Origin of the sequence: Mordavella massiliensis (assembly GCF_016902415.1) — a bacterium.
In the GTDB taxonomy this organism is placed as follows: Bacteria; Bacillota; Clostridia; order Lachnospirales; family Lachnospiraceae; genus Merdimonas; species Merdimonas faecigallinarum.
Genome location: NZ_JACJLV010000003.1, coordinates 1 through 55,883, shown reverse-complemented (window position 1 = coordinate 55,883; position 55,883 = coordinate 1). Strand labels below are relative to the sequence as shown.

The 55,883-nt window shown below is 49.5% G+C and carries 64 protein-coding genes, 1 tRNA gene and 2 pseudogenes (1 of these 67 running past the window's edge); 55 read left to right on the top strand and 12 right to left on the bottom strand.

All coding sequences use genetic code 11. The features are described from left to right. Both H6A13_RS01550 and H6A13_RS01545 read left to right on the top strand, forming a co-directional pair. Positions 1–224: the 3' end of an ECF transporter S component gene (locus H6A13_RS01550; RefSeq protein WP_204907858.1), read on the top strand. 385 nt of this gene lie to the left of the window's left edge; the window shows 224 of its 609 coding nt (coding positions 386–609); its start codon lies off the left edge, out of view; it ends in the stop codon at positions 222–224. A gap of 32 nt (positions 225–256) precedes the next feature. Further along, positions 257–841 carry an ECF transporter S component gene (locus H6A13_RS01545; RefSeq protein ID WP_204907857.1) on the top strand — a complete coding sequence of 195 codons (585 nt, stop codon included), beginning with the start codon at positions 257–259 and terminating at the stop codon, positions 839–841. Here the strand turns inward: H6A13_RS01545 and H6A13_RS01540 are convergent. Next, positions 762–1,763, bottom strand: coding sequence for a LysR family transcriptional regulator (locus H6A13_RS01540; protein WP_204907856.1), 1,002 nt, complete (start codon positions 1,761–1,763; stop codon positions 762–764). The two genes, H6A13_RS01545 and H6A13_RS01540, sit on opposite strands and share 80 nt — an antisense overlap. A gap of 115 nt (positions 1,764–1,878) precedes the next feature. On the opposite strand from H6A13_RS01540, the gene H6A13_RS01535 reads away from it, so the two are divergent. Continuing rightward, complete coding sequence (locus tag H6A13_RS01535) at positions 1,879–3,111, top strand: aminotransferase class I/II-fold pyridoxal phosphate-dependent enzyme (RefSeq protein ID WP_204907855.1); 1,233 nt, start codon at positions 1,879–1,881, stop codon at positions 3,109–3,111. 47 nt (positions 3,112–3,158) lie between these two features. Here H6A13_RS01535 and H6A13_RS01530 read toward each other — a convergent pair whose 3' ends face one another. From H6A13_RS01530 to H6A13_RS01515, 4 genes are all read right to left on the bottom strand, one after another. Continuing rightward, positions 3,159–5,171, bottom strand: coding sequence for a beta-galactosidase (locus H6A13_RS01530; RefSeq protein ID WP_204907854.1), 2,013 nt, complete (start codon positions 5,169–5,171; stop codon positions 3,159–3,161). Between the two features lie 115 nt (positions 5,172–5,286). Further along, positions 5,287–5,823 carry a rubrerythrin gene (rbr, locus tag H6A13_RS01525; RefSeq protein ID WP_204907853.1) on the bottom strand — a complete coding sequence of 179 codons (537 nt, stop codon included), beginning with the start codon at positions 5,821–5,823 and terminating at the stop codon, positions 5,287–5,289. Between the two features lie 236 nt (positions 5,824–6,059). Continuing rightward, positions 6,060–6,602, bottom strand: coding sequence for an NADH peroxidase (locus H6A13_RS01520; RefSeq protein WP_204907852.1), 543 nt, complete (start codon positions 6,600–6,602; stop codon positions 6,060–6,062). A gap of 92 nt (positions 6,603–6,694) precedes the next feature. Continuing rightward, positions 6,695–7,108, bottom strand: a complete 414-nt coding sequence (locus H6A13_RS01515) for a Fur family transcriptional regulator (RefSeq protein WP_204907850.1) — start codon at positions 7,106–7,108, stop codon at positions 6,695–6,697. A gap of 271 nt (positions 7,109–7,379) precedes the next feature. Here H6A13_RS01515 and H6A13_RS01510 point away from each other — a divergent pair, with 271 nt between their 5' ends. Further along, positions 7,380–8,261: a C40 family peptidase gene (locus H6A13_RS01510; RefSeq protein ID WP_204907848.1), complete on the top strand. Its 882-nt coding sequence runs from the start codon at positions 7,380–7,382 to the stop codon at positions 8,259–8,261. A gap of 400 nt (positions 8,262–8,661) precedes the next feature. Then, entirely contained in the window at positions 8,662–8,889 is a 228-nt protein-coding gene (locus H6A13_RS01505; protein WP_204907847.1) for a DUF1858 domain-containing protein, read from the top strand. Between the two features lie 113 nt (positions 8,890–9,002). Here H6A13_RS01505 and H6A13_RS01500 read toward each other — a convergent pair whose 3' ends face one another. Then, positions 9,003–9,743, bottom strand: a complete 741-nt coding sequence (locus tag H6A13_RS01500) for an adaptor protein MecA (protein WP_204907846.1) — start codon at positions 9,741–9,743, stop codon at positions 9,003–9,005. Positions 9,744–10,183: 440 nt separating this feature from the next. Between H6A13_RS01500 and H6A13_RS01495 the strand changes: the two genes are divergently transcribed. The 5 genes from H6A13_RS01495 to H6A13_RS01475 all read left to right on the top strand — a co-directional run bounded on the left by H6A13_RS01495 (position 10,184) and on the right by H6A13_RS01475 (position 14,967). Continuing rightward, a complete protein-coding gene (locus H6A13_RS01495; protein WP_204907845.1) occupies positions 10,184–10,399 on the top strand; it encodes a hypothetical protein in 216 nt (71 codons plus the stop codon). 112 nt (positions 10,400–10,511) lie between these two features. Continuing rightward, a complete protein-coding gene (locus H6A13_RS01490) occupies positions 10,512–12,497 on the top strand; it encodes a glycosyl hydrolase family 18 protein (RefSeq protein WP_204907844.1) in 1,986 nt (661 codons plus the stop codon). 240 nt (positions 12,498–12,737) lie between these two features. Then, the gene (locus H6A13_RS01485; RefSeq protein WP_204907910.1) at positions 12,738–13,313 is read left to right on the top strand and encodes an N-acetylmuramoyl-L-alanine amidase; all 576 of its coding nucleotides are present in this window, start codon (positions 12,738–12,740) and stop codon (positions 13,311–13,313) included. Between the two features lie 72 nt (positions 13,314–13,385). Continuing rightward, entirely contained in the window at positions 13,386–14,459 is a 1,074-nt protein-coding gene (locus tag H6A13_RS01480; protein WP_204907843.1) for an L-threonylcarbamoyladenylate synthase, read from the top strand. A 19-nt stretch (positions 14,460–14,478) separates the two neighbouring features. Next, positions 14,479–14,967, top strand: coding sequence for a deoxycytidylate deaminase (locus tag H6A13_RS01475; protein WP_204907842.1), 489 nt, complete (start codon positions 14,479–14,481; stop codon positions 14,965–14,967). On the opposite strand, the gene H6A13_RS01470 is transcribed toward H6A13_RS01475, so the two are convergent. Next, entirely contained in the window at positions 14,951–15,214 is a 264-nt protein-coding gene (locus tag H6A13_RS01470; RefSeq protein WP_204907841.1) for a YaaL family protein, read from the bottom strand. The genes H6A13_RS01475 and H6A13_RS01470 overlap by 17 nt on opposite strands. Positions 15,215–15,346: 132 nt before the next feature. Between H6A13_RS01470 and H6A13_RS01465 the strand changes: the two genes are divergently transcribed. The 12 genes from H6A13_RS01465 to H6A13_RS01410 all read left to right on the top strand — a co-directional run bounded on the left by H6A13_RS01465 (position 15,347) and on the right by H6A13_RS01410 (position 24,532). After that, positions 15,347–15,556 (top strand): pro-sigmaK processing inhibitor BofA family protein, encoded by a 210-nt coding sequence (locus H6A13_RS01465; RefSeq protein ID WP_204907840.1) that lies wholly within the window; start codon positions 15,347–15,349, stop codon positions 15,554–15,556. Positions 15,557–15,737: 181 nt separating this feature from the next. Further along, the gene (locus H6A13_RS01460; protein WP_204907839.1) at positions 15,738–16,652 is read left to right on the top strand and encodes a P-loop NTPase family protein; all 915 of its coding nucleotides are present in this window, start codon (positions 15,738–15,740) and stop codon (positions 16,650–16,652) included. Then, complete coding sequence (locus H6A13_RS01455; RefSeq protein WP_204907838.1) at positions 16,649–18,031, top strand: TadA family conjugal transfer-associated ATPase; 1,383 nt, start codon at positions 16,649–16,651, stop codon at positions 18,029–18,031. The genes H6A13_RS01460 and H6A13_RS01455 overlap by 4 nt, the downstream gene beginning before the upstream one ends. Beyond that, entirely contained in the window at positions 17,976–18,563 is a 588-nt protein-coding gene (locus H6A13_RS01450; RefSeq protein ID WP_204907837.1) for a type II secretion system F family protein, read from the top strand. Before H6A13_RS01455 ends, H6A13_RS01450 begins: the two co-directional genes overlap by 56 nt. Beyond that, on the top strand, positions 18,500–19,774 hold the full coding sequence (locus H6A13_RS01445; protein ID WP_243424695.1) for a type II secretion system F family protein: 1,275 nt from the start codon (positions 18,500–18,502) through the stop codon (positions 19,772–19,774). Before H6A13_RS01450 ends, H6A13_RS01445 begins: the two co-directional genes overlap by 64 nt. 17 nt (positions 19,775–19,791) lie before the next feature. Continuing rightward, positions 19,792–19,968, top strand: a complete 177-nt coding sequence (locus H6A13_RS01440) for a Flp1 family type IVb pilin (RefSeq protein WP_204907836.1) — start codon at positions 19,792–19,794, stop codon at positions 19,966–19,968. Positions 19,969–20,012: 44 nt separating this feature from the next. Then, positions 20,013–21,356, top strand: coding sequence for a DUF5702 domain-containing protein (locus H6A13_RS01435; protein ID WP_204907835.1), 1,344 nt, complete (start codon positions 20,013–20,015; stop codon positions 21,354–21,356). Between the two features lie 162 nt (positions 21,357–21,518). After that, positions 21,519–22,253: a pilus assembly protein gene (locus tag H6A13_RS01430; protein ID WP_207751819.1), complete on the top strand. Its 735-nt coding sequence runs from the start codon at positions 21,519–21,521 to the stop codon at positions 22,251–22,253. After that, positions 22,241–22,675 carry a prepilin peptidase gene (locus tag H6A13_RS01425; protein WP_204907834.1) on the top strand — a complete coding sequence of 145 codons (435 nt, stop codon included), beginning with the start codon at positions 22,241–22,243 and terminating at the stop codon, positions 22,673–22,675. The genes H6A13_RS01430 and H6A13_RS01425 overlap by 13 nt, the downstream gene beginning before the upstream one ends. Next, positions 22,672–23,067, top strand: a complete 396-nt coding sequence (locus H6A13_RS01420; protein ID WP_338042978.1) for a TadE family protein — start codon at positions 22,672–22,674, stop codon at positions 23,065–23,067. Before H6A13_RS01425 ends, H6A13_RS01420 begins: the two co-directional genes overlap by 4 nt. A 4-nt stretch (positions 23,068–23,071) precedes the next feature. Beyond that, positions 23,072–23,779, top strand: a complete 708-nt coding sequence (locus H6A13_RS01415) for a DUF6382 domain-containing protein (protein ID WP_204907833.1) — start codon at positions 23,072–23,074, stop codon at positions 23,777–23,779. Positions 23,780–23,917: 138 nt separating this feature from the next. Beyond that, positions 23,918–24,532 (top strand): rhomboid family intramembrane serine protease, encoded by a 615-nt coding sequence (locus H6A13_RS01410; RefSeq protein WP_204907832.1) that lies wholly within the window; start codon positions 23,918–23,920, stop codon positions 24,530–24,532. Here H6A13_RS01410 and H6A13_RS01405 read toward each other — a convergent pair. Next, entirely contained in the window at positions 24,470–25,228 is a 759-nt protein-coding gene (locus H6A13_RS01405; RefSeq protein ID WP_204907831.1) for a sensor histidine kinase, read from the bottom strand. The two genes, H6A13_RS01410 and H6A13_RS01405, sit on opposite strands and share 63 nt — an antisense overlap. A gap of 86 nt (positions 25,229–25,314) precedes the next feature. On the opposite strand from H6A13_RS01405, the gene H6A13_RS01400 reads away from it, so the two are divergent. Further along, entirely contained in the window at positions 25,315–25,719 is a 405-nt protein-coding gene (locus H6A13_RS01400) for an HIT family protein (RefSeq protein WP_204907830.1), read from the top strand. A gap of 27 nt (positions 25,720–25,746) precedes the next feature. After that, on the top strand, positions 25,747–26,307 hold the full coding sequence (locus H6A13_RS01395; RefSeq protein WP_204907829.1) for a sigma-70 family RNA polymerase sigma factor: 561 nt from the start codon (positions 25,747–25,749) through the stop codon (positions 26,305–26,307). 42 nt (positions 26,308–26,349) lie between these two features. On the opposite strand, the gene H6A13_RS01390 is transcribed toward H6A13_RS01395, so the two are convergent. Then, positions 26,350–27,417, bottom strand: coding sequence for an undecaprenyldiphospho-muramoylpentapeptide beta-N-acetylglucosaminyltransferase (locus H6A13_RS01390; protein ID WP_204907828.1), 1,068 nt, complete (start codon positions 27,415–27,417; stop codon positions 26,350–26,352). 126 nt (positions 27,418–27,543) lie between these two features. Here H6A13_RS01390 and H6A13_RS01385 point away from each other — a divergent pair, with 126 nt between their 5' ends. Both H6A13_RS01385 and H6A13_RS01380 read left to right on the top strand, forming a co-directional pair. After that, on the top strand, positions 27,544–28,434 hold the full coding sequence (locus H6A13_RS01385; protein WP_204907827.1) for a DUF4367 domain-containing protein: 891 nt from the start codon (positions 27,544–27,546) through the stop codon (positions 28,432–28,434). A 71-nt stretch (positions 28,435–28,505) separates the two neighbouring features. Then, positions 28,506–29,015: a DUF6147 family protein gene (locus H6A13_RS01380; protein ID WP_338042977.1), complete on the top strand. Its 510-nt coding sequence runs from the start codon at positions 28,506–28,508 to the stop codon at positions 29,013–29,015. Positions 29,016–29,397: 382 nt separating this feature from the next. On the opposite strand, the gene H6A13_RS01375 is transcribed toward H6A13_RS01380, so the two are convergent. Next, positions 29,398–29,643 (bottom strand): TIGR03905 family TSCPD domain-containing protein, encoded by a 246-nt coding sequence (locus H6A13_RS01375; protein WP_204907826.1) that lies wholly within the window; start codon positions 29,641–29,643, stop codon positions 29,398–29,400. Between the two features lie 170 nt (positions 29,644–29,813). On the opposite strand from H6A13_RS01375, the gene H6A13_RS01370 reads away from it, so the two are divergent. The 26 genes and pseudogenes from H6A13_RS01370 (at position 29,814) to H6A13_RS01255 (ending at position 50,193) form a co-directional block, all read left to right on the top strand. Next, positions 29,814–30,509, top strand: a complete 696-nt coding sequence (locus H6A13_RS01370) for a 5'-methylthioadenosine/adenosylhomocysteine nucleosidase (RefSeq protein WP_204907825.1) — start codon at positions 29,814–29,816, stop codon at positions 30,507–30,509. A gap of 132 nt (positions 30,510–30,641) precedes the next feature. Beyond that, entirely contained in the window at positions 30,642–31,460 is an 819-nt protein-coding gene (locus H6A13_RS01365; protein WP_204907824.1) for a hypothetical protein, read from the top strand. 150 nt (positions 31,461–31,610) lie between these two features. Next, a complete protein-coding gene (locus H6A13_RS01360; RefSeq protein WP_207751818.1) occupies positions 31,611–32,957 on the top strand; it encodes a glucose-6-phosphate isomerase in 1,347 nt (448 codons plus the stop codon). Then, positions 32,957–34,402, top strand: coding sequence for an aminotransferase class I/II-fold pyridoxal phosphate-dependent enzyme (locus tag H6A13_RS01355; RefSeq protein WP_204907823.1), 1,446 nt, complete (start codon positions 32,957–32,959; stop codon positions 34,400–34,402). The genes H6A13_RS01360 and H6A13_RS01355 overlap by 1 nt, the downstream gene beginning before the upstream one ends. After that, positions 34,395–34,982, top strand: a complete 588-nt coding sequence (locus H6A13_RS01350) for a nucleoside/nucleotide kinase family protein (RefSeq protein ID WP_204907822.1) — start codon at positions 34,395–34,397, stop codon at positions 34,980–34,982. The genes H6A13_RS01355 and H6A13_RS01350 overlap by 8 nt, the downstream gene beginning before the upstream one ends. After that, positions 34,969–35,958, top strand: coding sequence for a DNA polymerase III subunit delta' (holB, locus tag H6A13_RS01345; RefSeq protein WP_204907821.1), 990 nt, complete (start codon positions 34,969–34,971; stop codon positions 35,956–35,958). The genes H6A13_RS01350 and holB overlap by 14 nt, the downstream gene beginning before the upstream one ends. 4 nt (positions 35,959–35,962) lie before the next feature. Further along, positions 35,963–36,874 (top strand): PSP1 domain-containing protein, encoded by a 912-nt coding sequence (locus H6A13_RS01340; RefSeq protein WP_204907820.1) that lies wholly within the window; start codon positions 35,963–35,965, stop codon positions 36,872–36,874. Next, the gene (locus H6A13_RS01335) at positions 36,867–37,634 is read left to right on the top strand and encodes a tRNA1(Val) (adenine(37)-N6)-methyltransferase (protein WP_204907819.1); all 768 of its coding nucleotides are present in this window, start codon (positions 36,867–36,869) and stop codon (positions 37,632–37,634) included. Before H6A13_RS01340 ends, H6A13_RS01335 begins: the two co-directional genes overlap by 8 nt. A 48-nt stretch (positions 37,635–37,682) precedes the next feature. Then, entirely contained in the window at positions 37,683–38,522 is an 840-nt protein-coding gene (rsmI, locus tag H6A13_RS01330; protein ID WP_204907818.1) for a 16S rRNA (cytidine(1402)-2'-O)-methyltransferase, read from the top strand. 139 nt (positions 38,523–38,661) lie between these two features. Continuing rightward, the gene (locus H6A13_RS01325) at positions 38,662–39,774 is read left to right on the top strand and encodes an ABC transporter ATP-binding protein (RefSeq protein ID WP_204907817.1); all 1,113 of its coding nucleotides are present in this window, start codon (positions 38,662–38,664) and stop codon (positions 39,772–39,774) included. A gap of 161 nt (positions 39,775–39,935) precedes the next feature. Beyond that, on the top strand, positions 39,936–40,253 hold the full coding sequence (locus tag H6A13_RS13235) for a transposase (protein ID WP_243424694.1): 318 nt from the start codon (positions 39,936–39,938) through the stop codon (positions 40,251–40,253). Beyond that, positions 40,247–40,399, top strand: a complete 153-nt coding sequence (locus H6A13_RS13230; protein ID WP_243424693.1) for a hypothetical protein — start codon at positions 40,247–40,249, stop codon at positions 40,397–40,399. Before H6A13_RS13235 ends, H6A13_RS13230 begins: the two co-directional genes overlap by 7 nt. Further along, positions 40,390–40,845 carry a transposase gene (locus H6A13_RS13225; RefSeq protein ID WP_243424692.1) on the top strand — a complete coding sequence of 152 codons (456 nt, stop codon included), beginning with the start codon at positions 40,390–40,392 and terminating at the stop codon, positions 40,843–40,845. Before H6A13_RS13230 ends, H6A13_RS13225 begins: the two co-directional genes overlap by 10 nt. Before the next feature lie 101 nt (positions 40,846–40,946). Beyond that, positions 40,947–42,242: a hypothetical protein gene (locus H6A13_RS01315; RefSeq protein WP_204907816.1), complete on the top strand. Its 1,296-nt coding sequence runs from the start codon at positions 40,947–40,949 to the stop codon at positions 42,240–42,242. Positions 42,243–42,260: 18 nt separating this feature from the next. After that, a complete protein-coding gene (locus H6A13_RS01310; RefSeq protein WP_204907815.1) occupies positions 42,261–43,409 on the top strand; it encodes a DUF5104 domain-containing protein in 1,149 nt (382 codons plus the stop codon). Between the two features lie 33 nt (positions 43,410–43,442). Then, positions 43,443–43,874 (top strand): hypothetical protein, encoded by a 432-nt coding sequence (locus H6A13_RS01305; protein ID WP_204907814.1) that lies wholly within the window; start codon positions 43,443–43,445, stop codon positions 43,872–43,874. A gap of 244 nt (positions 43,875–44,118) precedes the next feature. Further along, a complete protein-coding gene (locus H6A13_RS01300) occupies positions 44,119–44,796 on the top strand; it encodes a DUF443 domain-containing protein (protein WP_204907813.1) in 678 nt (225 codons plus the stop codon). Positions 44,797–44,816: 20 nt separating this feature from the next. Then, positions 44,817–45,101, top strand: a complete 285-nt coding sequence (locus H6A13_RS01295; protein ID WP_204907812.1) for a hypothetical protein — start codon at positions 44,817–44,819, stop codon at positions 45,099–45,101. Next, positions 45,098–45,529: a hypothetical protein gene (locus H6A13_RS01290; RefSeq protein ID WP_204907811.1), complete on the top strand. Its 432-nt coding sequence runs from the start codon at positions 45,098–45,100 to the stop codon at positions 45,527–45,529. The genes H6A13_RS01295 and H6A13_RS01290 overlap by 4 nt, the downstream gene beginning before the upstream one ends. Next, complete coding sequence (locus H6A13_RS01285) at positions 45,526–45,708, top strand: hypothetical protein (RefSeq protein ID WP_204907810.1); 183 nt, start codon at positions 45,526–45,528, stop codon at positions 45,706–45,708. Before H6A13_RS01290 ends, H6A13_RS01285 begins: the two co-directional genes overlap by 4 nt. Beyond that, a complete protein-coding gene (locus tag H6A13_RS01280) occupies positions 45,692–45,856 on the top strand; it encodes a hypothetical protein (protein WP_204907809.1) in 165 nt (54 codons plus the stop codon). Before H6A13_RS01285 ends, H6A13_RS01280 begins: the two co-directional genes overlap by 17 nt. A 21-nt stretch (positions 45,857–45,877) precedes the next feature. Further along, positions 45,878–46,408 carry an ankyrin repeat domain-containing protein gene (locus H6A13_RS01275; RefSeq protein WP_204907808.1) on the top strand — a complete coding sequence of 177 codons (531 nt, stop codon included), beginning with the start codon at positions 45,878–45,880 and terminating at the stop codon, positions 46,406–46,408. Positions 46,409–46,792: 384 nt separating this feature from the next. Continuing rightward, positions 46,793–46,957, top strand: a pseudogene (locus tag H6A13_RS01270) (hydratase); the annotation flags it as partial. Positions 46,958–47,118: 161 nt separating this feature from the next. After that, positions 47,119–48,330 carry an ATP-binding protein gene (locus tag H6A13_RS01265; protein WP_338042981.1) on the top strand — a complete coding sequence of 404 codons (1,212 nt, stop codon included), beginning with the start codon at positions 47,119–47,121 and terminating at the stop codon, positions 48,328–48,330. A gap of 259 nt (positions 48,331–48,589) precedes the next feature. Next, positions 48,590–48,946: pseudogene (locus H6A13_RS13215) on the top strand (transposase); the annotation flags it as partial. 161 nt (positions 48,947–49,107) lie between these two features. Then, entirely contained in the window at positions 49,108–50,193 is a 1,086-nt protein-coding gene (locus tag H6A13_RS01255) for a helix-turn-helix domain-containing protein (RefSeq protein WP_204907806.1), read from the top strand. A gap of 144 nt (positions 50,194–50,337) precedes the next feature. On the opposite strand, the gene H6A13_RS01250 is transcribed toward H6A13_RS01255, so the two are convergent. Further along, the gene (locus H6A13_RS01250) at positions 50,338–51,576 is read right to left on the bottom strand and encodes an IS110 family RNA-guided transposase (RefSeq protein WP_204907805.1); all 1,239 of its coding nucleotides are present in this window, start codon (positions 51,574–51,576) and stop codon (positions 50,338–50,340) included. A 311-nt stretch (positions 51,577–51,887) separates the two neighbouring features. Here H6A13_RS01250 and H6A13_RS01245 point away from each other — a divergent pair, with 311 nt between their 5' ends. Then, positions 51,888–54,170, top strand: coding sequence for a hydratase (locus H6A13_RS01245; RefSeq protein ID WP_204907804.1), 2,283 nt, complete (start codon positions 51,888–51,890; stop codon positions 54,168–54,170). A gap of 88 nt (positions 54,171–54,258) precedes the next feature. Then, positions 54,259–54,331: transfer RNA gene (locus H6A13_RS01240), tRNA-Asn, on the top strand. Positions 54,332–54,380: 49 nt separating this feature from the next. Here H6A13_RS01240 and H6A13_RS01235 read toward each other — a convergent pair. Next, a complete protein-coding gene (locus H6A13_RS01235; protein WP_204907803.1) occupies positions 54,381–55,298 on the bottom strand; it encodes a glycoside hydrolase family 25 protein in 918 nt (305 codons plus the stop codon). Positions 55,299–55,486: 188 nt separating this feature from the next. On the opposite strand from H6A13_RS01235, the gene H6A13_RS01230 reads away from it, so the two are divergent. Next, entirely contained in the window at positions 55,487–55,726 is a 240-nt protein-coding gene (locus H6A13_RS01230) for an HPr family phosphocarrier protein (protein WP_204907802.1), read from the top strand. Positions 55,727–55,883: the final 157 nt, after the last annotated feature.

Sequence of the window (55,883 nt, the reverse complement as noted above, 5' to 3'; positions counted from 1 at the left end):
GTTTCAATGTGATCGCAGATCCCCTGGCAGGTTATTTTTATAAAATGTACATCCTGGGGCAGCCCCAGCAGATGGCGGAGGTTCTGGCAAAATGGAGTACTGCAGCTACGTTTGTCAATGCGGTGATCTCTACCGTGCTGGTAGGAGCCATGTACAACGCCCTGCGGCCGGTACTGCTCAGATCCGGACTGTTGCTAAAGCCGGAGCATAAGAAGATTGCATAGAAAGGACAGACAAAAGTCTGAAAAGAAGTCATATGAAACACAGGGACACTGTTACTGGAAAAGATGAAAATATGAAAAGAATGGTCATTACCGCTTTCTTTGCGGCCATTACATTTCTTGGGATACAGGCTTTCCGGATCCCGCTTCCGGCAGTGGTGGGAACGCCCTTTGTACACTTTGGCCACATTCTTGTGGTTCTGGGCGTGCTACTGCAGGGCGGGAAACGCGGTGCGGTGTCCGGTACGCTTGGACTGGTGATCTTTGATATCCTCAACGGATTTCTGCAGGATGTGCCCCAGGTATTTCTTGAGACCGTCATCAAATGCCTGCTCATCGGAGCCCTGTTCGCGGCCCTGAAAAAACGGGCAGAGGGAAACATGCGCAAGGAATACCGGGACGCCATGTTTTGTACGGTGGTATATGGATGTATGAATATCCTGATCGAATTTGTCATGGGGATTGTAAAAATGATGATCCTGGGCAGCGGCTTTGCGGCGGCAGCAGCGGGATCAGCGGCGTCCATTCCGGCCACGGTGATCAATGTTGTATTTCTTGTGATCGCAGTGGCGCTGTTGTATCGTCCGGTGGAGAAACTGTATCGCCGGATGTGTGCATAAGAGAGATAAATTCTTCCATTGCCCGGGTTTTGTATTTGTGCCTTTTATAATAGAAGAACACACGGCGCAAGGCCTGGTCGCCGGCCAGTTTATAGTACACCAGATTTTCAAAGGAAGGAAGGCGCCGCACCAGCATATCGCTGATAAAAGCAGCACCAAGCTGGGTGGAAGCAGCCATGTAAGCGGTGGCCTGCTGCTGAAGCTCCAGGATGATGTCCGGCGAAAAGCCGGCTTCATGGCAGAGTCGCTCTCCGCGGATCCGGGTGTCGTTGCCGGGCGTAAGCATAATAAATGGAAGAGAAGAAAAATACGCGAGAGGTACATCCGGGGTATCTGCATCCGAAGCCCCTTCGCCCCGGATGTCTTCAAAAGAGAGCTGGAACATTTCCAGCTCTTTATTTATGGGGAAATGTCTGGGGACTGCCAGCAGAATGTGCTCGGTACAGTAGGATTCTTTGCTGTAAAGAGTGCTGTCATAATGATAGTTGTCAATGACAAAATCCAGTCCTCCGCTGCTGAGCATCGCCTCCAGCTGGTCGGTGTTGCCCTCGACGATCTGGACGTCGATTTTGGGATAACGCTGTTTGAACCGGGAAATCAAAGGGGGCAGCACATAAGCGGCAAACAGGTTGCTTGCGCCGATGGACAGACGGCCGGTCTGCAGCGTATTCAGGTTGTTGATGGCATTTTCCACCCGCTGCTCAATTACACTGATCTCTTCGGCAGCACGGATATAGATCCGCCCCGCCTCAGTCAGCTGCAAAGGAGAGGTGCTGCGGTCAAAAAGCGGCACGCCGATCTGTTCCTCCACCTTCTTAATGCGGGCGCTCAGAGACGGCTGGCTGATATACAGATTCTGGGCAGCTTTCGAAAAACTGCGCTCCCGGTAAACTTCACAGACATATTTTTTCCAGGTAAACATAACTCCTCCATTATAGTCAAATAAATATAATATATATATGATTATTGGTATTTGAATATATTATACCCCGGGGGTATGATGAGTGTAAAGAAAAATCCAGGGAGGGAAATCAAAAATGGAAGCATTGAAAAGAGCGGCGCGGATGGAACATATTCACTCAGATATCCGGGGACCTTTGTATCTGAAAGCGCTGGAAATGCAGAAAAACGGGGAAAAAGTGCTGAAGCTGAACACCGGAAATCCGGCAGTATTCGGATTCGAACTTCCGGACAGCATCCGGAAAGCCATGGAAGAGAGCGCAGATAAAGGAATGGCCTACTGCGATTTCCGGGGAATGCCGGAGGCAAGAGAAGCCATTTGCGAATACGAGCGCGGAAAAGGCATCCGGGGAATTACCATGGACGATGTATTTGTAGGAAACGGAGTCAGTGAAGTGATCTCCTTTGCGCTGTTGCCGCTTCTGAATGACGCTGATGAAGTGCTGTTGCCAAGTCCCAGCTATTCCCTGTGGGGAAATACGGTGTATCTGGCAGGCGGGCGGCCGGTATTTTACACCTGCGACGAGCAGGCCGGCTGGTTTCCGGATCTTGCGGATATCCGCTCTAAGATCACGCCAAAGACAAAGGCCATTGTTGTGATCAATCCCAATAATCCAACCGGCGTACTGTATCCAAAAGAAATTTTGCAGGAAATCGTAAATGTGGCAAGAGAGCATGGCCTTATGATCTTCTCCGATGAAGTGTATGACCGGCTGATCCTGGATGGAAAACAACACGTATCCATCGCCTCCCTGGCAGACGACATACCGGTGGTAACCATGAGCGGCCTTTCCAAATCCCATTTCCTGTGCGGTTATCGCTGCGGCTGGATGGTGATCAGCGGGCCGGAAAAACTGACCGAAGAATACAGGCAGGGAATTATCCAGATGACATCCATGCGGCTTTGTGCAAATGCACTGGCACAGGCGGCTATCCCGGCCGCATTGAAAGACATGGAGACGCCCCGGTCCATGACAAGGCCGGGCGGACGCCTGTATGAGCAGAGAGAAGCAGTGGTAAAAGAACTCAAAAAAATTGACGGCATCTCCTTTGTAAAAAATGACAGCGCATTTTATATCTTTCCGAAACTGGACGTAAAGAAATTTGGCATTACAAATGATAAAGTATTCGCACGGGACCTGCTTTACAGTAAGAAGATCCTGCTGGTGCCGGGAAGCGGCTTCGACTGGAAAGATCCGGATCACTTCCGGATCGTCATGCTGCCGGAGGCAGAAGAACTGGCTGAGGCAGTCCGTAAAATTGGGGAATTTTTGGATGGTTATCAACAACATGTGGAAAAAATCGCGTAAAGTAGAAATGGGGACGGGGGATTTTTAATAATCCCCCGTCCCCATTTTTACATGTTGGCTTCTTCCAGGATCTTGAGATCCCAATCTGCAATATCTAGCGTATCGCCATTGTGGAAAACTTCTCCGGTAATTAAATCTTTTGCCTTTCTCCATATGCAGGGTACGTTTTGTGTTTCTTCGCTGTAATTCAGGATGTAATGCAGGGTTTTTCCGTCCCGGTTCTGTCCGCTACGGACGATAAGTGGCCACTGGTATTTTTCCGGAAGTCTTTGGATCCCTGCGTCGTCTGCCGCCTGGCTGAGAAGATTTTTTAAAATGTGCTTTTCGGTATAGCAGCCAATATAGTAGGCGGCTCCGCGGCCGTAAGTATTGCGGGTGATCCCGGCATAGCCGCCCCAGTATTTATGCTCATAATCTGCCAGGCTCTGCGCGCTCTCGGGCTTCAGAAGTTCTGCGAAATATTTTACTTTGGCGCCAAGAAGACGGGTCCGGCCGGGCTCGACGAACTGGTTATACGACATGCCAAAACATGGATGCAGACGGTGTGGCTGGGTGTCCGCGTAAACGGTGGAATATTCATTTGCCACAAAGGATTTGAAGGTGCTGACGAGAACGCCGCCGTCTGTTACGAAATTTTCCAGTTTCGTAAGGAGTTCTTCCGAAGCACAGTAAAGGGCCGGAGTTACGATCATATGATAGCGGTCCGGCTCCAGTCCGTTTACGTCAACCACGTCACATTCCAGGTTCATTTCATACAGGCTGTCGTACATCCAGCGCACAACGTCGTTGTAGCTTAAGTCCCGGTCAATGGGGAACCATTTAAATGCAGTCAGTGTCGCATTGTCGATGAGCAGGGCGATCTTGTTGTTTTTCCTAAGCCCGGTGAGCTGATGCCCGATTTTTCGCCACTCTTCCCCGATCCGGCAGGCCTCAAGATACGTCGGATTTTCTGCAAGATCGTGGCTTAAAAGTCCCTTCCAGTAGGTCTCGAAGCTGTTGTGGATGGAGTGCCAGTTCCAGTAGGAAATGCCGTCCGCGCCGCTGGCCAGATGGCTGTAAGCCTGCAGCCGCAGCTGCCCGGGATAAGGAGTCCACTGCTTAAAAGCCTGAGCCTGGCATTCCAGGATCAGATAGTTTTCCTGCTTCAGACTGCGGATAGAATCGCCGCCAAAGGCGATTTCCGCACCGGTCAGATCATCCTGGGACGGATGGTAAATGTCGGCTCCCAGCCTGGTCAGACATTTTGCCGCTTCATAATGGTTGATATCCGGCTGTACGCCGTAGGAATAACCATCCTGGGCGATATCCGCCCCGAATTTTCTCCATTCAAAGTCCAGATTGTGGGTGATAAACTGGTCTTCACGCATATATTCTCTGACAAGATCCGCCTGCCATGCCAGGTAATCCGAAGCGGTCTTCCGCTGGAATTTTTCAAACTCCCCGGCCAGTCCGCCATTAATACAACCGGAAATGTCCGGAAAATCTTCCCATCTGTGGATGGAATTGCTCCAGTAGGGCAGGCAGAAGGTCTGGTTTAGTTTTTCCGGAGTCTCAAATTTCTCCTTCAGATATTCCAGAAACTGACGCTGGATTTCATTTCCACGGTTGTCGTAATGCTTGGTCTCGTTATCAATCTGAAAACCGATCACATTCGGATGGCCTGCAGTGTGGCTGATCAGTTTTCGGATCACCCGTTCCGCATGGAAGCGAAACGTAGGATTCAGGAGATCAAAAATCTGGCGGTGGCCATATTTCTCCTGTCCATGCGCATTTGTCACCATAATGGAGGGATCTTTTTTCGCCAGCCATGAGGGAATCGCGTAAGTCGGCGTGCCAACGATCACATCTAACTCTGCGGCCTGCGCTTTTTCAAGAATCTGATCAATATAATGAAAGTCGAAGACCCCATCCAGAGGCTCAAGAGTACTCCATGTAGATTCTGCCACACGGATCGTATTGATCCCGGCCTTCTTCATCATGGCAAAATCCTGATCCATCCTCTCATAAGGCATATATTCCGGATAATACGCGACTCCGAACATCAGCATATTCTCATTCATGAACGTCATCTCCTTTCCAACCGATTGGGGACGGGGGATTTTCGGAAATCCCCCGTCCCCAATCGGTTGATGAAAAAACCTGTGGAGGGTTTTCCACAGGTTTTTCCACTTTATTCTAGTAGTTTTCCACTTTTCTTTCAAAATGTGCTCTCGGATGATCGCAAACCGGACATACTTCCGGAGCTTCATTTCCCATGTAAATGAAGCCGCAGTTGTTGCATTTCCATCCAAGGGGAGCGTCATCTTTGAAGGTTTTGCCGGCATTGAAGCTCTCCAGCAGTTTGCGGTAGCGTCTTTCGTGAGCGGCCTCTACCTGCGCTACACCTTCGAATTTTGCGGCCAGTGCATCAAAGCCTTCTTCTCTTGCTTCTTCTGCCATGCGTTTGTACATGTCTGTCCACTCGAAGTTCTCGCCTGCAGCGGCATCTTCCAGGTTTTCAGCTACACCGCCGATGCCATGGAACTCTTTAAACCACATTTTTGCATGTTCTTTTTCCTGGTTGGCAGTTTCTTCAAAAATGTTAGCCATCTGTACATATCCGGCTTTTTTTGCGGCAGAAGCATAGTAGGTATACTTGTTGCGCGCCTGAGATTCACCGGCGAAAGCTTCCATTAAGTTCTGCTCTGTTTTTGTTCCAGCGTATTTAGACATATCATTACCTCCATAAAGATTGATTTTATTCTTTTATATAGCGTGCGTCTCCGGCAGGCAGGCCTGTCGTGCCGACGAAGCTGGCCTGCCGTGCCGACGAAGCTGCCCTGCCAGCTCGAAAGCCATACGGCTTCCTCGCTGTCGGCTGTCGCCGAATACGAAGCTACATAGAATACGCCTCTTGCAAGCAAGCCTGCAGAGTCGTATCTATATCGCTTCGTGCATGGGCTTGTAGCTTAGCCAAAGTATCTCTTTAACAGACCCTCAAATGCTTTTCCGTGACGGGCCTCGTCTCTTGCCATCTCATGAACGGTGTCGTGGATCGCGTCAAGATTTGCAGCCTTTGCGCGTTTTGCAAGGTCAAATTTTCCAGCGGTTGCGCCGTTCTCAGCGTCTACACGCATCTCCAGGTTCTTCTTGGTGCTGTCGGTTACAACCTCGCCCAGAAGCTCTGCGAATTTCGCAGCGTGCTCAGCCTCTTCGTAAGCAGCTTTCTCCCAGTACAGGCCGATCTCCGGATATCCTTCTCTGTGAGCAACTCTTGCCATAGCCAGGTACATGCCGACCTCGGAGCACTCTCCTTCAAAGTTTGCTCTCAGGTCTGCAAGAATGTCTTCGCTTACGCCCTGAGCCACGCCTACAACGTGCTCTGCAGCCCACTCTCTTTCACCTGTCTGCTCTTTGAACTTCTCAGCCGGTGCATGACAGACCGGACATTCTGCCGGAGCAGCCTCTCCTTCATGAACATAACCACATACAGTACATACAAATTTCTTCATTTTTACCTCTCCTTTTTGTCTTGAATCTTTATTTTAATATTAGTAACAATTACTAATATTAAGTTACCACAATGAAATGCTTCTGTCAACCTCTATTTTAAACTTTTTTCTTCCGGATTACTACAGCAGTCTGCACATTTCCCATAAAATAATATATTGTGGGACTCGATCACGCCGTCAAACTTTTCTCCGGCGGTTTTGTCGATAAACTGATCAAAGGAATCATCCAGTTCCAGATCAAAAACATTGCCGCAGTCCCTGCAGATCACATGATAGTGGGAGTCTGTGCGCCCGTCAAAGCGGTCGCCGCCGTCCGGCGTGGGAATCTTGATGATCTCCCCGATATCTGCCAGCAGATTGAGGTTGCGGTAAACGGTGCCAAGGCTGATATTGGGAAATTCTTCCTTCACATGCATGTATACCATGTCGGCAGTGGGATGCGAATGGGTGGCGGACAGATACTGTAAAATGGACTCCCGCTGCCGGCTGTATTTTAATGATGCCATCCTTCGTCCTCCTTTCGATAACAATAATAATTACTATAATTAGTATAAAAAAAGAACCGAAATCTGTCAACAAATTTTTCTGAAATATAACAATTTGTAACATTTGTGAACGCAGAAATGTATTGATTTACGTAGCCTGACGCATAATATGACGAGAAAATGCCTGTAAAACGAGTTGACATATGGATGCGGGATGATATAATAAGAACGTAACATATGTAACAATTCTGTAACATTTACAAAAGATAAGAAAACATAAAGGAGGGAGTTTATGGGTTCTAATCTTAGGAAAGGGTTGTTCTTAGTTACGATCACAGGTGCAGTTGCTGCATTTCCTTATACGGTACAGGCCTCGGACGCGGCCGGCCAGGAACATGTTCTGCCGCAGGCGGGGATCGGGGAAGTATTAAGCGACTGTTATCTGTCAGATAAAGAGATTCAAGTAGAAGATTATCTTGTACCAGAAGAGAAGGGTGAGTATTTAGATATGGCTTTCGCGGATGTGCAGACATTTCTGTACATCCGGAGTGAGCCGACAACGGAAAGCGAGTGGCTGGGGAAATTGTACCCCGGCAATGCGGCCAGGATCCTGGGGCCGGTGGGCGAGTGGACAAAGATCCAGTCCGGCCAGGTGACAGGCTATGTGTATTCCGACTATATTATAATAGGAAAGAACGCAGAGGAAAAAGCCCGGGAGGTGGGCGAGGAGGCCTTCGTCTATGCGGAGTCCAAGGCAGAAGAGGAGGCGCGTCTTAAGAAAGAGGCGGAAGAAGCCGCGCAGAAAGCTGCGGAAGAGGCGGCTGCAAAAGCCGGCACAGGACAGGCTATCGTGGATTACGCCTGCCAGTTCATCGGCAATCCTTATGTCTGGGGCGGGACCAGCCTGACGGAAGGGGCCGACTGCTCCGGCTTTGTCCAGTCCGTCTTTGCCCACTTTGGCATCAGTCTTCCGAGAACCACCTGGGATATGGAAAATGTGGGCACGCCGGTCAGCTACGACCAGGCTGTGGCCGGCGACATCATTTTGTATGACGGCCACGTAGGCATTTATATGGGTAACGGCGAGATCGTCAACGCGATCAACAGCCGCAGAGGGATCGGAATCCTTCCGGCCACCTACACCAACATTCTGACTGTGCGCAGACTGATCTGAGAAAAAGAACAAAACATCTTTTTGTTAAATCCACGTGAAAAACAGAAAAAGAAATGAAATGTACAATATGTACAAATCTGTAAAAAATTGTAAAAAACTGGAAATGAGAGTTTTCCAAGTTATCCACATTAAAATGGCAAAAAAAGGTGGAAAAATCAATGATTTAAAAAAATTATCCACATTATCCACATTATTTGGGTGAAAAACGGGGGATTATTCAGGGTAAATAAAAGAACGGACGTTTTGTGAAGAAATAATAAAAATGCAGTTTTGTCGAAAAAAAACGAAATAATTATTGACATTTGAGAAATCAAATTAATGGTTTAATTTGAATAAAATGTTTACACAATGGACAAAACGGATTATAATAAAACCACTGAAATGAAAAGGAGGTGTCATGATGGCACAGGTAACAAAAGATATGACTTTTGGCGAACTGCTTGTAAAGTATTATGATAAATGCCCGCAGATCGTGGACGTCCTGATGGAAGCCGGCATGGGCTGCATCGGCTGCCCCCATTCCCAGATGGAGAGCATTGAGCAGGGCGCGATGGGACACGGCATTGATCCGGATCTCCTGATCGCAAAGCTGAATGCGACCCTGACCGCTCACGGCGTGGAAGCTTAAAGAGTATCAAAAATAAGCATGCAAAATCCCGGCAGGATCTTTTCGGATCGTCTGCCGGGATTTTTTGTCATGTAAGAGCGGCGCCTGCCATTTCAGACGGCAGGGCCTTAAGATCAGTTTGCCTGCAAAGAGGCTAGTGTCTGCACCGCATCCGCCGGGATGATGGTCTTGCAGTGCTCTTCCAGGAAAGCCAGCACAGCGCCGGAGGTTTTTTCCAGAGAGCCGTATTCAGACAGCATGTTGCAGATGCGGTTGAATTCCAGATCCGTGTGCCCGGACTGCGCCAGAGCCAGGATGTATACATTTTCCCCTTCATCCTTGTAAAGGGTGTTGGAACCGGAGTACATGGTACTCAATAGGCCGGCTGCTTTTTGTACGCCGTCCAGCGTAGAAAAGGAAAACAGCCGGAGGGCCGGTTTTCCGGGAGCCTTCTTTTCGTTGTCCGATGTTTTTTCCTTCTCCCTGGATGCCATTTTTTCCTTCACTTTGTCCAGCAGTTCCAGGAGAGAATCCGCTCCTTCCAGTTTGATGGGCTGATTCTTCTGGAAATCAGCGTCCCCGCCTGAGGCTGGGGCAAATTTGGAAAAGCGTGTGTCGAGTTCTTCAGGATCCTCGACTTTAGTAATAATCAGCACGATGGAATCAGAAGAAGCCGGGATGGCTTCGATCATCAGCGGGATATCGTCCGCCTCAAATCCGAATTCAAAGGCTGCCTGTTGCATCATATCGCGGAAAAGTGACTTTGCTTTTTCGGTTCCATAGGCCAGTTCGCTAAGCTGAAGCTGGCGTGCAGCAAGATCTGCGCGCGTGAGAGTACAGCGGATCTGATTGTCGCTAAGTTTCTCAATCTTCATATTCATCACTTCCTTCTAGTTTAGTATAGCACAGCAGATAAAAGATGTTAAATAAAATATATATAAAATCAAAAATGGTCTTGCGTTCCGGGAATGCATCCGATATAATTAACGATACTAGAAGATAGTTTTCCCTGATAGCTACGTTCTTAGAACAAAGGAGGGAGAATTTTACTTAAGTTTTTTTATTCATTTCTCAATGTAATTTCAAAAAACCTATCAGCAATCAATCAGAGTAACGCCAATTCAGGCAAATTTTCACACTTTATTTCAAAGAGAAAGGAATTATGCAAAAGGCTGTCTTCTTAGTATATTTTTAGCCGTGCATATAATACTATATGGAGGATTCTCGCAGAAATTCTGTATCACAAAAGCATCTGTCCGGGATCATTATATGCGTCAGACGGCCGTAGTTATCATTTTTTGCATGGATAAGAGACATGAGTACGGAAAAAGAAGAACTCCGGGACATGTTCCGGGAGTTGACGGAGTATGAGAAGCAGAAGGTAGACCTTGGGATCAACGGGGTCCCGGCCAGTCCGATGCAGATCGTACAGGCACATATAATGTGTGAGGACACAGGGTATATGCGCGATTATGTGTTAAATGAAGACGGCGATATCAAGGCGCTTTGGTTCAACCGTGTGGAACCGTAGTTTTCGGAACCTCAAACACCCTGCAGACCATAGGAATGGTCCAAAATTGTCGAAATAATTAATGACGTAGGACAAAGCTTTTGCTATAATAAGGTCGAGTAGGAGGTGCAGCATGGACGAGAAAGAAAAAAACAGCCGCACAGACAGGCCCCGCAAGAGAAGTTCTGCCGCTTCAGGCAAAGACGGCATAAGGCAGAGAAGCACCGCGGCAAGACGGACGCAGGCGGGCCGGGATCAGAAGAGCAAAAGGCCGCAAAAAAAGGGTACAAGACCAGTCAGGCCGGAGACCAGAGAGGCTGAATATAGAAGGACAGAAACCAGACGACCTGTGAGAAAGGCACAGTCTAAGCGCAGGAGGAAGCGGAACCTGGGCATCAAGATCGCGCTGCTGATTATTTTGTTGATTGCAGCAGTTATCGGTGCATTTTTGTGGAAACGCTACAGCCCTTCCAAGGAAACGTATGACAGGAATGCGTATTTTGGGATAGAACAGGAAGGACAGCTTGCGATCACCGTTGATGATCAGGTGGTGGAACCCCGCGGCATGATCACGGACGGCAAGGCATACATTCAGTATGAAACCGTCAGGGATTATATCAACAGCAGGTTTTACTGGGATCCGAACGAGAATACTCTGTTGTATACCCTTCCGACGGATATGGTATCCGTGGAGGTGGGAAGCAAGGACTACTCGGTGTCCAATGAACGGCAGAGCGAAGACTATGTCATTTTACGAACCGAAGGAAGCACTGCGTATATCGCGCTTGATTTTATCCAGCAGTATACCAACATTGAATATGAAGTGTATGATGATCCAAGCCGGGTGATGATCGCGACCGACCGGGGAGAGATCGACACCGCACAGGTGAAGCGGGATACACAGGTGCGTTATCAGGGCGGAGTCAAGAGCCCTGTCTTAACAGAGGTCAGCAAGGGTGATGAAGTCACGGTCATAGAGAGAGAGGAGAACTGGAAGAAAGTCTGCACAAAAGACGGATTTATCGGTTATGTGAAGAACAGCGCGCTTAAGGGTGAGGAGAAAAAAGCCTTTGACAGAGAGTTCGAGGAACCGGAATATACCAGTATCTCCAAGGATTATACCATCAATATGGCCTGGCATAATGTGACCAACAGCGATGCCAATGCCGGCGTGCTGGAGGTGATCGCGCAGACCAAGGGACTGACTACGCTTGCGCCCACCTGGTTCCATGTGGCGGACACGGATGCGAACCTTACATCCATTGCGTCTGCGGATTACGTGAATTATGCACATCAGTCCAACATAGAAGTATGGGCGGCTGTCAGAGATTTTGACGGCGGAATAGACTCTTATGAGGAATCTTTTGAGGTACTGAGTCACACTTCGAAGCGGCAGAAGCTGATCACACAGCTGATCTCAGAAGCGCTTCGTGTAGGCATTGACGGTATCAATGTCGATTTTGAGAGGATCTCAGATGAATGCGGAGAGCATTTTATCCAGTTTATCAGAGAACTTTCTGTCCGGTGCCGGCAGAACGGACTGGTGTTGTCTGTAGACAACTATGTTCCGATGTCGATTAACATGCAGTATGACCGGAAAGAGCAGGGAATCGTGGCAGATTATGTGGTGATCATGGGTTATGACGAGCATTACGCAGGTTCGCCCGAGGCAGGCCCGGTATCGTCTTATGGATTTGTAAAGGACGGTATTGAAGCTACGCTGAAGGAAGTGCCGGCCGAGAAGGTGATCAGCGGTATTCCGTTCTTTACAAGACTCTGGGAAGAGACGCCGAAGACAGAGGCGGAGATCGCGGAAGCCGCAGGAACGGAAAATGCGGATTATACCATGAACGTGACCAGTGAAGCACTGGGCATGTCCGCGGCGGCAAATGCAGTGGCGCAGGCCGGCGTATCTACGACCTGGGATGAAGAGGCAAAACAGAACTATGCGACCTGGGAAGTGGAAGGTGTAACCTACGAGATCTGGCTGGAGGACGAACAATCCATCGAGCCAAAGCTTCAGCTCATGAGAGATAATAAGCTTGCAGGTACAGCGGCATGGGCGCTGGGGCAGGAAGATCCGGAGATCTGGACACTGATCCAAAAATATGTAAATTAAATATAGAACGCCTCCCGCAGTCATATATTAAAAAGAGAGACTGCGGGAGGTGTTTTTTTGCGGAAAATCATAACACTGGCTGCGCTTTGTCTCTTTCTGACGGCCCTGCTTACGGCAAACAGATGGCTGACGGAGAAGATCCGTTCTGTGTCGGAGGAGGCCGGCGCCGGGGAAGGGGAGACGGTTTTGACGGCTACAGCGGACGGGAAGGCAGACGCCGGGGCGAAAGGTTCCGGCAGGGTGGTTCTGGACGCCGGACACGGGGGAGCGGATCCTGGTAAGGTAAGTGAAGAAGGGGTTCTGGAAAAAGACTTAAATCTTGTCATCACCAGGAGGCTTGCAAAGGAACTGGAAGACGCAGGCGTGGAGGTGATCCTGACCCGTACCGGGGACGAGGGACCGGGGCAGGACCAGGCGGAAGCAGGCAGCCGCAAGCTTGCAGATCTGAAGGCAAGGACTGAGAGGATCAATGAGGAATACCCGGATCTGGCAGTCAGCATTCATCAGAACAGCTACCCGGACCCGTCCGTCAGAGGCGTGCAGGTGTTTTATTATAGCCGGTCAGAAGCGGGAGAACGGATGGCGGCCCTGATGGAGAAGGCGTTCCGGGAAGGCCTGCCGGAGGAAACAAGAGTCCGGGATTCCAAAGCCAATGAGGAATATTATCTGCTTCGTAATACCGAGGTTCCGGCCATCATTCTGGAATGCGGGTTCTTAAGCTGTCCGGAAGAACTTTCGCTTCTTATGGACCAGGATTACCAGGAGCAGTTCTGCAAGGCAGCGGCCAGGGGAATCCTTGCTTGTATGGGAAAATAGAGTGTAGTATAATAAAAAAAGAGTGCAGAAGCAATTGACAGAAGTAGAAGAGAAAGAGAAGACGAAGATAAAATGAGTATCCATACGATTATCAGAAAGATTAATAAGGAGCATCCGGATCCGGAAGTGATCCGGGAGGCTGGCGGGATATTAAGAGCCGGCGGACTGGTGGCATTTCCCACGGAGACGGTGTACGGCCTGGGGGCGGATGCGCTGAATGAAGAAGCGGCAAAGAAAATCTATGCGGCAAAAGGCCGCCCTTCCGATAATCCGCTGATCATCCACATTACGAATATGAAGGATCTGGAAAGGATTGTGACAGAGATTCCGGAGACGGCGAAAAAGGTGGCCGAAAGCTATTGGCCGGGGCCGCTGACGATGATCTTTGAAAAGGCAGAGATCGTGCCTTATGGCACCACGGGCGGACTTAAGACCGTGGCAGTGCGCATGCCGGATCATCCGGCGGCCCGGGCGGTGATCGACGCGGGCGGCGGCTATATCGCTGCGCCCAGCGCCAACACTTCAGGAAGGCCAAGCCCCACCTGCGCAGAGCATGTGGCAGAGGATTTGAGCGGACGGATCGAGATGATCGTAGACGCGGGGCCGGTGGATATCGGCGTAGAATCCACGATTTTAGATATGACCGTGGATCCGCCCATGATCCTGCGGCCGGGAGCAGTGACCAGGGAAATGCTGGAAGAGCTGATCGGCCCGGTGGACGTGGACCGGACGATCCTTAGCGCGAAGAGCAGGCAGGCGCCCAAAGCGCCGGGCATGAAGTACCGCCATTATGCGCCTAAAGCCGGACTTGTGGTGGTGGAAGGACCGGAAAAAGATGTGGCAGAGTGGATCGGACGCAGAACCGCGGAACTTCAGAAAGCAGGAAAAAAAGTAGGGATCATTGCCACAGAAGAGACCAAAGGCCTCTACCCGCAGGCGGATGTGAAGGTTGCCGGAACCAGGGAGGATGAAGGCACGGTTGCCAGCCGTCTGTACGCGATCCTGCGGGAATTTGACGCCGACGGCGTAGATGCCATTTACAGTGAATCGTTTGACCGGGAGGGCATTGGGGCCGCTGTGATGAACCGGCTGTTAAAGGCTGCCGGACACCAGATCGTAAAGCTTCCTGCAAAGGAGCAGGATTAAGGATAAAGGAGGAAAAAGCATGGGAGCAAAGAGAACAGATTATATCAGTTGGGATGAATATTTCATGGGTGTGGCGATCCTGTCCGGCCTGCGTTCCAAAGACCCCAATACACAGGTGGGGTGCTGTATCGTCAGCCAGGATAACAAGATCTTGTCCATGGGGTATAACGGCCTGCCCATCGGCTGTTCGGATGACGAGTTCCCCTGGGTGCGGGAAGGCGACGACCCGCTGGAGACAAAATACGTGTACACGGTCCACAGCGAACTGAACGCCATCTTAAATTACCGGGGCGGAAGTCTGGAAGGGGCCAAGCTTTATGTATCCCTCTTCCCCTGCAATGAATGTGCGAAAGCGATCATCCAGAGCGGGATCAAAGAGGTGATCTATGATTGCAATAAATATGAGGATACTGCTTCCGTGCAGGCGTCCATGCGGATGTTTGACGCGGCAGGCGTAAACTACCACCAGTATCACCGCACGGACCGGGAGATCAGGATCCGGCTGTAGTCTCGGCCTTTGCCTGACGCAGAAGAAACTGGTAATGTTTCCATGCGGCATTTCCTTTGTAAATGTAGCAGTCGATCAGGTCCGGGTCGGATGCGTTCTGGAAATGGAGATAGGCGTCGTCCATCTCCTGTCTGGCCAGATCGATGGCCCGGGAAAGATCCGGAGAAAGAATTGTCTGAGAGGGGACGGATAAGAAATGCGTCCCCTCTTTTTCTTTGCCTGCGCGGCTGCGGGGAAAGAGTGGCATGATGTTCACCTCCGTTTTGAAAAGAGTGGGCTTATTAAAAAATTTCTTTGCCATTAGTATGCCGGGATTTGGGAATAAAATACCAGAAAAGAGGATATATATGGAGTAAAGACGAAACGTAAGGGGGAGCCCATGGGAGAAAAACTGATCCGGGCAGCGGTAAACTTTTTTGTGCGAAGCGTTACCGGGATAGCTTTGATTTTCTTTATAAACGAATTTCTGTCTCTCCAGGGGATTTCTGTATCTGTCGGAATGAATCCGGGCACTGTTTTGACATCGGGAATCCTTGGGGTTCCGGGGGTTGCGCTTTTGTATGGGATTGGCTTTTACGGAATCCTGTAAGACTTGCACAAAATTTTTCATTTTCTAAATCAGGGATAGACAAGCGGATATCCCGGGGGTATAATCGTCCTACAAGCTGAATCTGAAGCTTGCATCTGATTGATTCTGATTCATTGGATCTTATGCCGTTTCGGCAGAATTTTCAAAACAAGGGAATGTAAAAAAGAAGGAGGGATATTATGTGGCGAGCAGTTTTGTAATCTGTGATAAAGAAGAAGGATATGCCTCTGCGCTGGCCGCATTTCTCATGCAGAAAAAGGAGCTGGCCTTTCAGATCCAGGTGGTAACATCTCCGGAGCAGGCGGAAGAATTTCTGGAGGAAAAGCCGGTGGATATTCTGGTGATCCATGAAGGATGGCCAAGAGAAGAGAGGAAGAAATTCCGGGCCGGCAGTGTCTTTGTTCTGACAGAGTCGGACCGCGGGGAGGCAGGACCCGGCGAGACAGCGCTGTACCGGTATCAGTCCGCAGACGCGCTGCTTGCACAGATGGTACAGAACAGCGGGCCGGGGCTTCGGACCGCAGGGGAACTGTTCCTGCAAAAAAGGAGGCAGGACGTCCGGGTGATCGGTATATTTTCTCCGGTACACCGGACAGGGAAGACCAGATACGCACTGAAGCTTGGGCAGGAGATCGGCAGCGCGTCCCACACGCTGTATCTGAACCTGGAGCTTTACGGAGGGATCGGCGGGTATTTTCCGGAAGAAGGAAATACGCTGGCAGATGCCCTGTATTATTCCAGAATGGAGGGCCGGGACTTAGGCTGGATGCTGGCTTCCATGGTCAGCCATATGGGACCTTTGGACTATCTTTTGCCTGCGCGGGTGTCGGAGGATTTAAAGGCAGTGCCGGGAAAGGACTTTCAGCGGCTGATCAGCCAGATCGTGACGGAAGGGATGTACGAGGTGGTGATCCTGGATCTGGATGAAGGGATCCGGGACGTCTATGAACTGCTGCGGATGTGTACGGAGATCCATATGCCTGTCCCGTCAGACCGGATCGCGGAGGCCAAGATCTTTCAGTTTGAAGAAGAGCTTCATCTGCTGGGGTATGACGACGTGAAGCAGAAGATCCGTAAAAAGGAGAAGCTTCGATGATCCGGGCGGAACAGCTCCATGCCAGGATCATGGACGAACTGGATATGACCCGGGAGATCGAAGACGAGGAACTGACAAGGCTGATCTATCAGGTGCTGAATGAAGCGTCTAAAGAAGAGCATCTGTCTCTGGAGGAAAAGACGGCTCTTGGGCGGGAATTATTCAATGCTTTCCGTAAGCTGGATCTTCTGCAGGATTTTCTGGAAGATGAAGACATCACGGAGATCATGATCAACGGAACGGACTATATTTTTTATGAAAAAGAAGGAAGGCTGTACCAGTCGGACCGCAGATTTGTGTCAAAGGAAAAGCTGGAAGACGTGATCCAGCAGATCGTATCCGGGGCCAACCGGTTGGTCAACGAAGCGTCCCCTATCGTGGATGCAAGACTTCCCGACGGATCCCGCGTCAATGTTGTGCTGGCGCCGGTGGCGGTCAATGGACCCATCGTGACTATCCGTAAATTTTCCAGGGAGGCGGCTTCCATGGAGAATCTTATGGCATGGGGTTCGGTCAGTCCGGAGATATCCGGGTTCTTAAGTATCCTGGTGGCATCCGGGTACAATATCTTTATCAGTGGCGGAACCGGTTCCGGGAAAACCACATTCTTAAATGCATTATCGCAGTATATTCCAAAAGACGAACGAATCATAACGATTGAAGACAATGCAGAACTGAAGATCCGGGGGATCCCCAATCTGGTCAGCCTGGAGGCAAGGAACGCCAACGTGGAAGGCACCGGAGCGGTGACGATCCGGGATCTGATCAAGGCGGCTCTTCGGATGCGGCCCAACCGGATCATCGTGGGAGAGGTGCGCTCCGCGGAGGCCATTGATATGCTGCAGGCCTTGAATACGGGCCATGACGGCAGCTTAAGCACCGGTCACGCCAACAGCCCCAGGGATATGCTGTCCCGGCTGGAGACCATGGTGCTGATGGGGATGGATCTTCCGCTGCCGGCGATCCGCCGGCAGATCGCCTCCGGCCTGGACCTGATCGTTCATCTGGGCAGATTACGGGACAAGAGCCGGAAAGTGCTGGAGGTGACGGAGGTGCTGGGCTATCAGGACGGGGAGATCCAGCTCCAGACACTGTACCGGTTTGAAGAGGAGGGAATGAAAGATGGGAGACTTCAGGGGTCCTGGACCAAATGTCATGAACTTTCTTGCAGGGACAAGCTGCTGGCGGCAGGATATCACGAAGCGGGAGTGGCTGTGGATCGGGGCGAAGGCAAGCGCAGTCACCCTCTTGACAGCATGGCTGTATTACCGGACGCTCTGGGCGGCAGCGGCGCTGCTCCCGTTCTGGGTCTGGCATTTCCGGATGATGGCGGGGGAGACCTGCCGGAAAAAAGAAAGCGCATTTGCAAGGCAGTTTAAAGAAGCGATCCTGACCGTTTCCTCAGCCCTGAATACGGGGTACTCGGTGGAAAATGCATTCCGGGAAACGAAAAAGGAACTTCTGCTCATCTATCCGGAGGACGCCAGGATCTCAAAAGAGCTGCAGATCGTGGTGCGCCAGTTAAGACTTCAGGTTCCGGTGGAGCAGGCGCTGGAAGAATTTGCCGGAAGGGTGGACCTGGAGGATTTACGAAGCTTTACGGCGGTCTTTATTGCCGCCAAAAGAAGCGGCGGAGATATGCTGGCGATCATTAAGGATACGGCCGCGCAGATCGGAGACAAGATCGATGTAAAGCGGGAGATTGAAACCATCCTTGCGGCAAAACAGTATGAGTTCCGGGTCATGTCGGCGGTTCCCTATGTGATCATCGGGTATATGACGTTAAGTTTCCCGGAATTTATGGGCACTTTATATGGAAATCTGGCGGGAACAGGGGTGATGACGGTATGTTTGCTGATCTATGTGGGCGCGTATTATCTTGGATTAAAGATCATAAGGATCGAAGTCTGATCCTCGTCCTGGCCGGACTGATGCTGGTAGGTGGAGTGATCCTTCTGGCGGCGGATTATGCGGGCACCAGGCAGGCCGTTACAGACGGAGTCCGGAGAAATTCCTACGGAGAAGGCGCAAGGAGAGAAGCCTTTGACGTGGAGGTGGAAGATTCCGGGGAGCGGGTTCCGGTGGAAGTGGAAGTGGGCGAGCAGAAATATACCGCGGATGAGATCCAGGAAATGTTTGACCGGGTGGGACGAAAGCTGGACAAACAGATCCTGAACGGCAATGAGAGTCTGGACCGGGTAGAGACGGATCTGGATCTGGTGACCGGGATTCCGGATGAGCCGGTGGATATCGCCTGGGAACTTGACCGGTATGACGTAATGAATATCCAGGGGGAGATTACAGAGGAGACGCTGGAAGAAGAGGGGACGCTGGTGACCTTAAGCGCGCTTCTTACTTACCGGGAGGACGAGACACGGCAGGCCAGACACCAGTGTACGGTCTGCCTGTATCCAAGGACGCTGAAGCCGGGAGAAGCCAGAGAACAAAAGATCCGGGAAGAACTGACAGAGGCGGAGGCAAAAGACCGGGAAGAAAAGATCTGGCATCTGCCCCGGACCATTGGCGGCAAGGCCGTATCTTACTACCGGCAGATGGACAGCCGGGGAGCGGTGCTGATCGGGATGGCGCTGATAACGGGGATCCTTCTGCTGGCACAGAAAAAGCAAAAGGAAATGCAGGAAGAGACACAAAGAAGCCGGCAGCTGCTCCGGGATTACCCGGAGATCGTGGGGAAACTGACCCTTTATCTGGGGGCAGGCATGACGGTCAAGCGGGCGTTTCGAAAGGTGGTGGAGGACTATGAGCGGCAGAAAGAGACGACAGGGGTGCGCTGTGCCTATGAAGAGATGCAAAAAACCCTTCGGGAAATGGAGAGCGGACACACCGAGGCAGAGAGCTATGAGAACTTCGGGAGACGTTGTAAGGTACAGGCATATCTGAGGTTTGGGGCATTGTTGTCCCAAAATTTAAGAAAGGGAACCAGAGGACTGACCCAGCTGTTAAAGATGGAGTCGATCCAGGCATTTGAAGACAGGAAGGCAAGAGCCAGAAGACTGGGAGAAGAGGCAGGGACCAAACTCCTTCTGCCCATGTTCCTGATGCTGGCCGTGGTACTGGTGATCGTCATTGTGCCCGCCTTTTTGTCCATGCAGATTTTGTAGGAGAAAGGGGAATATTTATGTGGAGAATCCGATACTTGCTTTATACTTTGCGAAAAGACGAGGGGATCGGCGTGGTGGAGATCATTCTGATTCTGGTGGTACTGATCGGCCTGGTCATCATATTCAAATCCCAGCTGACCAGTCTGGTGCAGACCATCTTCGAGAAGATCACCAGCGAAAGCGCCAGCATCTAGCCGGGGGAGGCGCCCGGGAGACTGGAGTAAGGGGAGAGATCACGGTGTTCGTAAGCCTGATCTTCATCCTTCTGGTCTCCTTTGCCGGCTCCCTGATGGAGAGCGCCTCCATCCAGATGGCAAAGAACTACCGGCGGGCGGATATGAACCGTGCGATCGAAAGCGTATTTGCAGAGTATCAGAAGGAACTGCTGGAAGAATACGACATCTTTGCCCTGGATGGAAGCTATGAGACCGGAAGTTACGCGGAAGGGAATCTAAAGGACCGGCTGGAATATTACGGAGCGGCAAATATGGAGCATCAGATCAAAAGGATCCAGTTCCTGACGGACCGGGACTGTCAGGCATTCTGGCAGCAGGCGGCCTGGTACATGGAGCAGAGATATGGTCTGGATATTGTAAAAGACTGGACAGGAATGACGAGCGTGTGGGGGCAGCAGGAAGACCAGGCAAAGGAGTATCAGACGGAGGAAAAGGAGATGGAACAGAATCTGGAGAATCTTCTGGAAGCCAATGAAGGAGAACTTCCGGCGGAAGAAAATCCCATTGCCCATGTAGGGCAGCTTCAGAGTTCGCCCATCTTAAATCTGGTGATGCCAAAGGACGTTGCTGTGTCGGAAAAACGAGTGGATCCGGGCGGACTTCTGGAACACCGGGAGCGCAACAGCGGATACGGGGATTTTTCTGATGTGGCGGAAGAAAGCGGCACCTTGTCCACGCTTCTTTTTGGAGAGTACCTGCTGGAACATTTTTCTTTATTTACGGATGAAGAAAAGACGGGCGCTCTGGACTATGAACTGGAGTATATCCTGGAGGGAAAGCCTTCGGACCGGGAAAATCTGGAGGGCGTGGTGAAAAAGCTGATGCTGATCCGGTTTGTACCCAATTACGCTTATATACAGACGGATGCGGCAATGAAGGCAGAAGCGGAAGCCATGGCGCTGACCCTTTGTTCTTTGCTGGCGGTGCCTGCGATTACGGAGGCCGCCGCACAGGTGATCCTGCTGGCGTGGGCCTACGGGGAGACGGTGATGGATCTGCGCTCCCTTCTGGCCGGCAGCCGGGTCCCGCTGGTCAAAACAAAGGACAGCTGGCAGTTAAGCCTTTCGTCTCTTTTGAAGCTGGGAACAGAAGAAGACCTTAGCGACGGGAAGGACACCGAAGGAGGGCTTCCCTACCGGGAATATCTGCGGATGCTCTTGTTCCTGAAACCGCAGGGAGAGATGGCGCTTCGGACCCTTGGGATGATCGAACAGAATCTTAGGAAGGAAGAGGGACTGACCTGGTTTCGGGCAGATTTATGCATCAGCCGGGTGGAGTTCCGCTCACAGGTGTCTCTTAGACGGGGGATCCGGTATGACTTTTCGACGTATTTTGGTTATCAGTAAGAGGCAGACACAGATGCCCTTCCGGCATCAGAACTCAAAACAAAACGTGCGGCATCTGCCGCAAACAATATCAAAAAGAAAGGAGCAGGATTTGTGCGAAGATTTCAGATTATCCTTTTCCCAACCAGGCAAGTCTGTAAACGTAAGTCCGGGAGGACATCTGTGTCTGCCTCTGTCACCGTGGAAGCGGCCATGGCTGTTCCCATCTTCTTCCTGGCAGTGATCTGCCTGATCTATCTCCTGGAACTGATGGCGATCGGGACTGCGGTGCGCTCAGGACTTCAGTATGCGGGGAAGCGGGCGGCACAGGACGCGGCCACAGCTCCCGTCCTGATGCCCTCCAGACTGGAGTCGGATGTGGTGGAAAGCATCGGGGCCGACCGGCTGGCGCGCAGTATTGTGGAAGGCGGAAGCAGCGGGATCGACTGCAGCCGTTCCCGCATGTCAGTGCGCACCGGTATCGGAGAACTGTCTGCCGTATACCAGGTCCGGATCCCGGTCCCTCTTTTTCGGATCCCGCTGGTCCGGTATGAAGAGACCATGCGGATCAAGGGCTGGACCGGGTATGAGAGGGCAGGCTTTGGCGGCGAGGACGATGAGACAGTCTATATCACGGAGACAGGTCTTGTCTACCATAAGGACTATCACTGTACTCACCTGGACCTGTCCATCCGGATGGCCTCCGGGGAGGAGGTCTCTTCTCTCAGAAATGAGAGCGGCGGGAAATATTATGCCTGCGAGCACTGCGGAGGCGGAAGCGGCGGCGCGGTTTATATCACGTCGTATGGAGACCGGTATCACAGTTCCCTGTCCTGCAGTGGATTAAAGCGGACGGTGTACGCGGTGCCTCTGTCAGAGGCAGTTGGAAAGGGGGCGTGTTCCAAATGTGGACATTGAGTTATGCGATCGGAATGGGGATTCTGGGAAGCCTGTCGATCATAGATATCCAGTTTCGCCGGGTGCCGGCGGAGATCCTGGGGATGGCCAATCTTGCGGTGATCGTCTATCAGATCGTATTTGCAAGAGAAGATCTGTGGCTGATCCTGGGCGGAGCGGCGGTGGGCGTGCTGTTCCTGGGATTCAGCTGGGCCACCAGAGAACGGATGGGCTACGGGGACAGCTGGGCGATCCTGATCCTTGGGATCTTTCTCGGCCTGTGGGGGCTTCTTGAGGTACTGGCGGCGGCATTTTTCTTTCTTGCGGCAGTTTCTGTCATCTTTCTTGCCCGAAAGAAAATGTCCCGGCGGTTTGCCGTACCCTTTTATCCTTTTTTGACAGCCGGGTATCTGATCAGTGTCTGTGGAGGCGGTTATCTGTGAGAAAAAAGGGACTGGAAGCATCATTTACTGTGGAAATGTCGGCTGTGGCGCCGCTTTGTCTTCTGCTTGTGGCGGCCTGCATCCTGGTATTTTTTTATTTCCATGACAAAAATATCCTGTCAGGGGCTGCCTACGAGACGGCTACGACAGGCAGTATAAAAGCAAGAGAAAAAGACGGGGTGGAACCGGGAGAACTGGAGGCACTATTTGCCCAGAGGACCGGAGGAAAATGTATCCTATTTGCCGGAGCCGGCGCGGAAGTTTCGGTAACGGAAGAAGAAGTGGCGGTAAATGTCACTGCTTCCGGCGGCGGGATGCGTCTGTCTCTTTGCCGGAAGGCGGCGGTGACAGAGCCGGAAAAAAAGATTCGGAATATAAGGAGGTTTCAGTAGACCGATGGAACGCAAGATCACGATTGAAGAAAAGGAACGATACCAGGAGGATTACCAGATGCGGATGCTGAAGGTGAACCGGCCGGAGGGGCTTTTGCGGGTCCGGGGAAGAGGCGTGGACGGCCGCAGCTTTTATGAATATGACGTCAGCGGCAAGGTATCCATGAAGGCGCTGTATGAAAGAGGCAAGATCCGGGAGAATGACCTGAAGCAGTTTCTGGCGTCTTTTCAGACTGCGGTGCGGGAGGCGGAAAACTATCTTCTGAACGTACATCGGATCCTTCTGAAACCGGAGTATATTTTTTATGAAGACGACCGGTTTTATTTCTGTTATTATCCGCCGGCGGATCAGGATCTGTGGACGGAGTTCCATCTTCTGACCGAATATCTGGTCAAGCAGGCGGATTATCAGGACAAGGAGGCGGTTCGCATGATCTTTTTACTGCACAAGGGAACCATGGAGGAAAATTATAGTATGGACAAATTAGTGAGAGAATGTATGGAATCCGAAGAACCGGAAGAAAAGAAGAAAAAGCAGGAGATCACCTATGATACCAGGGAACACGACTGGATCACCGAGCAGGAGATGGGCAGTTCCATTCTGCGGGAGACCGACAATATGTGGACTCCGGTCAGACACTTCTTAAACAGGCACAAAAAGCAGCGGTGGGGAGACTGGGACGGGCTTCATATTGAAGAAGACGAATTGTGACGAATTGTGGCAAAGAGTGACGAATCTTTTCGAAAATGAAGTGGTGTACTCTTCCGGTTCTATGCTATAATTTATGCTATACCAGACACATCGTCTGACCACAGATGACACAGGGATCCGAAAGGGTGATGGACAAAGATGGAAACGGGAAATAAAAAAGCTTATGCAGCCATCGCGCTTGCGGCTGTCAATGTGGCAGTATTCTTATATCTTGCATTTGGCGGACCGACAGAGGACGGCGCATATATGCTGGAGCACGGGGCCATGTATGTTCCCCGGATGCTGGAATACGGAGAGTATTACCGGCTGTTTTCCAGTATGTTTCTGCATTTTGGATTCCAGCATCTGTTCAACAATATGGTGATGCTTTTGATGGTGGGATGGAATCTGGAACTGGAGATCGGGTCTGTCCGGTTCCTGATCATCTATCTTCTCAGCGGTCTGGGAGGCAATCTATTGTCCGGATATCTGGATATCCGTCTGCAGGATTATGCGGTATCTGCAGGAGCGTCCGGGGCCATCTTCGGGATCCTGGGAGCCCTGCTCTATGTGGTATACCGTAATCACGGAAGACTCCGGAACATTTCCGGCAGAGGCATGCTGGTCATGGTTGCCATTACCCTGTACTTTGGATTCGCCAGTTCCGGCGTGGATAATGCCGCCCATGTAGGCGGCCTCATCACAGGACTCTTATGCGGGATCCTGCTGTACCGGAAGAAACACCGAAAACGTGGAACCTTTGCCGGGTTCTGAAAAGACCCGGATCTCGCCGTTGTGGGCGCGGATCACCCGGCGGACGATGGCAAGGCCAAGTCCGGTGCCGCCCGGCTTATGGGTGACGAAAGGTTCAAACAGGGTGTCAAGATCTTCCGGCGCGATGCCGCAGCCATTATCAGACACGGTAAGGACAAGCTGACGTCCGGATGCCTGCATCTTAGCAGAAAACGTAAGAACCGGAGCAGGATTCGCACCATCAGACAGCGCATCTCTGGCATTTCCAAGGAGATTGAAAAGAGCCTGCCGGAACTTCACCTGGTCGATGGGAAGGACAGGCAGATCCGGATCGATCCGGGAGACAAATTCAACGGGCGTATCGATAAGAGAGGCAGCAAAGGACAGCGCCAGGGTGCGAAGCCAGGACGTCATGCCGGTAGCGGTAAGGTTCAGCCACTCTCCGTTATTATAAGAAGACAGCTCCTCCAGAAGACGGGTCATATATTCCACGTCTTCGCGCATCTGTGCCCAGTGCCGGTAGTTACGGACTTCCGGGTGATCGGCTTCAATAAGCTGGATGGAACTGTACACCAGGGAGAGAGGATTGCGGATCTCATGGCTGATCGCGCTGATCTGCAGGCGGTGAGCCTCCAGAAGCTTTGAGATGACCTCCTTATTCTCTGGACTTTCGTCCATGATCGCTGATAATTTGTCGTTGTCTGTCGCCTGAAACATAGATATTACCGCCCTTTCTGACTATTCAGTTTAGCATCGGCGGTTACAATATTCAATCAAATTTTTACAGAAAGAAGGAAGAAGAAATGAAAGATGACAACTGTATTTTTTGTAAGCTTGCAAACGGGGAGATCCCCACAGCAACCCTGTATGAAGACGATGATTTCCGGGTGATCCTGGATGCAGGCCCGGCGGCCAAAGGACATGCACTGATCCTTCCCAAGGAGCACTATGCCAACCTCTATGAACTGGACGACGAGGTGGCTGCAAAAGTCCTGCCTCTGGCGAAAAAAATGATCACAAAACTGACAGATATCCTGGGCTGCGACGGCTACAACCTGGTACAGAACAATGGTGAAGCCGCAGGCCAGACCGTGTTCCATTTCCACCTCCATATGATCCCGAGATATAAAGATGACGGCGTAGGACTGACCTGGAAGATGGGAGAACTGACGGAGGAAGATAAGAACGACATTCTGTCCAGAATGTAATCCTATGCGGAAGTGAAGGATACGGATGTGAGGGCGGATGCAAACGGAAGAGACAGTTTTGATGAGATTTATGAAACATATGCAGAGCTGGTCTATGAAAAGGCCATGAGCTATGTCAAAAATCATCATGTAGCAGAAGAGATCATGCAGGAAACTTTTCTGAAATTCTTCCGGTTCAGGAAAAATACAAATCTGGAAGCTGCAAAGCCGTGGCTGCTGCTGACTGCAAAGTATGCAGCCATGAATTATAACAGAGATACAAAATGGGAATATGCGGTGGACGGAGTGACACAGGAGAAAAATGAGAAGATCGCCTGTGAGGGAGAAGATCCCGAAGATGCCATGATCCGCAGACTCAGAGAAAAAGAATACATCGGACTGACAGACGATATCTTTGCGGCTTTATATCGCAAAAATGTACGGTGGTACGATGCGATCACTATTACTTATGTACTGGAAAAGCCACAGAAAGAAGTGGCGGAGCTGATGGGAATGGATCTGGATTCCTTTCACAGTATGCTCTACAGAGCAAGAAAGTGGATCAAGGACAACTATGAACACCGGCTGGATGAGATCCGGGAATTATGAAAGCCCCCTGAGCCGGCCAGTGAGGCCGGAAGGGGGCGCAGACTACTTGTTGACCACAGATTCGATCAGATCGATGATGGTATCGATGGAATTCTGCTGGTGTGACCGCTTCATTGCTTCTATGTAAGTCTCCCTGTTTTCATAAAGCTTCCGGATCGCAGTCAGAAGAACCTCCTGGTTGAGGGCTTCCTCTTCCAGGACCATACTGTAACCCTGCCGTTCAAAGGACCGGGCGTTCAGGATCTGGTCGCCCCGGCTCTGAGAGGCGGGAAGAGGGATCAGAAGATTGGGCTTGTGAAGAGCAAGCAGCTCGCAGATGGCGTTGGCTCCCGCTCGGGAGATCACGATATCTGTCAGGGCAAACAGATCTTTTAATTCCTCTTTGATATATTCAAACTGGGCATATCCCTCGAGGTTCTTAAGAGAATCATCGACCTTGCCCTTTCCGCACAGGTGTACCACCTGGAAGGACTTTAACAGTTCAGGCAGAATACCGCGGACTGCCTCATTTACGGCAACGGAACCAAGACTTCCGCCGATCACCAGGATCACCGGTTTGTCGGAGGTGAAGTGTAAAAATTCCAGAGCCTTATATTTATCACCGGACAACAGTTCCTGACGGATGGGGGATCCGGTCAGCACAGCCTTCCCTTCCGGAAGATGCGAAAGCGTCTCCGGGAAGTTGCAGCAGACTTTAGTCGCAGAGGGAAGAGCCAGTTTGTTGGCCAGTCCCGGTGTCATGTCGGATTCGTGGATGATCACCGGCACATGGCGGCCTTTGCCTGCGATCACCACTGGCACGGAAACGAAGCCGCCTTTGGAAAAGATTACGTCCGGCTTCAGAATCTTGATGAGACGCTTAGCCTCACCAAGCCCCTTCAGTACACGGAAGGGGTCGGTAAAATTCTGCACACTGAAATAGCGGCGCAGTTTCCCCGAGGAAATCCCATGATAGGGAATCCCGAACTGCTCAATCAGTTCTTTTTCAATGCCATTGTAAGAACCGATATAGTGGATGTCGTATCCAAGTTCTTTAAGCCGCGGCAGAAGTGCAATATTAGGAGTAACGTGGCCGGCAGTGCCGCCACCGGTTAAGATAATACGTTTCATAAGGACCTCCCAAGCTAATATACGTATCATATGCCTCGTTTTGGCATATCTTATACCTATATTATACGTTTCCCGGCCTTCTGGTCAAGAGAAAGAAGATCCTGTATGAAATAAGAGGAAAAAAATATGGACAAAAAGAAAGATACGCTGGAACAGCGGATTGCCGAAGACTTCAAAAAGCTGGCACAGGCTGAAGAAGAGAAGACCAGAAAAGAAGCAGAATCAGAAAAAGACATCCGCATGCCCGAAGGCACCAAAGAAGCCGTCCGGGCCAGACTGGATGAGGAGATAAAGAAGATAGAAGACGCCGAAGTGTATGACCGGCTGTCAGAAGAGGACCGCCGCGCGCTGGAGCTGGGGCGGAAAGTTTTGCGGGAAGAGAAAGAGAAAGAAAAGCAAAAAGAGGAGAAAGTCTTCGAAGGAAAAAGCAGAAAGCATCACCGCAGGCCCGGAAGGGTGTATATTGCAGTGGCTGCAGTTCTGGTGGCGACGCTTGCAGTCAGCGTCAGCGCAATGGGCGGACCGGAGCGCATGGTACGGATGGTGAGACAGGCCGTAGGCGACAGGGAAGTAGAGCAGGTGGATTCCAGTGATGAGAATCTGGTGATCGTGGAGGAGAATGAGGAAGAGGCATATCAGGAACTAAAGAATATATTTGGAGTTGATTCGGTTAGAATAACGAAGCGACCAGTAGGGATAAAATTTAAACAAATGAGGTGTGATTCACAAAATCTGACGGCAGAAATGTGGTATCAAGGAGAATGTGGGACGATTACGTTTGTGATAAGTGGCTCTTATAAAGATTCATCTTGGGGTATAGATATTGAGGATGAAATAGAAGAAGAGTACACAAAAGAAATACAGAATTGTGAAATGGAAATAAAAGAATATCGGTTGCCATTTGGAAATGAAAAATACTCCGCAAGATTTACATTTAATGGACTAGAGTATTTTTTGGTAGGAACAGTTTCAAATGTAGAATTTGAAAAAGTAATAAATAATTTACATTTTTATTAAAAAATGCGTCAGTTTTTGTCGGTTCATGTGTTTATATAATGAGGGAATGAAAGAGTAGAGGGAGGTGAGAGTTGAAAAAGAGAATTTTGTCAGCTTTATGTGTAGCATTGCTGTTTTTCAGCATACCATTTTTTACAGCAGTGCCGGCACGGGCGGCTGACAAGCCTGTTTTGGATGGTTCGATACTGACGCAGGATAGAGAATCTATTGGAACAGATACTAAGATTACCCGAGGTGTGGATCTGATGGCCGGATATTCTAAGATAGTTCGTTTAGGACCAGAAAAGATTTATGCTGGAGGGACGACAATGGCATCGCGGGAAGTTGAAAAAGTAATGATTTCGGTCATGGTTGAAAGGGCGCAAGAAGGCGATGACGCATGGTCGTTTTATGATAGCTGGCAGAAAGAGAACCATAATGTGGATCGAGTGGGATCTAATCGGACTTTAGAAGTTGAGGGTGGATATTACTATCGCGTACGTTGTATCCATTCCGCCAATGATGATGTCAGCAGTTCCTTTACCAATGGAGTCTATGTGGAAGAAGACAGTATATTCCCTGACATCCTGCCAGAACTGTAACCACCAAAACGAGACAGAGAAGAGAATTAGAAAGTACGAGCAGACTATTTTTTGTAACTAGAAAACCAACTGGCGTTTCTTATGGAGAGAAGGGACGCCGACCTAAGTCCGGGGAGGCTGTGGGGCGCGCTGATGCGCGGTGCAACCATTTTTATTGCAAATTAAAAAATATAAAAATCCTTACATTGAGAAACCGTAAGGCCCAGGCAATGGGCTAAAGTCGTCGCGTACAGCGCGTCCCACAGCCTTCCCGGCAAAAATATAATTGGCGAACTGACAATTATTTATTTTAAAAGATTTTTAATCGAGACGAAATTTAAAAACCCAAAAAAGCAGCAGGTGAAAAAGGATGCGGGGAATTCCTCGCATCCTTTTCCCATGCTTAAGCTTCGCCGATCGCCTGCTTTAAGGCGTAGGATAACTGGTCCGGGCAGGAAGTCGGTTTATTTCCGCAGCGGATACCTTCCAGCCTTGCAATGGCATCGTGGACATTCATTCCTTTTACCAGATGAGAGATGCCCTGGGTGTTGCCGCTGCAGCCGCCTACAAATTCTACGCTTTTGATCGTGTCGCCGTCCAGATCAACATGGATCAGACGGGAACAGACGCCGTGTGGGATATATTCCATGATTTAATGCCTCCTCTTGAGTATTTTACGATATTTTTGCTTTTCGTCACGAAAATTATAACAGAAAGCATCTGATAAAACCAGTCTTTGCTTTCTTTACTTTTCCCGGAAATTATGCTTATAATAGCATATTGACGGAAATGTATGTGAATCGGGAGGAGGAAATCTTAATGATCATCGGAATTATCGGCGCCATGGAAGATGAAGTGGCGGCGCTTAAGGAAGCCATGGAGGTCCGCAGGACTGTCAGTATCGCATCCATGGAATTTGTAGAAGGAACGCTGGAGGGGAAGGACGTAGTGGTAGTCAGAAGTGGCGTTGGCAAGGTCAATGCCGGCATCTGCGCCCAGATTCTGGCGCTTCGGTTCCAGGTGGATGTCCTGATCAACACCGGCATCGCAGGCTCTCTGGATGCCCGGATTGACATCGGCGACCTGGTAGTGTCTACCGACACCGTCTATCACGATGTGGACGCAGGAACCTTTGGCTATCAGCCGGGGCAGGTTCCGCAGATGGATACCTTTTCCTTTGCGGCGGATCCGAAGCTGATTGAAACGGCAGTGGAGGCAAACAAAAAAGCCAACTCGGATATCCGGACCTTTACCGGGCGGATCGCCAGCGGAGACCAGTTTATCGGAAGCGGCGAGAAGAAGCAGTGGATCGCCGACACCTTCCATGCCCTGTGCGTAGAGATGGAGGGAACGGCCATTGCCCAGGCCGCTTATCTGAACAAAGTTTCGTTTGTCATCATTCGTGCCATTTCGGACAAAGCCGACAACAGCGCGGTGGAGGATTACCCGGTGTTCGAACAGAAGGCCATTGCCCACAGCGTGGCGCTGGTAAAGGAGATGCTCCGCTCCTTATAACCCATAAGACTTTCAAAAACCGGCAGGGAGCGACGAAAGCCGCCCGCTTCCGCGCAGAACCTGCCGAACGCTTTTTAAGGCGCTCCTTTTGATTTTCTATTATAATGCAAATCAAAAGGAGGGCTTTTTATTATGTTAGAAGTAATGATGGAGGGGCGCGTGCCATACGTGCTGATGGGGATCCTGACGGTGATCGGGATATGGAGTAAGATTGTGGTGCATGTGTCGCTGAAACGCCTGGTAGGGGCTGCGGGCAGTATGAATAAAAGCAATCATCCGCTGATGCGGCTGGTGAAGGCAAAGTTTGAGCATGCCTGTATGGTCAGCGACACCGTAGAAAATGTAGGCGTCTTTGTGGACAAGTATCTGTATGAATACCGGGTGTTCGGCCTGCGTCTTCATACGCTCAGGAGACTGGAAAAGGCCGCGGCCGCAGGATGTCTTCTCGTGGGAGCCGCAGGAGCGGCAGGCTGGTATGTGCTGCAGGGCATGGGAGACCTGGTGCTGCAGACAGGGGCCGCGGGAGCCGCCCTTGCGGTGCTGGTGTATCTGATCCACCTGGCCACGGACGAGGGCTACCGGTTGGACGCGGTAAAGAATTATATGGTAGATTATCTGGAAAATGTCTGCCGCCACAAGTATGAGAAGGCTGCCCAGAAAGAGCTTCAGGTCATGACTCCGGAGGTGCACCCGGCAGAGGAAGCCGTACATAAACCGGTCATGATGATCCGCAAGACCGAAGAGTTGGAAAAGGAAGAAGCGGAGGAACAGCCGCAAAAGCAGCTGCAGGCACAAAAACTCCTGCAGCAGCAGGCCCGGGAGGAGACGCCTGACAGGCACCTGGAGATGGAGAAACAGGAAGCAGGACGCACGGATCCAGACCATGATTCCGAGAAAACTGTGGATAAAAATGTGCTGATCCGGCGGATCCTGGAGGAATATATGGCGTGATCTTTCTCTTCTGATGCGCTTGCGAAACCACCTCTAATTTGCTAATATAATAATGCCGGGGATGAAAGGCCGAAGCGGACTTTCGCGAAGGGCCGATCTTTCAAGGCAAAACGGATATCTTGAGGATTAGGAATGGAAGGAGTCACGATCATGAGTAAGGTTACATTTGACTATTCAAAGGCAAAAACATTTATTGCAGATCATGAGATGGTATCAATGAAGAAGATCGCAGAGGCCGCAAAGGACGAGCTTCTCGGAAGAGAAGGCGCAGGAAATGATTTCCTGGGATGGATCGATCTTCCGGTAGACTATGATAAAGAAGAATTTGCGCGGATCAAAAAAGCGGCAGAAAAGATCCAGAGCGATTCAGAGGTTCTTCTGGTAATCGGGATCGGAGGCTCTTATCTGGGCGCACGGGCAGCCATCGAGTTTTTGCGCCACAACTTTTACAATATGGTATCAAAGGAGATCCGCAAGACTCCGGAGATTTATTTCGTAGGCAACAGCATCAGCAGCACCTATCTGAAGAATCTGATCGACGTGATCGGAGACAGAGACTTTTCCGTTAATATCATTTCCAAATCCGGCACGACCACGGAGCCGGCCATCGCATTCCGCATTTTTAAGGAAATGATGGAAAAGAAGTACGGAAAAGAAGAGGCGGCAAAGAGAATTTACGCCACCACAGACAAGGCCAGAGGAGCGTTAAAGAATCTGGCTACAGAAGAAGGCTACGAGACCTTTGTAGTTCCGGATGATGTTGGAGGACGGTTCTCTGTTCTGACCGCAGTGGGACTTCTGCCGATCGCAGTCAGCGGCGCGGATATCGACCAGCTGATGGCAGGCGCGGCAGCAGGAAGAGAGCGGGCGCTGAACGCAGCGTTTGAAGAAAACGACGCCATGCAGTATGCGGCAGTCCGCAACATTCTTTTAAGAAAAGGCAAACAGGTGGAGATCCTGGCAAACTACGAACCCAGCCTTCACTATGTATCCGAGTGGTGGAAGCAGCTCTACGGCGAAAGCGAGGGCAAGGACCAGAAGGGAATTTTCCCGGCGTCGGTAGACCTGACCACAGACCTTCACTCCATGGGACAGTTCATTCAGGACGGAAACCGGATTATGTACGAGACCGTTATGAATGTAGAAGAGTCCAAAGAAGAGATCGTGATCCAGGAAGAGCCGGTGGATCTGGACGGCCTGAATTATCTGGCAGGCAAGAACGTAGACTTTGTCAACAAGAGCGCCATGAACGGAACTGTTCTGGCTCACACCGATGGAAATGTGCCGAATCTGATGGTCAACATCCCGAGACAGGACGAGTTCTCTCTGGGCGAACTGTTCTACTTCTTTGAGTTTGCCTGCGGCGTCAGCGGATACATCCTTGGCGTAAATCCATTTAACCAGCCGGGCGTGGAGAGCTACAAGAAAAATATGTTTGCCCTCCTTGGTAAGCCGGGTTATGAAAAAGAAAGAGAAGAATTGCAAAAGAGACTGTAATGCAGATATTGCTTGAGAAACTTACGGCATATGGGGCCTCGGATCACTACGGGTTCCATATGCCGGGCCATAAAAGACAACTGGATCTGATGGAGGGGATCTCCCCTTATCAGATCGATATCACTGAGATCGACGGGTTCGACGACCTGCACCATGCAGAGGGCATTTTAAAAGAAGCCCAGGAGCAGGCGGCGAAGGTATACCACGCAGAAGAGACGCATTTCCTGGTAAATGGAAGTACGTCCGGGATCTTAAGCGCGATCCTGGGTTCCACCAGGCGGGGAGATCAGATCCTTGTGGCAAGGAACTGCCACAAGTCTGTGTATCACGCGATCGAAATGCAGGAACTGAAGCCGGTGTATCTGTATCCCGGATTTGATCCGGAGGCACAGCTGAATACCGAGATATCCGCAGAAGACGTAACAGCCGCCCTAAAGCGGCATCCCGGAGTGCGGGCGGTGGTGATCGTATCACCTACCTATGACGGGATCGTGTCGGATGTGGAATCGATCGCAGAAGCGGTCCATGTGCATGACATCCCCCTGATCGTGGATGAGGCGCATGGGGCGCATTTTGGCTTTCATCCGTATTTTTCGGAAAATGCAAATCAAAAAGGCGCGGATATAGTGATCCACAGCCTTCACAAAACCCTGCCTGCCCTGACGCAGACCGCGCTCCTTCACATGAACGGAGAGCGGGCGGACCGGAGACGGGTGCGCAAATACCTGCATATGCTGCAGACCAGCAGCCCGTCCTATGTGCTGATGGCTTCTGCGGACGCCTGCATCCATCTGTTGCGGGAAGAACCGGAACAGGTTTTTGAGCCCTATGTGCGTTGCTTAAAAGAGACCAGAGAAAAGCTGTGTGGCCTGAAGAAGCTGCGGCTTGCAAAGGTGGAGGGCATGGATCCTTCCAAGCTGGTCATTTCCGTGAAGGACGCCGGCATTTCCAGCAGGGAGCTTTATGACCGGCTTTTGCAGGACTGGCATCTCCAGCCGGAGATGCGGGCCGGTACTTATGTGCTTTTGATGACCACACTGGGCGATACCCCGGAAGGAATGGAACGGCTGGTACAGGCGCTTTGTGCGATCGACGCAGAGGCGGAAGGTGCAAAAGGCGGGGAGCCAAGGCTGGAAGAAGCCGGCCTTTCCACTGAGATGCAGCCAGGGAAATTTCCTAGGCAGGAGCAGGTGTTTTTTCCTGCGGAGGCAGAAGCCCTGCAGGGTTCTGAGCCGGAGCATATCGCAAGCGTAAGCTGGGAGGAGAGCCCGGGCGAGGTCTCGCTGGAGTATGCTTATCTCTATCCGCCGGGATGTCCGGTGATCGTTCCTGGAGAAAAGGTGTCACAAGAGGCGGCAGATATGTTACAATGGTATCAGGCACAGGGATTTTCTGTGGAAGGTCTGCGGGAAGATTCCCGGATCGAGGTGTACAGACATGGGTAAGATATACTATATGATGGGAAAAAGTTCTTCCGGGAAGGATACGCTGTTTAAGGAAGTCAAAGAGGCTCTGCCGGAGCTTCGGACTGTGACCTTATACACCACCCGTCCCATCCGGGAGGGAGAGAAGGACGGCGTAGAATATTTCTTTGTCACCGATGAAGTCCTGGACGACTACGGACGCCGGGGGCTGGTGGTGGAAGAGCGGGGATATCACACCGTATGCGGTCTGTGGCGGTACGCCACGGTCGATGACGGCCAGATCGATCTGGCGGCGTCGGACTATCTGGTGATCGGCACGCTGGAATCCTACGAAAAGATGCGGGAATACTACGGGGCAGAGCAGCTGGTCCCCATCTACATCGAGGTGGAGGACGGCGAGCGGCTTGCAAGAGCCCTGCAGCGGGAGCGTTCCCAGGCGGAACCAAAGTACGCGGAGATGTGCCGGAGATTTCTGGCGGATACAAAGGATTTTTCCGAGGAAAATCTGAAGAGGCTGGGGATCGGGAAACGATTCTATAATCAAGAGAAAGAAAAATGTTTGGAAGAAATCATAGGGGAAATACGATATGGGAAGCTTTAAGGACGTAGTTGGTCATAAGGATATCATAAAATACATTCAGAGTGCCGTGGAACATGGTCAGGTGGGACATGCCTATATCATGAACGGCGAGAGGGGAGCAGGCAAAAAGATGCTGGCAAGCCTCTTTGCCATGACGCTGTTGTGTGAAAAGGGCGGATCCGAGCCCTGCAATACCTGCCATTCCTGCCGTCAGGCCGAGAGCGGCAACCACCCGGACATCCTCTGGGTGACCCACGAGAAGCCGGGTACCATCAGTGTGGACGACATCCGGACCCAGGTGGGAGACACGGTTATGATCAAACCCTACCAGGGACCATACAAAGTGTATATCATCGACCATGCGGAGCTGATGACCCAGCAGGCGCAGAACGCTCTTTTGAAAACACTGGAGGAGCCGCCGGAGTACGTGGTATTCCTGCTCCTGACAGAAAATGCGGAGGCCCTTCTTCCCACCATCAATTCCAGATGCGTGATGCTGAAGCTTCGCAACATCCGCAACACCCTGATCCGCAAGTACCTGATGGAAGTGCTGCAGGTGCCGGATTATAAGGCGGATATGTGCACCGCATTTGCCCAGGGCAATCTGGGACGGGCCATTATGCTGGCGAATTCCGAGCATTTTAATGAGATCCGGGAGGAAGCGGTTCAGCTTCTGAAATACATCCATGAGATGGAGATCAGCGAGATCGCCCAGGCGGTGAGCCGGATCACAACCTATAAATTAGAAATCACAGACTACCTGGATATCATTATGATCTGGTACAGGGACGTCTTGTTATATAAAGCAACAAAAGAAGTAGACAAGGTCATTTTCAAGGAACAGATCTCCTACATCAAAGAGCAGGCAAAGAAAAGTTCCTACGAGGGGATCGAGACGATCCTGAAGGCGCTGGATACGGCCAAGGCAAGACTCCGCGCCAATGTAAACTTTGATCTTGTAATGGAGCTTTTGTGCTTAACGATAAAGGAGAATTAACAGTATGACAAAAGTAATAGGCGTCAGATTCCGCACTGCGGGAAAGATATACTTTTTTGCACCGGGGAAATATAAGATCCACGCCGGGGACAAGGTGATCGTGGAGACTGCAAGAGGCGTAGAGTTCGGCTCTGTGGTGTCCGGTATCCGGGAGGTGGAAGATGAAAAGATCCAGCAGCCTTTAAAGCCGGTGATCCGTATCGCCACAGCGGACGATATCCGCAGGGAAGAAAAGAACCGGGAGAAAGAAAAAGAAGCATTTGAAATCTGTCTGGAAAAGATCCGCAAGCACGGTCTGGAAATGAAGCTGATCGACGCGGAGTATACTTTCGATAACAATAAGGTGCTGTTTTATTTTACAGCGGACGGACGGATTGATTTCCGGGAACTGGTCAAAGATCTGGCCAGCGTGTTCCGTACCAGGATCGAGCTCAGGCAGATTGGCGTGCGGGATGAGACCAAGATCCGGGGCGGCATCGGCATCTGCGGAAGAGAGCTTTGCTGCCACACCTATCTGTCCGAGTTTGCGCCGGTTTCCATTAAGATGGCAAAGGAGCAGAATCTGTCCTTAAATCCGACCAAGATCTCCGGCGTCTGCGGCAGACTGATGTGCTGCCTGACCAATGAGGAACAGACCTATGAGGAGCTGAACCGGCATCTGCCGGCAAACGGCGACCATGTGACCACGCCGGAAGGGCTGAGAGGAGACGTGCAGGCGGTAAATGTGCTGCGTCAGCTGGTAAAGGTGGTCGTGACACTGGATAACGATGAAAAGGAAGTCCGGGAGTACAAGGCCAGCGAACTGAAGTTTAAGCCCCGCCGCAGGAAGAAAGATGTGAAGATCTCCAAAGAGGAGATGGCGGAACTCAAAGGCCTGGAAGAAAAGAATGGAGCGTCAAAATTAGACGATGAATAATAACGAACCAAACGGGAAGAAGGGGACGGATCTGATCCGGCCGGGCGAACGCTCGGACGATCTGCAGATCAAAGGACGCAGGATCATCCAGAGCCCGGGGCGGTTCTGCTTTGGCATGGACGCAGTGCTCCTAAGCGCATTTGCCCATGTGCGGCCGGGCGAGCGGGCGCTGGATCTGGGCACAGGAACCGGGATCCTGCCGATTCTTCTGGAAGCAAAATACGACGGCAGCTCATACACCGGCCTGGAGATCCAGGAAGAGAGCGCCGGGATGGCCAGACGGAGCGTGGCGCTCAATGGTCTGGAAGAAAAAATCCATATCGTAACAGGGGACATCAAAGAAGCAGCTTCTATCTTCGGAGCCGCTTCTTTTGAGGTCATTACGGTAAATCCGCCTTACATGATCGGCGGCCACGGGCTTCGGAATGACAATCAGGCCCTGTATGTGGCCAGGCATGAGGCGCTTTGTACCATTGACGACGTGCTGCGGGAAAGCGGAAAGCTTTTAAAAGACAAAGGGCGTTTTTATATGGTGCACCGACCGTTCCGCCTGCCGGAACTTCTTACGAAGATGGCAGGATACGGGCTGGAACCGAAAAGGATGCGCCTGGTCCATCCCTATGTGGATAAAGAACCCAATATGGTGCTTCTGGAGGGGCTAAAAGGCGGGAAGCCCAGGATGCAGATCGAGCCGCCCCTTATTGTGTATGAAAAGGACGGAAACTATACCGGGGAACTAAGAGCGCTGTATGGAGAGTAGGATTTTGCCGGACTGCAGGCAGGATCAGGTGGAAGAGAGGAGCAGGATATGGCAGGGACATTGTATCTGTGTGCGACGCCGATTGGGAATCTGGAGGATATGACCTTCCGGTGCGTGCGCATTTTAAAGGAAGTGGATCTCATCGCGGCAGAGGATACCCGCAACAGCATCCGGCTGTTGAATCATTTTGAGATCAAAACGCCCATGACCAGTTACCACGAATATAATAAGATAGAAAAGGGCAGAAAACTGATGGAAAAGCTGCGGGAAGGCACGGACATTGCCCTGATCACGGACGCAGGGACGCCCGGGATCTCGGATCCCGGAGAAGAACTGGTGCGGATGTGCCGGGAGGAAGGGATCCCGGTGACGGCAGTGCCGGGAGCGGCGGCCTGCGTGACGGCGCTTACCATCTCCGGACTTCCCACCAGGAGATTTGCCTTTGAGGCCTTTCTTCCCACAGAGAAAAAGGAGCGGCAGCAGATCCTGGAAGAACTGAAGCAGGAGACCAGGACCATCGTCCTTTACGAGGCGCCCCACAGGCTGGTCAAGACGCTGCGCCTGCTTCTGGAAACACTGGGAGACCGGCAGGTCCGGGTGTGCCGGGAGCTGACTAAGAAGCATGAAACAGTCTATGAAAATACCCTGTCCGGAGCGGTTTCTTATTATGAGGAGCAGGAGCCAAAGGGCGAGTGCGTGCTGGTGATTGCCGGAAAGAGCCGGGAGGAGATCCGGCGCGAGGAGCAAATGCAGTGGGAGGAAATGACCCTGGAAGAACATATGGAAAAATATCTGTCAGAGGGAATGGACAGAAAGGAAGCCATGAAACAGGTGGCAAAGGACCGGGGGATCGGGAAACGGGAGGTCTACCGGGCGCTGCTGCAATAAGGGCAGCAGGCAGGTGTTGGTCAACTTGTATAGATTCGTGAAAAAAGATTGTTCAACTTGGGTATTTCGAAAATCCGGAAAGTTTACTATACTTGGTAACAGTTAGTGAAAACGAAAGTTTTTTTAGGAGGAAGATACAATGGCAAGTTTATCACTGAAACACATTAACAAAACTTATCCGAACGGATTTGAAGCTGTAAAAGATTTCAATCTTGAGATTGAAGATAAAGAATTCATCATCTTCGTAGGACCTTCTGGATGTGGAAAATCCACCACACTTCGTATGGTAGCTGGTCTGGAAGATATCACCTCCGGTGAGCTGAAGATCGGCGACAAGGTTGTAAATGACGTAGAGCCGAAAGACAGAGATATCGCGATGGTATTCCAGAACTACGCTCTGTATCCGCACATGACCGTATATGACAACATGGCATTCGGTCTGAAGCTGAGAAAAGTTCCGAAGGACCAGATCGACAAGATGGTTCGCGAAGCTGCCAAGATCCTTGACCTGGAAGCTCTTCTGGATCGTAAGCCGAAGGCTCTTTCCGGTGGACAGAGACAGCGTGTTGCTATGGGACGTGCGATCGTTCGTAATCCTAAGGTATTCCTGATGGACGAGCCTCTTTCCAACCTGGACGCAAAACTGCGTGGACAGATGCGTGTAGAGATCTCCAAACTTCATCAGAGACTGGGAACAACCATCATCTATGTAACACACGACCAGACAGAGGCTATGACCCTGGGTACCAGAATCGTAGTTATGAACGCTGGTGTTGTTCAGCAGGTAGATACACCGCAGACACTGTACGATGCACCGTGCAACATGTTCGTTGCAGGATTCATCGGATCTCCGCAGATGAACTTTATCGATGCAGAGTGCAAGGTTGAGGGAGACAAGGTTTCTCTTGTAACAGGACCTCACACCATCGTACTTCCGGCTGCAAAAGCAAAAGCACTCAAAGACGGCGGCTATGCAGGAAAGGCAGTTGTTCTTGGTATCCGTCCGGAAGACCTTCACGATGAGGCAGAATTCATCCAGGCTTCTCCTGACACCGTGATCGAAGCTAAGATCCGTGTATACGAGATGCTCGGTGCAGAAGCACTTCTGTACTTCGACTATGAAGGCTCCAGCATGACTGCAAGAGTAGATCCAAAAACATCAGCAAGAAGCGGCGATACCGTTAAATTTGCACTGGATGCTGACAAGATCCATGTATTTGACAAAGAAACAGAGAAGACAATCACAAACTAGTCTGAAGAGACAGGTCAGGGGCTGTCGGGAAATAGATAGTTCCAAACAGGGGCAGGCGTGACTCATGCGAGTCACGCCTGCCCCTGAAATTTATCCTTTAAAAGAGAAAAAGATGGCTAACGACAACCATCTTTCTCCCCGTTCCATGTTATAATGGAACTATGCTAAAACAAGATTATTATAACGACTTTTTTGAAATTGGGCAACAAAAAATTAACTTCAGTTTCTTCGAATTGGGTTTACCCAATGACGATCCAGTCTATACCCTGAAAAACGTGATGAAGGGAAGAACCGGGTTTAACCCAATCATGCTGTATTCTGTTGTTACCTACGCAAACATGCGCGGGGTCAGGGCTGTTGACCGTATTGTAGACTTATGCCAGAGAGATCTTGCCTTTATCTGGCTGACCAAAGGTCAGAAGCCTCAGCGGGATGTTTTTTACGATTTTAAAGGGAAAAAGCTACGGGAGAAGTGTTAGATGAATTGAATCATCAGTTTATGCGCCGTCTGGAAAAGGAAGGGCTGATCACGCTGAAAGAACTTTATATCGATGGAACAAAGATCGAAGCGAATGCAAACAGGTATATTCTAAAACAGACCTGGAAGCAACCTTCATGCGGATGAAAGAAGACCATATGCTAAACGGGCAGCTGAAACCGGCATACAATGTCCAGATTGCAGTAGAGAATTACTTTATTGTCCATGGATATGTGAGCAATGACCGGACAGACTATAATACGCTGATCCCTGTTCTGGAAAAGCACAAGAACGCGTTTGGAGATGCGCTGGAAGCAGTTACTGCTGACAGCGGCTACTGCAGTGAGAAAAACCTGCTGTATCTGAAAGAGAACGGGATCCGGAGCTATATCAAACTTCAAGACCATGAGAAACGGAAGACACGGGCATACAAAGAGGACATCGGGAAGTATTCAAACATGACATACGCTGTCTTTGAAGATGAGCATTATTACATCTGCCATGACGGAAGGGAACTACATCATATCCGGACGGAAAGCAAAGAGCAGGACGGTTATACCCAGACAAAGCATTACCGTTCTCAACGGATCTGAGATACAAAATCTGAAAAATTTTATAAAAATTGTAACCTTAACTGTCTGAATAAGGTATTATTAACAGAAACAGAGATATTGGTTTTCAGGAGAGAGCACTTATGAAGAAGTTATACAAGTCAGTGCCTGCAGTTGCAACGGCAGCCGTGATTCTTACCTGCAGCGCCTGCTCGGGCATTCCGGCAGCAGATCCCGCCGAAGAACCGGCTACAGAAAAAGCATTGCCGGAGACGACAGAGGAGATTACCATACCTGCCTCGATATTTAAGTTTGCCAATACGGATATCGAGGATAACATGGAGGCTTTCGGAGATTACTGTACCGATGTAAGGCGGGACGGGGATGATCTGATCCTTGAAGTTACTCCATCACAGAAAGAAGAACTCATAGAGATGTACACCGGTTCCATTGACGACGTGCTGGAGGATATGGCGGAAGAAGAACAGGGATATTATGTGGAGACAGACATAGACCACAGCCGTTTCGTATATCATTACGACGAGAATATCGACGGTATACTGGAGGCGAAGATGCTGCTGACGATCACGGCGTCGGACGTCCTGACCGGGATCATGGAAACCGGTGATCCGGACTGGAATGTCCGGGCAAAGATCGTGAACTGCCATACGGGGCTGACTGTCGGCGAAGGGACATTTCCGGGCGGGAGCATTACCTTCGGACCGGACGAATGGAAGGCAAGCTATGACGGCGGCGCATGGCTCGATGCCAGACAGGAAGAGGTTATGGCCATGACAGGTCTTACCGGGCCTTATGAGGAATTGACTGATACCCAGAAAGGGGTCGTTGCATCTGTCGGGCAGATGCTGGACTGGATCGAAGGGAAATATGAGCAACAGTTTCATTATATATCCTACGCGCCGGGAGACTCCATCGAGCAGGAACACTTGAAAGTGTATCCGGAACAGGGCGATGAATCGGATGTTGTGACAGTGTACCGCACATATGAAAACGGCATGTACCGGTATGAAGACGATTACGGAGCGATCCTGACGCGCCCCGCTTATGAGGAGCAGATCCGCACATTTGCAGAACAGTATCTGCTTTCCGAGGGGATAAAGATTTACACAGAGATAAAGAGCGGCGGCAGCGGCGCGGCAGACGAAGCGCCAGCTTTGAACGAGGTTTCCGCCGTGACGTATATTTTTATGGACGACGCTCTGTGTTCAGGACAGTATGAGACATTTCTGGAGGCTGTGCCGGACTGGCTGACAGAGAACTGTCAGGGCGTGCCGGCGGGGATCTATCTGCGGATGGCAGAGTCTGAAGCATGGCAGCAGATCGACAGATCTGATTATGAGGATAAGCTCCGGAAAGATATCTATACCGAAGAGGCGGAGTGCGCGATCTCCGGGAGCGGGAAAGTGACCGTATATTAGCTGAAAGGAAGAGAGATTATGAGGAAGGGATTACTGCTTATCGTATGCTGTGTCCTTGCTTGCGGCCTGAGCGGATGCATCGTTTTCAGGGGAGGATCATCCAATGCATATCGTTCTGATGAAGAATTGGCGGATGAAATGATAGAAAACATTATCGGGTGCGCAGAGAAGGAAGATACAAAAGCACTGACGGGATTATTTTCGCAGTATGCCGGGGACAGTACGTTAAACTTAACGGAACAGGCGGAAGAATTCATAGAGTTTTTTCAGGGCGAATGCAAAAGCTGGAAAGGAAATGCAAGTTCCCATGAAAAAAGTGAACACGGAAAAATAACATGGCGGGAATTGAGAGGGCACTATTCGGTTATTACAGATGAAGCACAATATGAAATCGCATATATTTATATTCCTTTTTACAGAGAAGAACCGGATAAAGAAGGGCTTACCGCAATAGAGATCACTACGGAAGAAACTTTTAACAAGGATGGGTTTCTCTGGAGTCTGGAACAAAAACCGGGAATCTATGTGACAGAAGACAAGGAGGAAATGCTTTCAGAACAGAGTCTGATCACTCCGGAAGAACTGATCCGGGCGGCAGGACTTACAAAAGAACAGTACCGGGGAGTTGATCTTGAACAGTTTATTGAAGATTTTGCCATCACGGAAGAAGATGTGGATACGCTCAACATACCTTTGCTCCTGGAAGAATACGAACCGGAACGCAAATTCGGCATGTATGATGTAAGTTATCTCCTTGAAGACGACATAGAAGAACGCACATCTGACTTTACAGAGAATGTATATGCCATTGCTTTTATGGAAAATAGGAATACAAGTACAGAATGTGTATATTACGATATACTGGATAGTAAACGGTATCAAACATCGGATGCGTATCTCTTTGATGATCTCTACCAGACACAGGCCGGATATTATGCGGACGGACAGCAGATCGTTGAGGCGTTAGACAAGTATGGTGTTTTTGGCTGGGAATCCGGAACGGGTGAAGAGGAAATTACAGATCCCCAGTATATGGTGCTGGCTGTAGAATATGATGACGGAACGGTGTTCCGTGTAAAGGCATCCGGCTTATTGTCGCAGGTGCTGCCGGACGAATACGATGAAGTGAGAGAAATGCTGTTGTCAGGAGAACACAGCGGAAGTTAGAGGAAAATGAGTATTGTTTCAAAGGAGGACGCAATGGACAGAGAATTTGAAGATGAATTTATGGATGCGCAGTCACAGATTATTTCATTATGTGTCGAATTTGCGGGCAATAGGGCTGATAAGGTTTATGCCTATGGCTCTGTCGAAGAAAGCAGTATTTCTTTCAATGCATTTTTCAACATTGACGGTCAGATTAAAACAACAAATAATATAGCTGCCGATCCGGACGCGATATGGGATTTTCTGGATCTTGGAGAATCAGATCTGGAGAAGATAAGACAAATATGCATACATTACGGAAAACCTGTCCCCACAGAATTAAAAATAATCTATGACTGTAAAAGCGGTAAAATAGACACGGAATATAAGTATGAAAGTATCTGTTCCGCAAAGACGGGGACAGATTCAAGCGAGATTTTTATGAAGTGGTTAGATGAGGTATTCCAAAGCACATGGAAGAGATAAAAAAGCATTGTGAAAAAGTCATACAGATACTCCGTTCCGATTATAATACGCAGTTACAGTATTCGGGAATAATCAAAAAAATATATGACGTTATGTTACAGATCATATCCTGCGATAATATCAATGAACTTCCTGATATTCACTGGAACAGCATAGCGCGGTGTTTTGCTGACGAAACGACGGATTATCAAAGTCCTATACTCTTTGAGATAGATAAAATTGCGAAGCTGTCAGAGGGAAAATAATGCCGGAGAGAATGGATTGGAAGAATGCTTTATGCGCGACAAATAATTTCCGCTATAAGTTGATAAGGTATAAAGAAAATGTGTACGCTGTTGACTGGCTGCCGCACTGGTATTCGGTCTTTGCAGGTATTTTTATATGCTTTTTCAAAAAGAAAGCATATATTCTGACTGAACAGCAGGCCGCAGTATTACAAAGAAGAGGCGGAATAAATTCGCTTTCTATATTTTGGAGTCCGGTTTTAACAATATTGTTCTGCACTGGGGCAAGATGGATATCACAGCAGGTAAATATAGAAGGAAGAGTGAAAGGCCCGTTTTTTATTCTTACTTTGCTGCTCGTAGTTTTTGCTGTTTATAATATATGGAGAGCTGGAAAAGAATTAAAGTTAAAAAAATGTCTGGGTGCCCGTAATGAAACTTGCACGATAAAAATTCTCTGCAAAAAACCAGATCAGGAACGTAAAGTATATTTTTTGTGTGCTGTTGCTGAATTGATCTTTCAAGGGGGATTGTACGGAATTGCTCTATGGTTTTGCTTTCATCCAGGTGTGATCTTAAATACAAAGATAATAATTCTTGTCGCATGTGCCACTTTTATATATTTTCTTTCGGCGGGATTTTTACCTGACCGCCTGTTTGTAAGTATAGAAGTCATGAAAGAGGAAGAGAAGATATAGTCTGACTTAAAGGGAAAGTAATGAAGCAGTTGAGAAAAACAGAATGGCGGAGAGGATACCCCATTAAGAAAAACCTGGCCCTGTGTGCATGGGGTCTGATGGCGCTCGCAGGCTTCGCCGGAATATTGTCGCACCCGGAGAATATTCCATCGCTGGCGGCGAGTGTTCTTGCATTGGCGGGCGCAGTCCTGACGCTGCCGCCCCTGCTCAGATATTACAGAACAACATACCATAGTCTGCCCGCTCTGAACAGGCGGCTTACAAAAGAAGAGCAGGAGGAACTTATATTCCAAAAGAACTTGTGATCTTAGGAGGGGCTGAAGTAACCGGCAATATAATGAACCGGGACACGACACCGGTGATTTTCCTTTATGCGACCGGTGATATGGTGAAAATTGACCTTGGAGTTCAGGTTAGTGTTCCGAAAATCCGGGAACTTAACGCATATCTCTGGTCCTGTTATCATATTTTCCCAGGACAGGAAGACGGGAAAAAGACAGAAGAACTCAGCGGTATATTCAGGGAGGTTTACACAGAGTATCTGAAAGAAAAAGAACCGGAGAAGGAGAGCGGGGGTCTTGCGGATCTTATAGAAGATGCAGGAGAATTGCGGCAGAAATGTATCGAGAGAATGCCGTCATATTTGAAAAAAGTTGACGAAAAAGTATGGTGGACTGAGAAGACAAGAAAGAAGATGGAACAGTGGGAAGCAGACCGGGAGAATACATTATGAGTGAAATAAAGTTTAAAGTCTCTAAAGATGGAAATGAAAAGAAATATATTCCTCTGATCAGAAAAATGCTGAGTCGCTCCCTTTCCGAAATAAGAGAATGCTTAAGTAATAATGGCTATATCGATATATGCAGTCTAGAAAAACATAGAGGGGCTGCAGCATATGAACGAGCTCATTGAGGAGCTGCAGAAAAAAGGGGCGAAAATTGTACTGTATGAGGATGACAGAGTTGTAGAAACTGAATTCCTGAAAAATATCATTGAAGCACACTTTGATGCAGAAAGGTATCTGCAGGAAACGGACGATAAAGTTATTGAGAAAGATTGAATGATTTGAGGAGGGAGATTTATGAGGATTACAGACATTTTTGATGTAGTAAGAGATGGAACTTATTCGGAGTTTTTGAAGTTTTATACAGGAGATCCGAATCTGTTCAATAAGTATACAGGATTAAGTTTGTTTCAATTAGTGTTTGTCAATGACCATAATACAGATGAAAAAATAAAGATGATTCGATTTTTAATATCTGAGGGGGCGGATGTTAACTTTAAAAGTCCAAAAGATCAAAGAAATGCGCTGCATATATTTTACTTCTCTGTATTGAGACCTGATCCGCAGTACATGTTAAAAGTAACTCGGCTGTTGGTCGAGGCGGGGGTGGATATAAACGAAAAAGACAAATATGGCGCAATTCCACTTAATTATGCGATTACCGTTGTAAAGCTGCCGACAGAGACGGCTATGCCGGTATATAAATATTTAATAGATCACGGTTCAAATATCTATGAAAAGGACAGTTTTGGAAAAGCGTGCATTGATTATGCAAAGGAATATTCATGGAGAAATGGCCTTATAAGTTTGATGGAGGACAGAATCTGACAGAGAAAGACGTTCGTGACGCAATAGAGAAGCTGCAGCGTGTTTTACAAACAGAGATTACTTTTAAAAAAGTATAAATGGAATATCTGGCTGTTTAGATAAAAAGTATGCCGGGAAAGGAAGCATCATGGGCAAATCAGGAAGAAAAATAAAAAATCATGAGATCATTCTCTGTATTCTCGTGCTGGCAGTCATAGCAGCCGGTCTGCTGCTGCCTGAGACAGGGAATCTCGTTCTGCTGGATGAATTCTGCGATGTCGCGGTCATATGGATCGTGTGTATCTATGTGATCGTGAGGGTTTTGCGGAACAGGACCGCGCTGCCCTTTTCCGGGAGAGCGGCGGGGGTGGCGGCCGTTATTGTATGTATCGCTGTTGCACTCTGCCGGATGTTAGAAAGGCAGTTGAAGAAAAAGCAGATGTCATCAAAGCATATGTAGTCGGCGATGACCTCAAAGAGATCGATCTGAGACTGGGCGACCTGACAGATGCAGAGAGACAGATCATATTGGATGGATGCCTGATCAATTACTATAAATCAGAGATGTAAATTCCGTATATATTAGATCTGGTTTCGAACCAAATCAGAGGTGTATTCCATAAAATTATGAAATATCAAAAGTTTTTTGGACTGCGTTCCAAAAACTTTTGATATTTTTTTTGATTTAGGGTATACTAACCTTAAAAGTTGAGAAGGGTGGTATGCTCATGGTGCTTCAACGGAAAGAATATCTGGATAAACTGATTGCTTTCAAAGATAAACAGCTTATTAAAGTTGTTACAGGCATCCGCAGATGCGGGAAATCTACCCTGTTGGAGATTTATCAGAACTGGCTGCTGGAACAAGGGACAGAAGAGGAACAAATCATTTCAATAAATTTTGAGGATATTGATTTTGAAGAACTGACAGATTACCGAAAACTATATGCATATTTAAAAGAACGGCTGGTTCCGGAAAAAATGACCTATATTTTCCTGGATGAGATCCAGCATGTTGAGGATTTCCCCAAAGTGGTGGACAGCCTGTATATTAAGAAAAATGTGGATATTTATATCACCGGCTCCAATGCCTATATGCTTTCCAGTGAGATTGCGACTCTGATTTCCGGACGATATGTGCAGATTGAAATGCTCCCATTGTCCTTTAAAGAATATATGGAGAGTACGGGCAGCATGACGGACAGAGGCGTGAAATACACAGAATATCTGGAAAACAGTTCGTTCCCTTATACCCTGGAACTGAAAGGGCAGCCAGACGAAATCAGGGATTACCTGGAAGGTCTGTACAATACGATCGTCGTCAAAGATATTGTAAGCCGAAAGAGAATTACGGATACTATGATGCTCAAAAGCGTCCTGCGGTTTGTGTTTGACAACATCGGGAATCCTCTTTCTTCTAAGAAGATTGCGGATACAATGACTTCCGATGGACGGAAAATTGATACGAAAACGGTAGAAAAATATCTGGAGGCTCTGACAGAAAGCTATATTATTTACCAGGCAAAGCGGTATAATATCAAAGGAAAGCAATACTTGAAGACCTTGGAAAAGTATTATGTCGTGGATATAGGCCTTCGTTATATGCTGCTGGGCTCAAGGCAGATGGATGCGGGGCATATTCTGGAAAATGTGGTGTATCTGGAACTGCTCCGCAGGGGATATGATGTATATGTGGGGAAAATTGATTCTTTTGAAGTCGATTTTGTCGCACAGAACAGCAAAGGGATACGGTATTATCAGGTCGCCCTTTCAGTACGGGATGAAAAGACGCTGGAACGAGAACTGAGACCACTTATGGTAATCCGGGATCACTATCCCAAAATGATATTGACACTTGATGATGACCCGGAAGTACAGTATGACGGGATACGCCGGATCAATGCCAGGGATTGGCTTCTCGGATTGACAGACAACTCTTTGTAAATATTGTTCAGATTTTGATATTTACGTCTGAAATTCGTTTTTCAAGGCCAGGAAAGAAAGGGCTGATCACGCTGAAAGAGCTTTATATCGATGGAACAAAGATCGAAGCGAATGCAAACAGGTATACGTTCGTCTGGCGGGGCAGCCTGAACTATCACCTTGCGGGGCTTCTGGACAGCATAGATGCCCTTTACGCAAAGTATAATGCCTTTCTGCTTGAGAATGGGTACGGCCCCAAATATGATCTTGCGCAGACTGCAGCGGATGTGAGCATAAATCGAAATGTCTTTATAAATACAATGCTGAAGAAAATCCGGACCGGAATAAGGCCATGAAGATCAACGAACGCTGGGAAGAACTGAAGGAAGAATCCAACGCTAATATCCAGAGTGAAGAAGGGATCCTGAAACGGCAGACACGGTCAATCCAGACGGAAGGTCACTTTGGAGATATCAAAGAGAATGAAAACTTCCGGCGGTTTAACTACCGCTCAGAGGAGAAAGTATATAAAGAGTTCATGCTGTATGCGATAGGCAGGAATATCATGAAATACCATCGCTTTTTACATCATGAGATTGAGAAATACGAAGAGAAAAAGGAGCAGAAAACCGCTTAGCGAAAGGCGTGCTTCAAAAAATCCAAACAAGGGGATTTTGTGCCCTGTATGTCAGGGGCTAAAATCGGTATTAACCGACAGCCCCTTTTTACTTGTACACCCCCGCGGGTGTATGGTATCATAGAACGCAGAAGATCAAGCAAAGAACAGGAGGGATCCACGTGCTTTCAAATCAGTTGCTGCACAGAGCCGTGCAGGATGTGAAAAGAATCGGCAATGTAGAGTGTGCCGTCTGGGATAAAAAGGGAGTCTGCCTGGTCATGACCAGCGAGAAGATGACCGCGTGGGAGTCTGCCGCGGCAGAGTTCGGCCAGGAGGAAGTAGACGAACTTGTCAGGGAAGGCGTCAGCTTTTACCTGATCAGGGAAGATGACGAACCGGTGTACGTGCTGGGGGTGGAAGGAGAAGGAACAGAAGCCATACTGGCCGGAAGATTCGGCGCCAGTCAGATCACCAATCTGCTGATCGCCTACAAGGACAGAATGGATAAAAACCGTTTCATCCAGAACCTGATCCTGGACAACCTTCTGGTGGTGGACGTTTACAACCAGGCCAAGAAAATGAAGATCCCGGTGGAGTTAAAACGGGTGGTATTCCTGATCGAATCCAAGAATGAGGGAGAGACCATGATCCTGGAGACCATGAGAGGCCTCTACGCCACCGGTATGCGGGATTTTGTAACAGCGGTGGACGAACGGCATGTAATCCTGGTAAAGGCCCTGGAGGCCACGGATGATTACACTAGCCTGAACCATATCGCCCATGAGATTACGGATACGTTGAACATGGAGGCCATGGTAGGCGTGCGGGTGGCCTACGGAACCATTGTGGAGGAATTAAAGGATGTTTCCCGTTCCTACAAAGAGGCGGATCTGGCGCTGCAGGTAGGCCGGGTCTTCTATGTGGAGAAAAATATTCTGGCTTACAATGAACTGGGGATCGGAAGACTGATCCATCAGCTTCCGCCGTCGCTTTGCGAAATGTTTTTAAAAGAAGTCTTTGAGCATGGCGCGGAGGAGCGGTTCGAAGATGAAGAACTGGCTACCGTTTATACTTTCTTTGATAATAACCTGAATATCTCCGAGACAGCAAGAAAGCTGTTTGTACACCGGAATACGCTGGTGTACCGGCTGGAGAAGATCCAGAAAAAAACAGGGCTGGACGTCCGGATCTTTGAGGACGCCCTGACCTTTAAGATCGCCATGATGGTGGCGGACCATATGAGAGATTTGCGAGACAAAGAATAATGAAAGACAAGGAGGAGCGTAAGTTTGAAACAAAGAAGTAGAGGTAAACCACTAAAAAAGAGTATAGCAAACAAGCCACCCGAAAATTAGCAATTAGCGGGTGAGAACAACTGCAAAATATAAGGAATGGAGAGATAACAATGACTACTGATTAGTGATTGTATATCCCCGAAGCCTGAGAAATTCAAGAGCCTGTGATACTGTCAAAGTCTTTTCCTGCTTGACAGGCCTGTGCTCCAGAAATCCTTCCGGGTTGTAAGGCTCAAGTTTGCTCAGCATGTTCCAGATAGCGGTCAGGAGCATCTTGCAGACAGCGATGATTGCCTTTTTATGACCCCGGCGGGATTTGATCCTGTGATACCTCTCTTTAAATTCCGGGTGCTTTTTGGATTTGATCAACGCATTGGCGACCTGGACAAGAAGAGGTTTCAAATAACTGCCGGCGCGGGAGATCCGCCTGGATTTTACTTTCTGGTTGCTCTGGTCATTACGGGGACAGCAGCCAGCCCAGGAGACAAGATGTTTGGATGACGGGAACACGGACATATCCGGACCAATCTCAGAGAGAATGGCAATAGCAGTCATCGGATTCTTATCTAATCCAGGGAGAGTATAAAGCAGATCTAAAACGGCAGAAAAGGGTTCTGCGATCTGAAAGATCTCAGACTCGATCTCTTTGCGGTGGGCTTCAAGCTCGTCGATGTGTGCGAGGCACTGGCGCAGCTTGACAGCCTGCTCGGAGGAGATGGCGCCGTCAACAGCAGCCTGGATTTCAGAGACAGGTGTTTTGCACCGCGGATCTACAAAAGGAGAAACATCAAAGGTTTCGCCAGGATGATCCAGGATATAGTTGGTAATGGAACGAGCAGACTTTCCAAAGACATCACTGAAAACGTCATCAAGTTTCAGGTTGGAAACCGTCAGGCAGTTCTGGGCCCGGTTCTTTTCGCCGGTGAGCATGTTGGTAAGTTTGACGCGATAGCGAATCAGATCCCGAAGCTGCCGGATTTCCGGAGAAGGGATAAAACTGGGTTTTATCATGTCGCACATGAACAGGTCGCAGATCCATTTAGCATCCTTGCGGTCGGTTTTATTGCCCTTTTGCGGTTTTGTATATTTGGGATGGGCCAGGGTGACAAAACAGGACTTTTCGAGGATGTTAAAAACAGGGATCCAGTACTTGCCAGTGGATTCCATGCAGACTTCGGTACAGGAATATTTGGCAAGCCAGGCAGCTAAATCTCTGAGTCCATTGGAAAAGGAAGAAAAGCGGGCTTGCTTATACTCTGTACGGCCATTGGGATCGGTAATACCGATGCAGGCATAGATCCAGGTTTTGTGGACATCAAGGCCACAGCAGTTGTTACGAAAGATTTTAAACATAGGGTTCCTCCTGTAAAGAAAATAGCAGGACTGGCAGGGACTGGTCATCCGGCGAAATCGAGTCAACTTCGGAAGAGATAAGTTTACGGGCTATGGGAATGCGCCAATCATTGATGCCTTAACGGATGGCCGACCTATATAAGAATACGGGGTTGCCGCTATACAGCCCCGCCACTCACCTCCTCAGGTTCTGTAGTATGCCAGGATCCTACAAGAGGAGTATAACAACAAAGAAAGAAGAAGCGAAAGTTTATTCGAGAAAGGGTTTCATAACCCCATCGGTGCCTTTCGCAGAAAGGTGGTTTATAAGAATGATTCAATTATATGACGCAGGTGTTTATCTCCTGCACGGGACAGAGATCGTGGAAAGCGGACAGGAGATCGGACTGCGTACAGGCAGGGAAGTTTCGAAAGAAGAAGCGGCAAAAAATACCATGGCATACCGGATCCTTGAGGAACACAATACATCCGGAACGATGGAGAAACTGCAGATCAGGTTTGATAAGCTGACCTCCCATGACATTACCTTTGTCGGGATCATCCAGACGGCGAGAGCTTCCGGCCTGGAGAAGTTTCCGATCCCCTACGTGCTGACAAACTGCCACAATTCTCTGTGCGCGGTAGGCGGCACCATCAATGAGGATGACCACATGTTTGGCCTGACCTGCGCCAAGAAGTACGGCGGGGTCTACGTACCGCCCCATCAGGCGGTGATCCACCAGTATGCAAGGGAGATGCTGGCCGGCGGCGGAAAGATGATCCTTGGCTCGGACAGCCACACCCGTTACGGGGCGCTGGGAACCATGGCCATGGGAGAAGGCGGTCCGGAGCTGGTAAAACAGCTTCTGAATAAAACTTATGATATCAAGATGCCGCAGGTGATCGGCATTTACCTGGACGGCGAACCGGTAAAGGGAGTCGGTCCTCAGGATGTGGCTCTTGCAATCATCGGCGCGACATTTTCTAATGGCTATGTAAACAATAAAGTGATGGAGTTTGTGGGACCGGGCGTAGAGAAGCTGAGCGCGGACTTCCGGATCGGCATTGATGTAATGACGACCGAGACGACCTGCCTGTCCTCCATCTGGAAAACGGATGAAAAGATCCGGGAATTTTACGAGATCCACGGAAGAGAAGAAGATTACAAAGAATTAAATCCGGGGGATGTGGCGTACTATGACGGTATGGTCTATGTAAACTTAAGCGAGATCCGGCCCATGATCGCCATGCCGTTCCATCCGTCCAATACCTACACCATTGAAGAAGTGAATGCAAACTTAAAAGATATTCTCCATGATGTGGAGCAGAAGGCGCTGGTCAGCCTGGACGGCGCGGTAGACTATTCTCTGCAGGATAAGATCGTGGACGGAAAACTGTATGTAGACCAGGGAATCATTGCCGGCTGCGCAGGCGGCGGATTTGAAAATATCTGTGCGGCGGCGGATCTGATCCGCGGTCATTACATCGGCGCGGATGAATTTACCTTCAGCGTCTATCCGGCCAGCACGCCGATCTACATGGAATTGATCAAAAACGGCGCGGCGGCGGATCTGATGGAGGCGGGAGCGATCCTGAAGACAGCGTTCTGCGGCCCCTGCTTTGGCGCGGGAGACACTCCGGCCAACAACGCATTTTCCATCCGTCATTCCACCAGAAACTTCCCCAACCGGGAAGGATCCAAGCTGCAGAGCGGACAGATCGCATCTGTAGCGCTGATGGATGCAAGATCGATCGCGGCGACTGCGGCCAACAAGGGCTTCCTGACGCCTGCGACAGATATGGATGTAGAACACAAAGGAAGAACCTATCATTTTGACCGGAACATTTATGCCAACCGTGTCTTTGACAGCAAGGGCGTGGCAGATCCCAGTGTAAAGATCAAGTTCGGACCGAACATCAAGGACTGGCCGTCTATGCCGGCGCTTCCGGAGAATCTGCTTTTGAAAGTGGTGTCTGAGATCCATGATCCGGTGACCACCACCGATGAGCTGATCCCGTCCGGCGAGACGTCTTCTTACCGCTCCAATCCGCTGGGGCTGGCGGAATTTGCCCTGTCCAGAAAGGATCCGGCTTATGTAGGGCGCGCCAAAGAGGTACAGAAAGCGCAGAAGGCCATAGAAGAAGGAACCTGTCCGCTGGAAGTGCTGGAAGAGTTAAAGCCGGTGATGGCTGCGGTAAAGACGAAGTTCCCGGAGGCAGGGGAAGGAAATCTCGGCATCGGCAGCACCATCTTTGCAGTAAAGCCGGGCGACGGATCCGCCAGAGAGCAGGCGGCTTCCTGCCAGAAAGTACTGGGCGGCTGGGCGAATATTGCCAATGAATATGCCACCAAGCGGTACCGCTCCAATCTGATCAACTGGGGCATGCTGCCGTTTATTACAGAGGAAGACCACGAACACTTAAGCTTTGCGAACGGCGACTACATCTTCGTGCCGGAGATCCGCAAAGCGATCGCCGAAAAAGCGGCGGAAGTAAAAGCATATGTGGTAAAAGGCGAAGATCTTGCGGAAGTGACCTTTAAGCTGGGCGATATGACTGACGCAGAGCGTGAGATCATCACCAAAGGCTGCCTGATCAATTACTACAGAGGATAAGCGGAAAACCGAAGTGGAAAAAGATTTGGAAAATGCTTGAAAAGTATATAGAACTGTGGTAAATTATATGTGTTGTCAAAACACATATTCCTCCTTAGCTCAGTCGGTAGAGCACTCGGCTGTTAACCGAGTTGTCGTTGGTTCGAGTCCAACAGGGGGAGGGAACGAAAAAGCCTGTAAACGTATTTGTTTACAGGCCTTTTTTCGATTTTATTTTGTGGGAATGAGCTGAATGTTCAGATCTACATTTCCGTTGACACCAGCAACCTGTCCCTGATTGGTGTACTGCCAGAACTGGAAATGATAAGGCGTCTGGGGAGCGGGCTCATAGTCTGCGTACCACAGCGGATACTCGGAGAGCTTCTCCAGATTCAGTTCAAAAGCCTCCCACAGCATATTGGCGTAGATCATGGGCTCATAGCCTGCGTCCGCCACAGCGGAACAGAAAGCTTCTGTATTTTTGGTAAACTGTTCTCCGGAGACGTTGTCGGTCCGGGCTTCATCGTCCAGAACGCTTTCCGGATCGTAGACTACCGGAAGCTGCAGCGTATATCCCTGAAGATTCTGCAAAACGAAGTTCGCTTCTTCCAGAGCCTCTTCTTCGTTGATCGCCTGGGCGAAGAAATAAACGCCTACATCAAAGCCGGCGGCCTGTGCATTCTGGATGTTCTGGTGAAATTCTTTGTCCAGCCGGATATTTCCTTCCTGTCCGTAGCCCCGGTAGCCCAGCCGGATGAAGGCGAAGTCAAATCCACTGGCTTTTAACGCCTGCCAGTCAACATACCCCTGATGCTCCGAGACATCTACGCCGAGCCGGTAGGTATAATTGCTGTCGCCCTCATAGGACAGGAGATGGCCATTGTGGACAAATGCATCCACTTTGTAATCGTGTTTTTTTACCCGGGGATTGATCTCCACCTGATAAGGGTTCTGATATACATCTACAAAATGGAGGATCTCCGGACTGTCAGCATCGGATTTTTCCGATTCCTGCGCTCTGGCTTCTGGCGTTTTTGTTTCCTGCGTGGTTTCGCCGGTACAGGCAGTCAGTGCGATTGTCCCTGTGGACAGACAGAAGACTACAAAAAAGAGAGACAGGATTTTGTTGGAAAGAGTTTGCTTCTTCATGTGTTCAACCTCATATCAGCAATAAGTATTCTGATGTTATTATAATGAAAAAGAAGAAAGACGTCCAGAGCGTCCAGGTTTCTATTTGCTGCTTCCGGTGAAAAACTTTTGCTAAGGATTTTATTTTTGGTACCCAAATCTGCAGAAATAGTGTATAGTAGACAAGAGTGTGCAGGAGGTACCAGAAAATGATAGAAAGAAAGATTAAATTTATTACGCCGGAGCAGATCATGTCTTTTTGTTCGACCTGCCAGAAGATGCAGTCGGACGTGGATGTGGTGAATCTTTCCAACCGGCACATAAAGATTGACGGGAAGTCTATCGTCGGTCTGATGACCATTAAACTGGGAATGCCCATGCTGCTGGTGGTAAATGGCATGGACGAAAGTCTTGCGGAGGAAAAGTTTGCCGCTTACCTGACGGAATAAGTCAAAGCAAGAGAGGTTTTAGGAAATGGGGCAATGGCCGTGGAATGTATGGTTCCGCGGTTATTTGCGTTTAAGAGAAGAGATTGGATCCGCCGGGCGCCGTAAGGGTGTAGGTGGAAGGAATAAGGAGTAAGAATATTCTGATAATATCATATAG

Excerpts from the sequence above, each read along its gene's own strand:
- H6A13_RS01545 (WP_204907857.1), top strand. The coding sequence starts at position 257 with ATGAAACACAGGGACACTGTTACTGGAAAAGATGAAAATATGAAAAGA.
- H6A13_RS01540 (WP_204907856.1), bottom strand. The coding sequence starts at position 1,763 with ATGTTTACCTGGAAAAAATATGTCTGTGAAGTTTACCGGGAGCGCAGT.
- H6A13_RS01535 (WP_204907855.1), top strand. The coding sequence starts at position 1,879 with ATGGAAGCATTGAAAAGAGCGGCGCGGATGGAACATATTCACTCAGAT.
- H6A13_RS01530 (WP_204907854.1), bottom strand. The coding sequence starts at position 5,171 with ATGAATGAGAATATGCTGATGTTCGGAGTCGCGTATTATCCGGAATAT.
- rbr (WP_204907853.1), bottom strand. The coding sequence starts at position 5,823 with ATGTCTAAATACGCTGGAACAAAAACAGAGCAGAACTTAATGGAAGCT.
- H6A13_RS01520 (WP_204907852.1), bottom strand. The coding sequence starts at position 6,602 with ATGAAGAAATTTGTATGTACTGTATGTGGTTATGTTCATGAAGGAGAG.
- H6A13_RS01515 (WP_204907850.1), bottom strand. The coding sequence starts at position 7,108 with ATGGCATCATTAAAATACAGCCGGCAGCGGGAGTCCATTTTACAGTAT.
- H6A13_RS01510 (WP_204907848.1), top strand. The coding sequence starts at position 7,380 with ATGGGTTCTAATCTTAGGAAAGGGTTGTTCTTAGTTACGATCACAGGT.
- H6A13_RS01505 (WP_204907847.1), top strand. The coding sequence starts at position 8,662 with ATGGCACAGGTAACAAAAGATATGACTTTTGGCGAACTGCTTGTAAAG.
- H6A13_RS01500 (WP_204907846.1), bottom strand. The coding sequence starts at position 9,743 with ATGAAGATTGAGAAACTTAGCGACAATCAGATCCGCTGTACTCTCACG.
- H6A13_RS01495 (WP_204907845.1), top strand. The coding sequence starts at position 10,184 with ATGAGTACGGAAAAAGAAGAACTCCGGGACATGTTCCGGGAGTTGACG.
- H6A13_RS01490 (WP_204907844.1), top strand. The coding sequence starts at position 10,512 with ATGGACGAGAAAGAAAAAAACAGCCGCACAGACAGGCCCCGCAAGAGA.
- H6A13_RS01480 (WP_204907843.1), top strand. The coding sequence starts at position 13,386 with ATGAGTATCCATACGATTATCAGAAAGATTAATAAGGAGCATCCGGAT.
- H6A13_RS01475 (WP_204907842.1), top strand. The coding sequence starts at position 14,479 with ATGGGAGCAAAGAGAACAGATTATATCAGTTGGGATGAATATTTCATG.
- H6A13_RS01470 (WP_204907841.1), bottom strand. The coding sequence starts at position 15,214 with ATGCCACTCTTTCCCCGCAGCCGCGCAGGCAAAGAAAAAGAGGGGACG.
- H6A13_RS01465 (WP_204907840.1), top strand. The coding sequence starts at position 15,347 with ATGGGAGAAAAACTGATCCGGGCAGCGGTAAACTTTTTTGTGCGAAGC.
- H6A13_RS01455 (WP_204907838.1), top strand. The coding sequence starts at position 16,649 with ATGATCCGGGCGGAACAGCTCCATGCCAGGATCATGGACGAACTGGAT.
- H6A13_RS01450 (WP_204907837.1), top strand. The coding sequence starts at position 17,976 with ATGATGGCGGGGGAGACCTGCCGGAAAAAAGAAAGCGCATTTGCAAGG.
- H6A13_RS01445 (WP_243424695.1), top strand. The coding sequence starts at position 18,500 with ATGTTTGCTGATCTATGTGGGCGCGTATTATCTTGGATTAAAGATCAT.
- H6A13_RS01440 (WP_204907836.1), top strand. The coding sequence starts at position 19,792 with ATGTGGAGAATCCGATACTTGCTTTATACTTTGCGAAAAGACGAGGGG.
- H6A13_RS01425 (WP_204907834.1), top strand. The coding sequence starts at position 22,241 with ATGTGGACATTGAGTTATGCGATCGGAATGGGGATTCTGGGAAGCCTG.
- H6A13_RS01415 (WP_204907833.1), top strand. The coding sequence starts at position 23,072 with ATGGAACGCAAGATCACGATTGAAGAAAAGGAACGATACCAGGAGGAT.
- H6A13_RS01410 (WP_204907832.1), top strand. The coding sequence starts at position 23,918 with ATGGAAACGGGAAATAAAAAAGCTTATGCAGCCATCGCGCTTGCGGCT.
- H6A13_RS01405 (WP_204907831.1), bottom strand. The coding sequence starts at position 25,228 with ATGTTTCAGGCGACAGACAACGACAAATTATCAGCGATCATGGACGAA.
- H6A13_RS01400 (WP_204907830.1), top strand. The coding sequence starts at position 25,315 with ATGAAAGATGACAACTGTATTTTTTGTAAGCTTGCAAACGGGGAGATC.
- H6A13_RS01390 (WP_204907828.1), bottom strand. The coding sequence starts at position 27,417 with ATGAAACGTATTATCTTAACCGGTGGCGGCACTGCCGGCCACGTTACT.
- H6A13_RS01385 (WP_204907827.1), top strand. The coding sequence starts at position 27,544 with ATGGACAAAAAGAAAGATACGCTGGAACAGCGGATTGCCGAAGACTTC.
- H6A13_RS01375 (WP_204907826.1), bottom strand. The coding sequence starts at position 29,643 with ATGGAATATATCCCACACGGCGTCTGTTCCCGTCTGATCCATGTTGAT.
- H6A13_RS01370 (WP_204907825.1), top strand. The coding sequence starts at position 29,814 with ATGATCATCGGAATTATCGGCGCCATGGAAGATGAAGTGGCGGCGCTT.
- H6A13_RS01365 (WP_204907824.1), top strand. The coding sequence starts at position 30,642 with ATGTTAGAAGTAATGATGGAGGGGCGCGTGCCATACGTGCTGATGGGG.
- H6A13_RS01360 (WP_207751818.1), top strand. The coding sequence starts at position 31,611 with ATGAGTAAGGTTACATTTGACTATTCAAAGGCAAAAACATTTATTGCA.
- H6A13_RS01355 (WP_204907823.1), top strand. The coding sequence starts at position 32,957 with ATGCAGATATTGCTTGAGAAACTTACGGCATATGGGGCCTCGGATCAC.
- H6A13_RS01350 (WP_204907822.1), top strand. The coding sequence starts at position 34,395 with ATGGGTAAGATATACTATATGATGGGAAAAAGTTCTTCCGGGAAGGAT.
- holB (WP_204907821.1), top strand. The coding sequence starts at position 34,969 with ATGGGAAGCTTTAAGGACGTAGTTGGTCATAAGGATATCATAAAATAC.
- H6A13_RS01340 (WP_204907820.1), top strand. The coding sequence starts at position 35,963 with ATGACAAAAGTAATAGGCGTCAGATTCCGCACTGCGGGAAAGATATAC.
- H6A13_RS01335 (WP_204907819.1), top strand. The coding sequence starts at position 36,867 with ATGAATAATAACGAACCAAACGGGAAGAAGGGGACGGATCTGATCCGG.
- rsmI (WP_204907818.1), top strand. The coding sequence starts at position 37,683 with ATGGCAGGGACATTGTATCTGTGTGCGACGCCGATTGGGAATCTGGAG.
- H6A13_RS01325 (WP_204907817.1), top strand. The coding sequence starts at position 38,662 with ATGGCAAGTTTATCACTGAAACACATTAACAAAACTTATCCGAACGGA.
- H6A13_RS13235 (WP_243424694.1), top strand. The coding sequence starts at position 39,936 with ATGCTAAAACAAGATTATTATAACGACTTTTTTGAAATTGGGCAACAA.
- H6A13_RS13225 (WP_243424692.1), top strand. The coding sequence starts at position 40,390 with ATGCGGATGAAAGAAGACCATATGCTAAACGGGCAGCTGAAACCGGCA.
- H6A13_RS01315 (WP_204907816.1), top strand. The coding sequence starts at position 40,947 with ATGAAGAAGTTATACAAGTCAGTGCCTGCAGTTGCAACGGCAGCCGTG.
- H6A13_RS01310 (WP_204907815.1), top strand. The coding sequence starts at position 42,261 with ATGAGGAAGGGATTACTGCTTATCGTATGCTGTGTCCTTGCTTGCGGC.
- H6A13_RS01305 (WP_204907814.1), top strand. The coding sequence starts at position 43,443 with ATGGACAGAGAATTTGAAGATGAATTTATGGATGCGCAGTCACAGATT.
- H6A13_RS01300 (WP_204907813.1), top strand. The coding sequence starts at position 44,119 with ATGCCGGAGAGAATGGATTGGAAGAATGCTTTATGCGCGACAAATAAT.
- H6A13_RS01295 (WP_204907812.1), top strand. The coding sequence starts at position 44,817 with ATGAAGCAGTTGAGAAAAACAGAATGGCGGAGAGGATACCCCATTAAG.
- H6A13_RS01285 (WP_204907810.1), top strand. The coding sequence starts at position 45,526 with ATGAGTGAAATAAAGTTTAAAGTCTCTAAAGATGGAAATGAAAAGAAA.
- H6A13_RS01280 (WP_204907809.1), top strand. The coding sequence starts at position 45,692 with ATGAACGAGCTCATTGAGGAGCTGCAGAAAAAAGGGGCGAAAATTGTA.
- H6A13_RS01275 (WP_204907808.1), top strand. The coding sequence starts at position 45,878 with ATGAGGATTACAGACATTTTTGATGTAGTAAGAGATGGAACTTATTCG.
- H6A13_RS01250 (WP_204907805.1), bottom strand. The coding sequence starts at position 51,576 with ATGTTTAAAATCTTTCGTAACAACTGCTGTGGCCTTGATGTCCACAAA.
- H6A13_RS01245 (WP_204907804.1), top strand. The coding sequence starts at position 51,888 with ATGATTCAATTATATGACGCAGGTGTTTATCTCCTGCACGGGACAGAG.
- H6A13_RS01235 (WP_204907803.1), bottom strand. The coding sequence starts at position 55,298 with ATGAAGAAGCAAACTCTTTCCAACAAAATCCTGTCTCTCTTTTTTGTA.
- H6A13_RS01230 (WP_204907802.1), top strand. The coding sequence starts at position 55,487 with ATGATAGAAAGAAAGATTAAATTTATTACGCCGGAGCAGATCATGTCT.